At 57.8% G+C, this 53,017-nt stretch carries 35 protein-coding genes (1 of these 35 only partly in view); 15 read left to right on the top strand and 20 right to left on the bottom strand.

The window, feature by feature from the left end; all coding sequences use genetic code 11:
• The first annotated feature begins 290 nt into the window (after positions 1-290).
• From R2676_RS16425 to R2676_RS16375, 11 genes are all read left to right on the top strand, one after another.
• Entirely contained in the window at positions 291-761 is a 471-nt protein-coding gene (locus R2676_RS16425; protein ID WP_065860130.1) for a hypothetical protein, read from the top strand.
• 427 nt (positions 762-1,188) lie between these two features.
• Positions 1,189-3,339 carry a UvrD-helicase domain-containing protein gene (locus R2676_RS16420; protein ID WP_206272400.1) on the top strand — a complete coding sequence of 717 codons (2,151 nt, stop codon included), beginning with the start codon at positions 1,189-1,191 and terminating at the stop codon, positions 3,337-3,339.
• 311 nt (positions 3,340-3,650) lie between these two features.
• A complete protein-coding gene (locus tag R2676_RS16415) occupies positions 3,651-6,458 on the top strand; it encodes a helicase-related protein (protein WP_206272401.1) in 2,808 nt (935 codons plus the stop codon).
• Positions 6,451-8,298 (top strand): DrmB family protein, encoded by a 1,848-nt coding sequence (gene drmB, locus R2676_RS16410; RefSeq protein ID WP_206272402.1) that lies wholly within the window; start codon positions 6,451-6,453, stop codon positions 8,296-8,298. The genes R2676_RS16415 and drmB overlap by 8 nt, the downstream gene beginning before the upstream one ends.
• On the top strand, positions 8,298-9,977 hold the full coding sequence (locus R2676_RS16405; protein ID WP_206272403.1) for a nuclease-related domain-containing DEAD/DEAH box helicase: 1,680 nt from the start codon (positions 8,298-8,300) through the stop codon (positions 9,975-9,977). Before drmB ends, R2676_RS16405 begins: the two co-directional genes overlap by 1 nt.
• 30 nt (positions 9,978-10,007) lie before the next feature.
• Entirely contained in the window at positions 10,008-10,445 is a 438-nt protein-coding gene (locus R2676_RS16400) for a very short patch repair endonuclease (RefSeq protein ID WP_206272404.1), read from the top strand.
• A gap of 126 nt (positions 10,446-10,571) precedes the next feature.
• Complete coding sequence (locus R2676_RS16395) at positions 10,572-11,639, top strand: DNA cytosine methyltransferase (RefSeq protein WP_316857355.1); 1,068 nt, start codon at positions 10,572-10,574, stop codon at positions 11,637-11,639.
• 666 nt (positions 11,640-12,305) lie between these two features.
• Complete coding sequence (locus R2676_RS16390; RefSeq protein WP_206272406.1) at positions 12,306-12,749, top strand: hypothetical protein; 444 nt, start codon at positions 12,306-12,308, stop codon at positions 12,747-12,749.
• Positions 12,750-12,914: 165 nt separating this feature from the next.
• The gene (locus R2676_RS16385; RefSeq protein ID WP_206272407.1) at positions 12,915-14,480 is read left to right on the top strand and encodes a recombinase family protein; all 1,566 of its coding nucleotides are present in this window, start codon (positions 12,915-12,917) and stop codon (positions 14,478-14,480) included.
• Positions 14,477-15,376: a plasmid partitioning protein RepB C-terminal domain-containing protein gene (locus tag R2676_RS16380; RefSeq protein ID WP_206272408.1), complete on the top strand. Its 900-nt coding sequence runs from the start codon at positions 14,477-14,479 to the stop codon at positions 15,374-15,376. The genes R2676_RS16385 and R2676_RS16380 overlap by 4 nt, the downstream gene beginning before the upstream one ends.
• Positions 15,373-16,275 (top strand): plasmid partitioning protein RepB C-terminal domain-containing protein, encoded by a 903-nt coding sequence (locus tag R2676_RS16375; protein ID WP_206272409.1) that lies wholly within the window; start codon positions 15,373-15,375, stop codon positions 16,273-16,275. The genes R2676_RS16380 and R2676_RS16375 overlap by 4 nt, the downstream gene beginning before the upstream one ends.
• Here the strand turns inward: R2676_RS16375 and R2676_RS16370 are convergent.
• From R2676_RS16370 to R2676_RS16335, 8 genes are all read right to left on the bottom strand, one after another.
• Entirely contained in the window at positions 16,272-17,669 is a 1,398-nt protein-coding gene (locus tag R2676_RS16370) for a DNA recombination protein RmuC (protein ID WP_206272482.1), read from the bottom strand. The two genes, R2676_RS16375 and R2676_RS16370, sit on opposite strands and share 4 nt — an antisense overlap.
• Before the next feature lie 239 nt (positions 17,670-17,908).
• Positions 17,909-18,298, bottom strand: coding sequence for a hypothetical protein (locus tag R2676_RS16365; RefSeq protein WP_206272410.1), 390 nt, complete (start codon positions 18,296-18,298; stop codon positions 17,909-17,911).
• A 53-nt stretch (positions 18,299-18,351) separates the two neighbouring features.
• Positions 18,352-19,494, bottom strand: a complete 1,143-nt coding sequence (locus R2676_RS16360) for a DUF2220 family protein (RefSeq protein WP_206272411.1) — start codon at positions 19,492-19,494, stop codon at positions 18,352-18,354.
• Positions 19,494-23,126 carry an SbcC/MukB-like Walker B domain-containing protein gene (locus R2676_RS16355; RefSeq protein ID WP_206272412.1) on the bottom strand — a complete coding sequence of 1,211 codons (3,633 nt, stop codon included), beginning with the start codon at positions 23,124-23,126 and terminating at the stop codon, positions 19,494-19,496. The genes R2676_RS16360 and R2676_RS16355 overlap by 1 nt, the downstream gene beginning before the upstream one ends.
• Positions 23,123-23,794 carry a DUF4194 domain-containing protein gene (locus R2676_RS16350; RefSeq protein ID WP_206272413.1) on the bottom strand — a complete coding sequence of 224 codons (672 nt, stop codon included), beginning with the start codon at positions 23,792-23,794 and terminating at the stop codon, positions 23,123-23,125. Before R2676_RS16350 ends, R2676_RS16355 begins: the two co-directional genes overlap by 4 nt.
• Entirely contained in the window at positions 23,791-25,101 is a 1,311-nt protein-coding gene (locus R2676_RS16345; protein WP_316857353.1) for a Wadjet anti-phage system protein JetA family protein, read from the bottom strand. Before R2676_RS16345 ends, R2676_RS16350 begins: the two co-directional genes overlap by 4 nt.
• 333 nt (positions 25,102-25,434) lie before the next feature.
• Complete coding sequence (locus R2676_RS16340) at positions 25,435-27,159, bottom strand: GmrSD restriction endonuclease domain-containing protein (RefSeq protein ID WP_206272414.1); 1,725 nt, start codon at positions 27,157-27,159, stop codon at positions 25,435-25,437.
• 118 nt (positions 27,160-27,277) lie between these two features.
• Positions 27,278-29,152 (bottom strand): hypothetical protein, encoded by a 1,875-nt coding sequence (locus R2676_RS16335; RefSeq protein ID WP_206272415.1) that lies wholly within the window; start codon positions 29,150-29,152, stop codon positions 27,278-27,280.
• Positions 29,153-30,008: 856 nt separating this feature from the next.
• Here R2676_RS16335 and R2676_RS16330 point away from each other — a divergent pair.
• Positions 30,009-30,833: a formylglycine-generating enzyme family protein gene (locus tag R2676_RS16330; protein ID WP_206272416.1), complete on the top strand. Its 825-nt coding sequence runs from the start codon at positions 30,009-30,011 to the stop codon at positions 30,831-30,833.
• A gap of 8 nt (positions 30,834-30,841) precedes the next feature.
• Here the strand turns inward: R2676_RS16330 and R2676_RS16325 are convergent, their stop codons facing one another.
• The 3 genes from R2676_RS16325 to R2676_RS16315 form a co-directional block, all read right to left on the bottom strand.
• Entirely contained in the window at positions 30,842-33,133 is a 2,292-nt protein-coding gene (locus R2676_RS16325) for a hypothetical protein (protein ID WP_206272417.1), read from the bottom strand.
• Positions 33,134-33,142: 9 nt separating this feature from the next.
• Positions 33,143-35,977, bottom strand: a complete 2,835-nt coding sequence (locus R2676_RS16320; protein WP_206272418.1) for a type VI secretion system Vgr family protein — start codon at positions 35,975-35,977, stop codon at positions 33,143-33,145.
• A gap of 314 nt (positions 35,978-36,291) precedes the next feature.
• A complete protein-coding gene (locus tag R2676_RS16315; RefSeq protein ID WP_206272484.1) occupies positions 36,292-36,666 on the bottom strand; it encodes a PHA-granule associated protein 4 in 375 nt (124 codons plus the stop codon).
• A gap of 559 nt (positions 36,667-37,225) precedes the next feature.
• On the opposite strand from R2676_RS16315, the gene R2676_RS16310 reads away from it, so the two are divergent.
• Positions 37,226-37,441, top strand: a complete 216-nt coding sequence (locus R2676_RS16310; RefSeq protein WP_206272419.1) for a hypothetical protein — start codon at positions 37,226-37,228, stop codon at positions 37,439-37,441.
• Between the two features lie 609 nt (positions 37,442-38,050).
• Here R2676_RS16310 and R2676_RS16305 read toward each other — a convergent pair.
• From R2676_RS16305 to R2676_RS16280, 6 genes are all read right to left on the bottom strand, one after another.
• Entirely contained in the window at positions 38,051-38,554 is a 504-nt protein-coding gene (locus R2676_RS16305) for a hypothetical protein (RefSeq protein WP_206272420.1), read from the bottom strand.
• 7 nt (positions 38,555-38,561) lie between these two features.
• Complete coding sequence (locus R2676_RS16300; RefSeq protein ID WP_206272421.1) at positions 38,562-39,422, bottom strand: Fic family protein; 861 nt, start codon at positions 39,420-39,422, stop codon at positions 38,562-38,564.
• Positions 39,423-39,744: 322 nt separating this feature from the next.
• On the bottom strand, positions 39,745-41,589 hold the full coding sequence (locus R2676_RS16295) for a TniQ family protein (protein ID WP_206272422.1): 1,845 nt from the start codon (positions 41,587-41,589) through the stop codon (positions 39,745-39,747).
• Positions 41,586-42,572, bottom strand: a complete 987-nt coding sequence (locus R2676_RS16290; protein WP_316857351.1) for a TniB family NTP-binding protein — start codon at positions 42,570-42,572, stop codon at positions 41,586-41,588. Before R2676_RS16290 ends, R2676_RS16295 begins: the two co-directional genes overlap by 4 nt.
• Positions 42,569-44,602, bottom strand: a complete 2,034-nt coding sequence (locus R2676_RS16285; protein WP_206272423.1) for a transposase — start codon at positions 44,600-44,602, stop codon at positions 42,569-42,571. Before R2676_RS16285 ends, R2676_RS16290 begins: the two co-directional genes overlap by 4 nt.
• Positions 44,599-45,369: a hypothetical protein gene (locus tag R2676_RS16280; protein ID WP_206272424.1), complete on the bottom strand. Its 771-nt coding sequence runs from the start codon at positions 45,367-45,369 to the stop codon at positions 44,599-44,601. Before R2676_RS16280 ends, R2676_RS16285 begins: the two co-directional genes overlap by 4 nt.
• Positions 45,370-45,617: 248 nt before the next feature.
• Between R2676_RS16280 and R2676_RS16275 the strand changes: the two genes are divergently transcribed.
• Positions 45,618-45,908: a DUF6471 domain-containing protein gene (locus tag R2676_RS16275; protein ID WP_206272425.1), complete on the top strand. Its 291-nt coding sequence runs from the start codon at positions 45,618-45,620 to the stop codon at positions 45,906-45,908.
• Positions 45,909-45,981: 73 nt separating this feature from the next.
• Here the strand turns inward: R2676_RS16275 and R2676_RS16270 are convergent, their stop codons facing one another.
• Positions 45,982-46,230, bottom strand: a complete 249-nt coding sequence (locus R2676_RS16270; protein ID WP_206272426.1) for a hypothetical protein — start codon at positions 46,228-46,230, stop codon at positions 45,982-45,984.
• Positions 46,231-46,297: 67 nt separating this feature from the next.
• On the opposite strand from R2676_RS16270, the gene R2676_RS16265 reads away from it, so the two are divergent.
• On the top strand, positions 46,298-46,459 hold the full coding sequence (locus R2676_RS16265; protein WP_206272427.1) for a hypothetical protein: 162 nt from the start codon (positions 46,298-46,300) through the stop codon (positions 46,457-46,459).
• Between the two features lie 1,702 nt (positions 46,460-48,161).
• Here R2676_RS16265 and R2676_RS16260 read toward each other — a convergent pair.
• The gene (locus R2676_RS16260; RefSeq protein WP_316857350.1) at positions 48,162-51,932 is read right to left on the bottom strand and encodes an SNF2-related protein; all 3,771 of its coding nucleotides are present in this window, start codon (positions 51,930-51,932) and stop codon (positions 48,162-48,164) included.
• 3 nt (positions 51,933-51,935) lie between these two features.
• On the bottom strand, positions 51,936-53,017 hold the 3' portion of the coding sequence (locus R2676_RS16255) for an EH signature domain-containing protein (protein WP_206272428.1). Its footprint extends 595 nt past the window's final position; only the last 1,082 of its 1,677 coding nucleotides appear in the window; the start codon falls outside the window, past its right edge; the stop codon is at positions 51,936-51,938.

Below are 53,017 nucleotides of genomic sequence, written 5' to 3'. Positions count from 1 at the left end.
CAGCTCGGCGGGAATCGCCGGCAGATCGCCCGGCTTGGTCTTTGGTTTGCGAGGCATAAACCCTCCTTGAGGGCATGTTATGCCTTGAACACGAAATTACTGACAGGCCCGGGCTAAGTCCCGCACTCAAAGCACGAACGCCGGCGCGGTGTAAACGGTGCACGCCGTGTAATGCGCGACCTTTTTCCGTCAAAAATTGTGCGTGGCATTGAGATACGCAGCAACGGTGCCCAACATCTCCGTGTCGTGCCGACCGGCATGACGCTGATAGCTGCTTTAGAAGGATTTCAATGTCTCAAAACCTGATTTCGTTTCAACTCAGCGCCACCGACGTAACCGCCATTGATGGCGCCCTGAAGACCCTGGAAGAAAAGCTCGTCGGGCTGATTGGCCTGTCAACTGAACAACGCAGCAAGCTCATGAAGATGGGCCACAAGTCTGAGGCGTTCTGCCGCGAAGCTGTGGAACTGCTCAGCAACAACCCCGGCGTGCTGCCCGCAAACTTCAATCTGCAAGAGATGCGCCGTGACCTGACGGGCTTTGACACCCTGCGCCCACGCGTTGCCCGGGTGGACAAGCTGCTGGAACGGATGCGCGATTCGCAACTGGCGATGGGTAGTGATTTGATGTCGGCCGCCCTGGAGGGTTACACGTACCTGAAGGTTGCGGGCAAGGGAGAAGGGCTGGAGGGGGCGCGTCGGGCCTTGTCGACTCGGTTTAGTCGGAGGCCGAGGAAGAAGGCGGAGGAGACTGCGCAGTGAGGTGATTGGTTGCTAATGGATTGAAAGGAGCCGCCCTTTGGGGCGGCTCCTTTTATTGGGTATGACCATTTTGTTCTGCGAAGTTGACCACTGAGTACATCGTGCTTCGCGAAGGCCAGCATGGGTCGCGGAGCACATAGCCGCTCTAATTATTGGAACCAAACAAAGTCCCATCATTTGACGCCTGACCCCGACACCATTACGAAGGTTATAAATTAGCAGTCACTTTCGAGTTCGTAATAATACCATTGATGAAAATCAACCTCATCAAACAAAAATGAAGGCTCGAGAAATAGATGCCCCGCCCCCCACCACGGAGGGGATTGCGCGACACCCAAAACCAATAAAGGTAGAGGCACAACCGCCGCTTCCAGAGAATGGCGCAAAGCTGCCAAAAAAAATGGACTAATCAGCCTGCAGTGCTAGTATGTCAGCACAAAAAAACACGTTATTGAAACCGGACTTGCCGTACTTCCCGGAGGGGGATGTGGACGACATCGTTGTATCTTTAGTGAGAGGGGGCGTGGTTATTGACACGATTCGGCGCCCACTACGGTGGATCGATGGGAGACCAGCGGTTACCTACCGGCGCACACTTTGGCCGGTGCACGACGGCAAAATTTATCTTGATTGCTCCCCAACGACCCTCACGGGCGACGAGATTGACAGCGGGAGCCCCATAGGGAATCCGCCCAACGCCGCAGCGCCCGAAGTATCCACCATTATTACCAGCTGGGACTCCGACCAGCAGGCTGTCATTTCGGCCCCCTCAAGCGCACGAGCCATCGTAGACGCAGGCCCTGGGACAGGTAAAACGGCCGTCGCATGCGCGAGAATCGCCCACCTTATTGAGGAGGGACTTCTCGAGCCAGTAAATTGTTTGGTAGTAAGCTTTACCCAGACCGCCATTCATGAGTTCAGAAACAGAATTAGTTCTTTTCTTTCCGATAAAGCAGCAGCCCTCAGCATTCGCGTAATGACCGTTGATGCGTACGCGTGGTCTATTAGGTCTGGCTTTGATGAGTCTGCAGCACTAACCGGAAGCTACGAAAGCGGAATTACATCCACCCTTCCAGTCCTCAGAGAAAGCCCTGAAGCCGCAGACTATATTGAACGCATAGAACATGTAGTCGTTGACGAGGCTCAGGATATTATGGGCGTTCGCGCAGAATTCTTATGTGAATTTTTTAATAGAATTTCACCTGAGTGCGGCGTTACAGTATTTTCTGATGACGCTCAGGCAATCTATGGCTTTGCTGAAAACGGTTCGGTTCAAGGCTCGATAGAGAACAGCAGCGGAGAGCCGCTCACCAAACGTCTACGCAAAAGAGGGGACTTTACAGCTGCCGCGCTCAAAAAAATTCATCGCTCCGCATCTCCCATATTGCAGGAGATTTTCACGACGGTTCGTGGAATCGTATTGGATCCCTCCTCGGAGCCTACGGCCAGAGAAAGAGAGGTCCGTAGCACGATCGAGAAACTCGCTGGAGATCCAGCACTTCAAGCGCGCAAAATCGATGGATCGACTCTTATCGATACGTCGCTGGTGCTATTCCGTCGTCGAGCTGAGGCCTTACAAGCTTCAGCCATTCTGAACCATGTACCGCATCGACTACGTTTGGGCGGTCTTCCTTCAATTCTTGCTCCATGGATTAGCGCATGTTTCTTCGATGTCACTGCGCAACGAATTTGTCGGACGGATTTCGATCACCTGTGGAACGGCCGAGTGGTGGGGATTCTGCCCGACTCAGGGGATTCTGAAGCCGCCTGGAATCGGTTATCCGCCGTAGCCGGAATTCAGGGTGACTCTATCGACATGAAGCGCCTACGGCGCGCTCTCGCACGCCGTCAGCTGCCGACAGGCTTGTGCACTCCAGACTTTGGCTCTGACGGCCCCATACTGGGCACGATTCACAGCAGCAAAGGGCGGGAAGCTGAGAGTGTTCTCCTTTTTCTCCCCACACGAAACGAGTCCAACGCGGAGATCGAAGAAGAGGCACGGATCATGTTCGTGGGTGCCACACGAGCACGAGCGAAGTTGCGCACCGGAACTGGGTTTCACATGAAAGCGGCGAATCTTCCTGGAAGTGGTCGCGCATACAGCTATCTCGGCAAGAGCGGAGAAACCGCTCTGATGACAGAGATTGGCCGCGAAGGGGATTTACGAGCAACTGGCTTGGTGGGTCGAAAATTTTTTACCGAGTCAGACGCCGCTTGGGCGCAGCGGCAATGCTTGGACCTCGGGAACAAGCGGACTGTTGCGACCGCCTCCCAGGTAGCACAGATCGACTTTTCCTATGTCATCACAACGGACGGCGAAAGAAAAATCGCCGTGCTCTCGGAAGCTTTCAATGATGACCTATGGGCGCTTGCGAAAGTCTTATCGACGAATCGCCGTTATAGGCTTTTGCCACCAAGGCAAATCAAGCATATCCGACTGAACGGTGTGCGTAGTCTAGTAGTTTCACCGGAAGACCCGGACTGCGAGCGTCTGCATGAACCTTGGGCATCAAGTGGCTTCATGCTGGCTCCGACTGTTATCGCATACACAAAGATATGGTTCCAGAAGAAAGCATGAGCCCTCCGCCCCCGGCTTCGCGGGATACCGTTTTGTCTCGCTTGACTGCCGACCTGCTAGGACCTCGCGAGTCGAGCGAATTGCTGAACGCCCGCCCCTCGGACATTTATGCCACCGGCATACTTTGGCCTAAGAATAGTCCGCCCGATCCCGACGATAACGACCGGCTGGGAGCGGATGGAGACACAGAAGGCGACGACGGCACTCCAGCAGATGAGACCGAGGCTGTATCGCCATCTTCACTGCGACGCCCGTCGGCCGCTGGACTCTCATTTGCTGTGGATAGTGATGAACAGGAGCCTGCTGTTAGGGTGCTGATCAAATTCGGCATGTACTCCCCGAAGGAGGCAACCGATATGAAAGGTGCTAGGCAGTGGTTTCGTCGCGATGTCCATATTGCCCTCGACCGGGTGGAAATCAAGGCCGGATTGCACACTCATTCACTTGAAGAGTATGGGGCACCTGCCGGAGTAGCGTTGTATGTGCGGGCCTTGCACCTGAAGAAAGGTCGGCTGGTAACACTAACCCTTGTCAACGGTATCAGCGCCGAGCAGGGACGTGACGAGATGGAAGCAGCGACTCTGTTCCAAACAAGTATCTGCGTTTGGCCGGCAGGTAGATCTCATCTCATACCGCGACCCGCACGACGCAGTAGCCTGGATGCCGACGAGGAGTCAGCGTCTGTTCTCTATCGACTGGCGAAGGAGTTCGCCGCTGGCCATACCTGCTCTGCGGACTGGTCCGAAGACGCGCATGGCCGGGCAAGCTGGGTAGCTACAACGTGGCTTCCCACAAGTGTGGTGTCGAGCGTGGATCCGCAAGGCCATGCCGTTTTCAAGGAGCTGGGCGAAAGAAGCAGCGTCTTTGATGCGGCTTGGCTCGCGGAAGCGCCTCCACAGGCGCTGCAAACGGAGCTCTCGGCTTTAGCGAGCACATACCGGCAGTGGATCAGCCTCCAAGAGGCGAAATTGATAGCGCTTCCCACTGAGCTTAAGCGTATTGCCCGGACAAATCTCGATGGTTGTGCCGATGTGGCATCAAGGATGGATGCAGGGGCCCGGCTGATTGGCACGGATCCTTTCATGACACGAGCCTTCCAACTTGCAAACAAGGCGATGCTTCTCCAGTACAGCTGGAACGATGCGAAGGCTCATCGCGGAGCGTTACGTTGGCGCCCCTTTCAGCTGGGATTCCTGCTTCTGGCCGCAGAATCAACAGTGGACTCTGCCCACCCAGCCCGAAATGTCATGGATCTGCTTTGGTTCCCCACCGGTGGCGGCAAGACAGAGGCGTACCTGGGATTGATTGCTATCACAGCGTTCTATCGGCGACTTTCGGCGCCTCAAGCCGATGACGGTGCAGGTGTCGCCGCCGTGATGCGCTACACGCTACGCTTGCTGACCACCCAACAATTTGAGCGAGCTGCAGCCCTATTGCTCGCTTGCGAAGCGATCCGTAGGCAAACAGACGATCTTGGACAGACTCCGTTCTCAATTGGTCTATGGGTAGGAGGGGATGCGTCTCCAAACAAGCGCCGTGAAGCGTATGCGGCGCTCCACGGTCACGGAGGCCCCTCACCCAAGCAACTGACCAAATGCCCTGCCTGCGCCAGTGGATTGAGATGGAGCCAAGCGAGCAGCGATGCGCCTGTTCTAGTGCATTGCGTCAAGAGTGGCTGCGTTTTTGGAGACAGCGAAACACCACTTCCAGTGTGGACAGTCGATGAAGATGTCTACCAAATGAAGCCCACGCTTCTTATCGGCACAATAGACAAGTTTGCACAGATCGTTCGAAAGCCCTCCGTTAATTCGCTGTTTGGACTTGATGGCGGGAAAGCCCCAGATCTAATCATTCAGGATGAATTGCATCTTATTTCTGGCCCTCTTGGCACGCTAGCCGGCCTGTACGAGGTGGCATTTGACTTGATGCTTTCAGCGCAGGGCAGAAAACCGAAAATCATCGGGTCAACGGCAACAATTCGACGTGCCGCCGAACAGGTGCGTGCACTTTTCAATCGCGAGACGTGCCAGTTTCCGCCTCCTGCCATCGATCATGACGATTCAGGTTTCGCCGTGAAAGACGGCAGTGCGCCCGGGCGTAGGTATGTCGGCATCGCATCGGCTGGACGGTCAGCAAAATACACTCTGCAGGCTGTATCCGCCTCACTACTGCAATCGGGTTCGGCGGGCTTCGCAACTCGACGTGCGGCGGATCCATACTGGACACTAGTTACATACTTCAACTCGCTTCGGGAACTGGGGGGATCTCTTGTCCTTATGCGAGACGACGTTAGTGATACTGTTGGCACACTCGCTGCCCTGCGAGGCGAAACTCCTCGCTTTCCCGCAAACATTGAGGAATTGACATCGAGGCGATCGCAAGAGGATGTCCGCGACATGTTGGACTGGCTTGCCACCCCCGCCACCGACCCGGCAGCTCTAGACGTTGTGCTGGCGACAAATATGCTGTCCGTGGGTGTCGATATCCCCCGGCTTGGATTGATGCTCGTCTACGGTCAACCCAAGGGCATTTCGGAGTACATACAAGCAACTAGCCGTGTGGGTCGGGGCAATGTTGCCGGTCTTGTCGTGTCCGTACTCAACAGCGCAAAAGCACGTGACCGGTCTCACTTTGAGACGTTTCGTACTTGGCACGGAAGCCTATATAGAGACGTGGAGGCAACCAGCGTGACGCCATTTGCTTCGCGAGCGCGCGATCGTGCTTTGCACGCAGTTCTCGTTGCTGCCGTTCGCCATCTCGTTCCAGGCATGCTCAACACCCCTGTATTTGACGCGCCTGCTGAGACTCAGGCTCGGGCGATGATAGCTGCAATAGTTTCGCGGGCACGCATAATTGATTCAAACGAAACAGCAGTCGAAAGAGAACTGACGGAACGCTTGGAAATTTGGCTAGATAGAAGCCCTATCAACTACTGGCACGATTACAAGCCTCGGGAATCGTTACTGCAAAGCGCTGAACGCGCTGCCACGGAGAAGGCTTTGGGTCGCAGCGCGGGGGAAGCGTGGCCCACAATGAATAACATGCGCAGCGTTGAAGCCGGCACTCCCTTTCGCTTAGCCGAACGACTGCGGCCGAACAATGGGAGGAACAATGAATAACTATCTTGGCGATCTGAGGCGCAGTGCAGTAGCGGCCATGTTTGGTCCTGGCTCCATTGTTGATTTCCGAGCCGATCATGCGACCATCTCAGCGGTCGCGGCCGGTTTGGAGGAGTGGGATCGCTCATTCCCACCTGCTGGCTTGATGAATGAGCAGGTTATCCAGGAACCTCGGCTACAGCGCAAACTTGGCGTGCACGGTTTTCGACTGCCGCCCGTTATCGATCCAACTCGCGGCAGAAAAGAGGGGAAAGGTGATACCCGCTCATTGGTGGCTTCACGGTTTCCCGGGTGGTTGCAATGCCCGCAATGCAACCGAATTGCCCCTCAAAAGAAATGGATGGGGGATCCAGGAAAAGCGGACCGCTATTGCCCGATCTGCTCTGCAGGGAAAAGCCCCCGGCAGCGGGCCTATGTTGTTCCCGTTCGATTTGTACTCGCTTGCACTCGAGGCCATCTTGACGATTTCCCTTGGGATTGGTGGGTAGGGCATGAAGATAACTGTCGATCACGAGGAGATTTTCTGCTCCTCGTGTCGGAGGGTCCAGGACATGCGGGCCTGTTCTTGAGCTGCACACATTGCGGCGCTAGACGGTCGATGGACGGCATCTTTTCGAGTCAGACATGGGAACGCTTCTCGGCATGCGCTGGCAAACGTCCATGGTTGGCCGCTCCAGACGAGAACTGCGACCGCCAGCCACAGGCAGTTCAGCGCGGCGCGTCAAATCTATATTTCCCCGTTGTTGAATCCGCGCTAAGCATTCCGCCGTGGTCCGATAGGTTGCAAGAATGCATAGGCGTGTACTGGGATGCGATCGTGCAGGTCGATCCGGCTCAGAGGGTCAGCTTCGTAACGATTCTTGCCGCAGGACCACTCGCTTCTGCGCTCCAAGAGCTACGTATGACGCCGGTTCAGCTAGTGGACAAGATCGAGCGCCGCTTACATCAGTACATTCAGCCCATGTCGGATCTCCGGCAAGAAGAGTACCGACAATTTTCATCCGGACAGGATTCATCTCCGGACGAAGATCGCGAGTTTGAGATTCGAAATATTCCACTACCAACACCACTTAAGCCCTGGTTCAGCAGCATCGTTAAGGCAGTTCGGCTGCGCGAGGTTCGCGCATTAAAAGGATTCACTCGAATAACCCCACCGGGCGACGAAAATAGCCCAGAGATTGCCTCTCTTTCGATAAAGCCAATGAATTGGCTACCGGCTATCGAGGTCCGTGGCGAGGGAATTTTTTTAGAACTGAACCAGGAAACACTTGTTTCTTGGGAAAGCAAAGAGTGGGTTCGTCTCCGCGGAGAACGAATTAATACAACTTGGCAACGAGAATGGCGTGAGCGATATGGACCGGACGCCCCAGCGCCAAAGGCGATAACGCCGCGCTTTCTTCTGATACACACATTCGCACATGCGCTCATGCGTCAGTTGACTTTGGAATGTGGATACTCCAGCGCGTCATTAAGGGAGCGTATATACGCTGCAGAAGGAGATACGCCAATGGCAGGATTGCTGATATTTACGGCCACGTCAGATGCAGATGGGACGCTGGGCGGGTTGCAGCGACAAGCCGACTCTTCACGCATCACGAGAACGATCGAATCCGCTCTCGCCTCGATGAAATGGTGCTCATCGGACCCGTTGTGCATAGAAGACGCATTCGCTCAGCCAGGCAGCCTCCTATTGGCCGCGTGCCATGCATGCGTGCTAGCACCGGAAACGTCTTGCGAGGAGTTCAACCGATTCCTAGACCGAGCGCTGTTAACTGGCGCACCTAGCTGCCCAGATGGAGGGTACTTCTACGGGCTTTCGCATGAAGAGGAGCCTCAGTAATGGCAATAATGTGGCCCCGCAGGCTCCCACAAGAAGTACTTGAAAACCCGCTTCGCTTCGCAGAAATCAAAGTCTACAACTTGTTAAATCAAGTGTTAGACGAATCATTTACTGTGTTCTACAGTCGCCCGTGGCTGGGCCTTACTCCCTCCGGCGCGGAACGCGATGGAGAATGCGATTTTTTTGTTGCCCACGCGGAGCATGGGCTCCTCGCTATCGAAGTAAAAGGCGGTTCCATTGCCTACGATCCGGCTCATGAGAGATGGAGCAGTACTGATCGATATGGAATTGTTCACAGCATCAAGAACCCCGTTGCACAAGCACGTACCGCTAAGCATGCCATTCTCGAGAAGCTACACAAATCACATGGCTGGCATTCTCGACGAGTTAGCGCACATCACGGGGTGATCTTTCCCGATTGCTACGTGCCAGCCGAAGGTCTTGGTGTGGATGCTCCGCGCCGCATCGTCTGTTCCTTGGATGATTGGCCTAACTTACGCCAATGGATTCTCGCGAGGATGACCGGGGGTACATCGGCTGGAGAGCAAGCGCTAGGGCGCGATGGCGTGCGTGCGCTAGAAAACTTGCTGGCTCGTCCGTTCATGCTGAAAACACCATTGGGACACCTTCTTGCAGAAGACGAACGCGCCTTGGAATCGCTTACCCCGCAGCAGTTCCAGATTCTAGAGTCAATCCAAGATATTCCACGCGCCGGAGTGGCTGGAGGGGCTGGCACAGGAAAAACAGTTCTTGCAATAGAGGAGGCACGACGCTTTGCTGAAGCAGGGAGGAAGACCCTTCTTATTTGTCACAGTAAGCCCCTATCAGCTGATTTCAAACGCCGAGTAAAGGGCATACAGAACCTGGAGGCGGCCGGTTTCCATGAGCTATGCCTACGATTGGCAACGAAAGCCGGGCTGTCGTTCGAGGTTAAAGATGATGCGCAGTTCTTTGACGAGGTCGCGCCTGAACTGTTGATGACGGCCATTGAGCGAAGACCCGACCTAGAATACGACGCTGTAATTGTCGATGAGGGCCAGGATTTTCGCGCTCTCTGGTGGATCGCCTTAGAGGCTACTGTCCGTCGAGGCGAGCAATCTCGGCTCCATGTCTACTACGATTGCAATCAGCGCGTGTACGAGCGAGGGGGGCGTCCTCCCGATGATTTCCATCTTGTACCGATTCGGTTAACGCGCAATCTTCGGAATACCCGCGCAATTCATGATGCTTCGATGCGTCACTACGTTGGCTTCCCGATACACCCCAACCATCTCGACGGTGTAGCGATAGAAGCGCACTGCATCTCAGAGGCACCCGACGTATTGAGGTGGATAGATGCGAAGGTTCATCATCTTACTGGGCCGGAACGGTTGTCGGCGGGGGACATAGCAATCGTCACGACCTCTTCTGAGCTCGTTGCTCTGATACGAGCCCGGGGGAAGGTTGGGGGAGAACTCATAACGGATGCTGCCGCGCCCGATGATGAAGCTGTGGCCGTAGATACTATTCGCAGGTTTAAGGGACTCGAACGCCTCGCCGTGATTGTCATTGCCGACCAGGAGATACTTGACGCTCCGGAGCTTGCTTATGTGGCTCTCTCTAGAGCGCGAACACTTCTGTCTGCTTATGGTCCGACCGAGGTTTTAACAGCGCTTTTTGGTACGCGGAAACCTGTTTAGGTGCGGAGCGTAGCAACAAGCCAGATCTATATGGACACCATTTCGAAGGCCAAACGCTCCGAAATAATGTCGCGCATTCGGAGCACGAATACCCAACCAGAGCTTGTTGTACGCTCGATGCTCCACAAGCTTGGCTATAGGTTTAGACTGCACCGTCGGGAACTGCCGGGTAGGCCAGACATAGTCTTACCTCGGCACAGAAAGGTTATCTTGGTACACGGTTGCTTTTGGCATGGCCACACTTGCAAGCTTGCTTCGCGGCCGAAGAGTAATCAACGATATTGGGCAGACAAGATTGCTAGGAATCAGTCTCGGGATGCCCATGCAATGGATCAGTTGCAGGTGCTGGGTTGGGAAGTCTTAGTGTTGTGGGAATGCGAGATCCGAGCACTGAGGGGAGTGCAAGAACGCATTGTCGCGTTCATGAATCAAGACGCCCACGCCCTTTCGAGACCTCTTGATGTGTGATCCAGTTAAGACTGCCTGTGCCCCTGTGCTGTCGCCCTCGAACTGCTGGCATCCCAGGGACATTTGGTACAACACCCAAACCAGGTGTCGGCTAGAATCCATCCATTTGTCATCAAAGAACCCCACATGGACGATCGGACGCTGAGAGGGTCTAGCGAGATAGCTATGGGAGATCGTTTTGAGGCGGCTCCGAATCAGCTTTTTAGTCGACGGCCCCAGGTAATTAGTTTTTTTTGTGGCGCAGGCGGCCTAGATCTGGGGTTTTCCCAAGCTGGTTTCGATATCGCATTTGCGGCCGACTTTGATGCCGCAGCGGTTGCTACGCATAACGCAAACAGTTCTGCCCAGACGGCCACACAAATCGATCTTAGCAAGATCACAATTCCTGAAATCAAGAGAAAGCTTGAAGCTGGGGATGTTGTTCCAGTTGGAATCATTGGCGGGCCACCGTGCCAAGGTTTTTCTCGCGCCAACACCCAGCGCTGCCATAGTGATCCACGCAACAACTTGGCAAAGCGCTATGCCTCAATGATTGTGAAGCTTGCGGACTTGTATCCCATAGAGTTTTTTGTTTTTGAGAATGTCCCCGAACTCCTCGCCAAAAAGAATTCTGGAATATTGGCGGGGTTGAAGCGCACGCTCAGCAAACGATTCCATCTTTATATTTCTTGCCTCAACGCTTCGGATTTTGGCGTCCCCCAGAACCGAGAACGAGTATTTCTTGTTGGGCTTAGAAAAACCCCCGGATGTAGGTCGACTTTCGAATTTCCAACGCCAACCGTCAAGGAAAAACGCACCGTGAGGGAGGCAATTGCCGCTCTCCCAGAACCCGCGTTTTTTGAGCGTGGACTTCGCCCAGAAGACGTACCACATCATCCCAATCACTGGACAATGCGACCTCGCTCGGCACGCTTTGGCTCAGACCTCGTGAGCGGTGGACGCTCTCTCATCAGACTAGACTGGGACAAACCGAGCCGCACAGTTGCGTACGGACATCGTGAAATCCACGTCCATCCCACCGGCTTACGTAGATTAAGCATCTACGAAGCCATGATGCTCCAGGGTTTTCCAAAAACTTATCGCCTGTGTGGAAATTTAAGCGAGCAGGTCACACAAGTCTCGAATGCAGTTCCCCCGCCAGTCGCCCATGCAATAGCAGAGCGCTTGGCGCAAGTTCTTCAGCTTAGGAATTGAATTCTTGCAGCTCTAAGGCGTCTACCGGCCACGACCTCCAGAACAATTGCTGCCGCGCATGTGAAATTAATAGAAACTCTGCCGAACGAGTGAATTACTAGGGTGCAGGATTGGTACGATTTGCGGCGCTGCGGTGTCCTTGTCGCCTCATGCCCCCTCAACAAAAAAAGCCAACCGATAATGGTTGGCTTTTTTATTTTTCCTATAAGAACATGTAGATGGATTCATAACCCGAGAAACTGCCCCTTGCCGGACAAGGGGTTCAAGCCAACCGGGGAAGCAAAAGACGAGAAAGTGGACGCATAACCCGAGAACTTCCTTCCCCGACCAGCTTCGATGCGCGCGGGAGCGCGCGATGGAACGGAGCCATCCCATCAGCAGCAGCCGCCAAGGTTTGTATTGGCCGCCGCAAGAATTGCGCTTGAAACGGGGCAATTTTAGCAAATTGCACTCGTCAGCGAACCCTCCTTCGATGCACGCCGGCGCTCCGGAAATGTCTAAGTTTCCGCAACTGGCCCACTATCGCGTCTAGCAAACTGCGATGGTCGTTTGGCGAGGCAGCTACCGAGTTGTCTCCCCCATCTCTACCCCGTCTCAGGCCAGTGATTTCCGTGGCCGGTCGAGACCCACCCGTCCGCCCATCACAACCCGGCCTGGAGGGTGTTCATGAAATCGACCCGCCTATGCCTCGCCTGTGGCAACGCGTTCCTCCCGTTGCCGCATGCTCCCCACCAGCGTTACTGCTCGTCGAAGGCTTGTCAGCGCGCACGCCGGCGCGACTGGCAGAACCATCGGCTCCGCATCGACCAGGACTACCGCGACAACCAAGCCCGGGCGCAAGCGAAATGGCGCGCCAGCCACTCAGGCTATTGGCGCGAGTATCGAGCTGCACATCCGGCGTACCGAGAGCGAAACCGCAGCATGCAGCGGATGCGCAATGCACGGCGGAGTTGCAGACCGATTGCAAAGATGGACGTCATCGGGCGCCGTTGGCCACTGGGTTCAGGCTTCTACGTGCTGTCTCATGCGGATGAAAGCAGCGTTGCAAAGATGGACGCGTGGACCGTCCACATCGCCGTGCTGTCTGCGCCGACCGGCCCACCGGCATGATTGCAAAGAGATGACGTGATTCTCATTGGCGCCGTGCCTGCTACGCTGGCCTCACCAAAGTTCGTTTTCGAACGCCACCGCCTGATGTGAAATCGTGGCGCGTGAGCATGAGGCCCCACACCCTCGGTGCCTGCCGCGGCCTATGCCTGAGTTGCGGAGTGAAAAATGTCATCCAATACCGCTGCTGCTGCAGTTGGAGCCGGCTCCTCTGGAGGACGGGCGGCGGAGTATGTCCGCATGTCGACTGAGCACCAGCAGTATTCGACCGAGAACCAGCGGGACAAAATTCGCGACTACGCAGCCCGCCGCGGATTCGAAATCGTCCGCACGTATGCCGATGAGGGCAAGAGCGGGCTCCGCATCGATGGGCGCCAGGCGCTGCAGAATCTCATCGCCGATGTGGCCAATGGCAAGGCTGATTTCTCGGTCATCCTGGTCTATGACGTGAGTCGATGGGGGCGTTTCCAGGATGCCGACGAGAGCGCGTACTACGAGTACATCTGCCGCCGCGCTGGCATCCAGGTGGCGTACTGCGCCGAGCAATTCGAGAACGATGGCTCCCCGGTTTCGACCATCGTGAAAGGGGTCAAGCGGGCGATGGCCGGCGAATACAGCCGAGAACTGTCCGCGAAGGTGTTTGCCGGCCAATGCCGCTTGATTGAGATGGGCTTCCGGCAAGGAGGACCCGCCGGCTACGGGCTGCGCCGGGTTTTGGTCGACGAGCACGGTCTCATGAAGGCAGAGCTGTGCCGTGGCGAACGCAAAAGCCTTCAAACCGACCGAGTCGTCCTGATGCCGGGTCCGGACAGCGAGGTGCGAATCGTCAACCTCATCTACGACTGGTTTATCAATGAATCGCTCGACGAACATGAAATCGCAGCGCGCCTGAATGGCATGCGTGTGCGGACGGACCTGAACCGGGAATGGACGCGGGCTACCGTGCGGGAGGTATTAACGAACGAGAAATACATCGGCAACAACGTCTACAACCGGGTGTCGTTCAAACTGAAAAAGCTGCGGGTGACGAACACGCCCGACATGTGGATTCGAAAAGAAGGCGCATTTCAGGGCATTGTGCCGAGCGAAACGTTCTACACGGCGCAAGGGATTATGCGAGCCAGGGCGCGTCGCTACTCGAATGAGGAGCTCATCGAACGATTGCGCAACCTGTACCGCAGTCGCGGATTTCTGTCCGGCGTCGTGATTGATGAAACGGATGGCATGCCTTCTACATCCGTGTATGTGTACCGATTTGGCAGTTTGATTCGCGCCTACCAAACCGTCGGCTTTACGCCCGGCCGAGACTATCGATACATTGAAACCAACCGCTTCCTGCGACAGCTGCATCCGGAAATCATCGCGCAAACGGAGCGGAAAATCGCGGATTTGGGCGGCACAGTCATACGCGACCCGGCGACCGACCTGCTGACGGTCAATGATGAGTTCACGGCCTGCATCGTACTCTCGCGCTGCCAGGCACATGACAATGGCCGCAATTACTGGAAGGTGCGCTTCGATACAAGCCTCCTGCCGGACATCACGGTGGCGGTGCGACTCGACCAGACCAATGCTTCGGCGCTGGACTACTACCTGTTGCCGCGTCTGGATTTTGGACAACCGCGCATCCACCTCGCCGACCAGAATCCAATCGAGTTTGAGAGCTATCGCTTCGATACGCTGGACTACCTCTACGCCATGGCTGCGCGTGCCCGGCTCAGGAGAGTGGCATGAACTCGCAGCAGCTCGGCGAAATCCGGATGGTCCCCGTCGCTCAGATTGAAGTCATCAATCCGCGCGAGCGCAATGGTCGAGTGTTCAAAGAAATCGTCGACAACATCAAGACCATCGGTCTCAAAAAGCCTATCGTGGTCACGCCGAGAGCGACGGCCGGCGGCATCGAGAAATACCTGCTTGTCTGCGGTGAGGGACGGTTGAAGGCATTCCGCTCGCTCGGCGAAGAAACTATCCCTGCACTCGTTGTAAGCGTGAGCGACGAGGACGCGTTCGTCATGAGCCTGACGGAAAACATCGCGCGCAGACAGTGCCGCCCGCTCGAACGGCTGGCCGGCATTCGGCAATTGCAGGACCAGGGATACGCGCCGAAGGTCATTGCCGAGAAGACAGGCCTGACACCCACCTACGTCCAAGGCATCCTCACCCTGCTGCGCCAGGGGGAAGAGAGACTCGTGGTGGCGGTGGAGAAAGGCCTCGTCCCCTTGAACGCGGCCCTCACGATTGTCGGGGCCGGTAACGACGACGCCGAAATCCAAGCGGCACTCCAGGAGGCTTATGAGTCGGGAAAATTGCGGGGCAAGCAATTGATGAACGCTCGCCGCGTCATCGAGCGCCGAAAAACACTCGGGCGAAGCGCCGCCCGCAATATGACGCACAAGTCCGCAGCGGTCACGACGTCCAGCCTGGTGCGGACGTATGAGCGCGAGGTGGAGCGTCAGAAGGCCATGGTGAGAAAAGCCGAATTCACGCAACAGCGGTTGCTATTTGTGGTCGGCGCCTTGCGACAACTGTTTGCCGATGAGAACTTCGTCAACCTGCTGCGTGCCGAGGGCTTGGCTAGCCTGCCGAAGTACCTTGCCGAGCGCGTCTGGCCCATCGGAAATGGCACATGACTGGCATAACTCTAGGGTTCATCCCCGAGCCGCTGTCCGTGCCCGTCGCCAGCATCCTGCCGTCACGCAGAATACCGGCGCCTGTGCTGGAATCGCGCAAGTTTGAACAGATAAGAACCTCCATTGCGGAGGTCGGCCTCATCGAACCACTCTCTGTCACGCCTGCAGACCAGTCAACCGGGCAGCATGTCCTGCTGGATGGGCATCTGCGCTTACTGGCTATTCAGGACTTGGGATACGAGCAGGTGGCCTGCCTTGTGGCCACCGATGACGAGAGCTACACGTATAACAACCGTGTCAATCGGCTGTCGACCATTCAGGAGCACTACATGATACGGCGCGTCATTGACCGAGGCGTCTCGCCCGAGCGATTGGCGAAAGCGCTTTCCGTCGACGTCTCTCAGATTATAAAAAGGATGTCGTTACTGGACGGCATTTGCCCAGAAGCCGCCGAACTGCTCGGAGACCGGCAGTTTTCGCCGGAGCTGGTTCGCGCCCTTCGCAAAATGAAGCCCACGCGCCAGGTCGAATGCGTGGAGCTGATGGTGGCCGCGAACAACGTGTCAGTCTCGTATGCCGAGGCGTTGTTGGTGGCCACGCCAGCGGCGCGTCTTGTGGACGGAAAAAAGCCGCACAAGCTGACCGGCGTCAGCCCGGAGCAGATGGCGAAGATGGAACAAGAGATGAGCAATCTGCAGGGGCAGTACAAGCTCGTGGAACAGACTTATGGTCAAGATGTATTGAATCTGGTGCTTGCGAAAGGGTATCTCGCCAAGCTCCTCGAGAACGAATCGGCGCGGCAGTATGTTGCCCAGCGCCATCCGGATTTGATGGTGGAGTTCGAATCCATCATTGCGACCATTTCTCTCGACCAACAGCAATCCGGCGTGGTCCTTTAGCCGAGTGCGGACGCGCCCCCAGTCAGAGCATCGTCTTCGTCCTCGTCCAGCCCCAGCAACTCCTCCGTCGACAACGCCGCAGGCTGAGCTGCAACAGGCAGTTCCTCAACGTCACGCAATTTCCGCTGAACGGCTCTAGTTCTGCGGCCCACCTCTTCAAATTTTTTGGCAGCGGCGTCAATCGATTTCTTGGTGGCCTCAACGATGCCGCCGAACTTTTGAAACTCGGTCTTCACGCTACCCAGAATCCCCCACACTTCTGACGACCGCTTCTCGATTGCCAACGTGCGGAAGCCAAGTCGCAAGCTGTTCAGCATCGCCGCAAGCGTCGTCGGCCCGGCCACTACGACGCGATGCTCATTCTGAAGAGCCTCGACTAGGCCGGGGATACGAGCAACCTCCGCAAACAGTCCCTCGGTAGGCAAGAAGAGAATGGCGAAGTCTGTCGTGTGAGGAGGACTGACATACTTCGTCGAGATTTTCTTGGCTTCGGCTCGGATTGACGACTCGAACGCGGTCGACGCTTGCTGGATGACCGCCTTGTCCAGGGAGTCGTGTGCGTCCTGCAACCGTTGGTAGTGCTCGATTGGATACTTCGAATCAACGGGCAGCCACACCGGCGCGTCATCGCCCTTCCCCGGCATCCGAACGGCGAACTCGACGAGTTCATTGCTGCCGGGCACCGTCTTGACGTTGCGGGCGAACTGCTCAGCCGTTAGCAGGCTCTCCATGATGGCACCCAACTGCACCTCGCCCCACGTGCCTCGGGTACGGACATTAGTCATGACTCGCTTCAGGTCTCCCACGCTTCCGGCAAGATTCTTCATTTCACCCAAGCCGGCATGAACCTGTTCAAGCCTCTCGCTGACCAACTTGAAGGAGTCGCCCAGCCGCTGCTCAAGCGTCGCGTGGAGTTTCTCGTCGACGGTCCGCCGCATTTCTTCAAGCTTGGTCGTGTTGTCTTGCTGGATGGCAGCCAGGCGTTCGTTCAATGCCGTGCGAAGCTGCTCTGAACTGGTCTGCGTTCCATGTGCCATAACACCGAGTTGCTGCGCAACAGCCTCTTGCAACGTCGTGAATTGGTTCCGAATCTGGTTGCCATTGCCCTCTAGCTGCTCCTTCAAGGCAGTGGCCATCACCCCAAGCTGATTGGTGATGTCTGCCTTGAGAGAGTCAAGGGTACCTCGTGTGGACACCGTGAGGGCCTCGAAGCGCTCCTGGATGCGTGTCTCGAACGCCGTCGCACTTTCGGACAGAGTCTGACGGGACTTCCCAGTTTCCTGCGCCACAGTACCCAAATGCTCGGTCATTTCAGTCCGAAACTTCGCCAGCGCTTGGGACGTCTCAGTTCTAGCATTCGCTGCGTCGGTCTGTGCCTGGGTGAGCAAGTCCATCAGCGCCTTGCTGGAAGCATCAAGCCGGCCCGTGAGCGCGATTTGCAGCGCCTCGAACCGCGCTGCCAGCGATGTGTCAAACGACCCGAACCGCTGCTCGAGCTTTGTCTCAAAGGCACTGAATGCGTTGGTCAGCTCGGTGCGGCCGCTTCTCGCTTCCTCTAGCGTCTGCCCCAACTTCTCGTCGACGACCTTCCGGCTCGTCTCAAGGCTTTCCGCCGTCGTTCTCTGCAGGTCGGTCACGCGCTCGCCAACGCTGCTTGAAAGCGCTCCAATCTGCTGCCCCAAACGCGCCTCGAAAGCCTGGAGGCTTGGTTGAGCTCCGCACGACCGTTCCGAGCCTCAGCCACCGTGCGCTCGAGCTGCTCATCCATTGCCTTCTTGGAGGTGGCCATCGCACCGGCGGTTGCCTCTGTGAACCCGCGCAGTTGCTGCTCGATGCGCTGCATGCCGCCCTCGTTGCGAGAGACTGCTTGCACCAAGCTCTGGGAGGACTGTTCGAGCAGTCCCAGCCTCGCATCGAGGTCCGCGGGCATCTCAAACTTTGGTTTGCGTAGCAACAGCGCCAACAGCAGCGCCAGCGAGACAATGCTCAGCGCAACGAGCACGTAGAAGACAGTTTCGGCCATGTTATTCGTAGGTTTCCATTGTTCTTTCGAGGTCGCCGCCGCGTAGAGGGGCGCTACGGGTTGATTTGCTCCTGGTCAACAAACCTTGCGTAGAACTGCAGCGCGGGTATCAGGTGGGCGTCCGCGTAGGCACAACCGGAGGTGCCCAGCGCCTTCTGCCCTTGCTTGTCGGCGGCTTCCGGTGAATGCCCCTTGCCTTCTATGAGAGCGGCCAACATCTGGGAGTAGCCTGGTTCCCAAGCCGTGAGGCCCAGAAAACTTGCACGCATAGCAGACAGGATGCGCATGCCAGACCAATCCAGGTCCCCCCAGAAGAAGGCCGGAATAGCATCTTTTCCAAAGAGCCAGGCCTCGAAGCCATCTCGAAGGTTTTGACTGATGCCGCCGCGCGCCGCGTAGAAGAGAGAACAACCATCCGGCGTGCGCAGCCGCTGAGCACTTCCCTTGAACCCTGACGCGTAGACCAGCGCCAGTCCGTCGAACGCCGAGCTCGTCGAGCGAATAGCGCGCTCGAAGCTCATGAGGTTCTCAATGAACAGCACGCCCCGGCAGCCCGTCGGCGGCAGGAACACCTGCAGCTGAATCGGAGAATCCGGAAACGGGCATTCGTCGACACCTAAGACTGCAGCGACAAGGTTCTGCCGCTTGTCCAGGACCTTCGACATGCCCCAGAACAGTTGAGAGGAGACTTCGCGGAGCAGCATGGGCTTGCCGGCAAGAGCGGGAAGCTCGTTCAGCCGCCCGACAACCTCCGTCATGGTGTGGTCAGGCATATCGATGCAGAACTCCGAGACAGCCGCCTTGACCTCTGCGCTCCCCTGGAGACCATCGCGGACGGCCTCGCGCCAGCGCTCGGCTGCGGACTTGACGCGCTGTACGCGCCCAACCGTCCTTCTCACTTCGACCTCGTTGGCAACCGTGACGCGCGGCGAGTCGGCATAGCCTGAGCGGGACCCGATGGCCGCGGTTGGCTTGACCGTGAGCCACCCCCAACGCACCAGCTGGACCGCGTGGCCCCAAAGCTCTTCCTTTTCCGATTCGCGGTGAGCTTTATAAAGAGCCGGCCAAGTCCTTTCCCCAAGAGCGACCGACTGCGTACGAGCGCTTCCTCTTTGCTCGGCAGAATCCATTCGGTCCACAAGGAGGTTCAGCAACTGCTGAACAGACGAAGACTGAAGCCAAAGCGGTTGCTCCATCACTTTTCTGCTCCCGTGGCCTCTTCAGGCTCTGCCGCATCAAAGAGCAGCTTGGCCTGTTCGCGAACCTCCTGACGCTGCGCTTCCCAGACCTCGCGCATGCGGTCCTTCTTGAAGATGCGTTCGTCGCACTCCGAGACGAAGTCGATTTCGCCGTTGCCTGGCACGTTCATCCGACTGAAGCTGAACTCGCGGTCGAACTCTGGGCGCAGCGCGCCAGCGTGCTTGGTCGGCATCGCGCTGACCAGCTGCAAGCCCATGCTGTCTCGCAGATACCGCAGGACGGCGCGTGCACGCGGCTCGTCCATGCGAGAGAAAGACTCGTCGCTAACAAGCAACTTCAAGCTGGCACCCTTATCGAACAGGCGCAGCCGGTTGGTCACAACGGCGGCGCGCACAATGTACGCCGGCGTCTCCAACTGGCCACCGGAGCCCGTGCCCCACGTCGACAGGGCGATGCGGCCACCGCTGTCCGAGTCATTCCAGATTTCGTAGCGTCGGTAGTTGCGGTAGTCTGCAATGCGCAACAGCTCGCGCCCCGCCCTGTCCTGGTCTTGGTCCAGTAGTAGCCCGACCAAACGGTCACGGACCTCGATGTGCTTAGGCGACAGCTCCGTCTCACCGAACAGGTCGACGGCATCCGGCGAATCAGCCAGTTCCGCAACGGCGGAAAAGAAGGCGTAATACTCCTGGAATTCGGGCTCCCACTTCGACCAGTCAATGCTGAAGCGGTCGGTGCCGAACTTCAGCTTCTCGAGCTCGACGTTCAACTGGCGCAGCATTCGCACGCCTTCGTCGACCTTGCTCTTGATTTCAACACAGAACTGCTTGGTGAAGACGTCGTGAAAGGAGCGTTCTGCCTCCTCGACCTTGGCGCGATTGTTATACAGGCCAATGCTCTCAAGCTCGTTGTGAAGCGTGCTGACCGAGCGCCCAAGGAGAACCAGGGGACCATAGTAGGGGTCGAAGGACGGCGCATCCGTAAGGTGCGGCAACGCAGCCTGAAAGCGTTCGTCAGTACGAACAGCAGCGTTGTACTCCGCCAACATCTCGCGCACGTCGCCCAAAAGCTTTTCGGGTTGCGTACGCAGATGAGCAAGCCGAGCCTGGACGGCAGGGATTTCGTACGTGTGAGACGCAATGATGTCGTCCACCTCCTGGGCCATCACCGTGTACGTCTTCTCTGAGTTCGCTTCGCAAAGGTGCTTCAGGCGGCGAATCTGGTTTTCGCGCTCTTGGAAACGAGCGTCCCGCCCCCCTTTGATACGTTCGATGACGCCTTCCGCAGTGGTTATGCGCTGCTCGGCGAGCGTGACCGTCCTCTTTGCCGCCTCAATTTCCAGGTCATGCGCTTGGATGAGGCCTTCCAGGCGGGCCAGTTCCGTCCGCAGCTGTTCGACCTCGGTCAAGTCAAGCTGCGACAGCGACCGCCGCGTGGCGTCAATGTCACTTGCGTGCTGGGCCAAGGGCTGGGCGTCGAACGTCGGCTCCTTTAGCGTAGTGAGCAACTTCCGAAAACTCTCCAGAGTGCCTTGAGAGCTCTCCAGCTCCCCGATTTCCTTGTCAGCGGCCACCAACATTTCAGTGGTGTGCTGCAGCGCCCGCTCACGAGCCCTGCGGCCGAGCACAAAGTCCCGACGTTCGCAGATGAACATCGTCATCGCACCGCTGCCCTTGCCATCCTGGGTGAGGCCGCGCGGGGTGCGCCGCAGCTCTTCGGAGTCCGCCACCTTCACCACAGACCCGAACTGCTCGATGAGATAGGCCCGCGCGATAGGGTGGTCGGTGCGCAACTCGTGAATGATGGAAGTGCTCGGCACACGAGACTGGTCGGCACGCTCCAAGCATCGCTTGCCTTGAACGACCTTCGAGCGCGAACCCCAAGACTTCAGAAAGTCAATCGTAGGGGCTTCCCACTCAGGCTTGACGATGAGGTTAAAGCGCGCGCCGTCCATGTAGCCCTCGATGGCACCTTGCCACTCTTCGGACACCGGCTCAACGAGGTCGCATAACACCTGGACACCAGCGTCGGCGAACCTCTCTCGAATGCGCTCTAGCGCGAGAACGGTGTCCCGGTTGTAGTTGCCCGCGCCGGCCGCAAGTCGTTGCTTACGGGCAGCCAGCTCACCGCGTTCCCTCTTCGCGGTCTCGACGCGCTGGCCCAGCGATGCAGATTCTGCGGCAACAGCCATCAGCACACTACCCTCGGCACCAACTAACGAGTCGTGCAACTGGCTCAGGCCGGCGTCGATGCCGTCAAATGCAGAGGCCAGCTGAAGCAGCTTCTCTACTGATAGGACGTCATCACAGTTCGCATCGTCCACGAAATTGAGCAGCCCGGCTAACCGCTCCACATTGGTAGATGCAAGGGCCTCGGCTACGACATCTACAGACGCGCGTAACCTTGGGAACTGCTCCGGCACCGGCCGCCCAGCAATGGCGTCGCCGGTGTTCTTGATGTTCGCCGCGGCAAGGAGACCCGCATTCAGCTCAGCGAGCTTGGCGCGCGCGGCCGACGTCGCCCGCTCAAGACGCTCGTCAAGCGTCTTCTTCTCGGTGTGGGCCGGAATGCCGCTTAACTTCGCTGCAATATGAATGCGGCCGCTATCAACGTTGCGCTTTAACTTTGCTTCGGTTTCGGCCTTGAGCTTGTGCTGGTCGACCAACGCTCTGTCGTCCTTGATTTTCTCCAGCTCCGAAGCGATGCGCTCTTCGTCGGCAGCCAGCTGCACTTTGGCCAGGAGCAAGTCATATTTAACCTGTTCCTCGAAGCTGGCGGTCGTCTTGCCAATAACCTCCTTCAGCTCACGAAGTCGAGTGACGGTCGCTTCAATGCGCTTGCCTTCAACCTTCAAGTTTGTCACTTGACGCATCAGGTCACTGATGCGGGTGATGCTCTCCTGCAGTAGTTTTCCATCGAACTCGAGGATGTCGTCCCGGACTAGGTCATGAACCGAGCCGATGGGCTTGTAAGCAATCGACTGCGACCATGCCCGGGCCGCGTTCTGAGCCTCGTCCCAGGGAATGGACACGCGCCCGCGGAACCTGCCGTAAAGCCCGCTTAGGTAATCGCGCTTGTGGTCGTCGTAGGTAACGACCTTTGGGTACCGGGCCTTCAACTGCCTAACGATGTTTTCGACCGGCACACAGACACCTTGGTCCATGTCTTCAAAGAACTGTTCGACCGACAGCGCGGCGTCCTCGATGATGACCAGGACGAGACGTTCCAACTTCGCGTCTCGCCTCTCTCCTGAACCGTCCACGCGGGCCGAGGCGGCTACGAGCGCAGTGAACATCTTGGCCGAGCCGTCCTCGGGCCCTGGACGAAAGACCGCCGCGAGGTATCCCTGGGCACCTGCCGGCCGAGAGAAGAGGCTGTACTCGGCGCCGACCACGAAGGATTCAAGGGTGCGTTTGGATTTTCCACGGCGATGGTTTTGCTGGACTTCCTCTTGGCCAGGGTTGTAGGCCACGATACCTTGGTAGGCTGCCGTCATGATGGTCTGAAGACCATCGAGCATCGTCGATTTTCCTGCACCCGTTGGACCCGTGAGCAGCGTCATGTTTCCCAGCTCGTAGTTGCCGGGCTGCAGCTGCCCCCAATTTACAAGCACCAGGCGGTCGAGCTTCATTGGTCGGTCGCCTCCACGGACGTTTCTTGGTCAACTACGCCTTCCGCTTCCAGAGCCGCACTCAGCGCGTCGTTGGACACGATGCCCAGGATAGTTGGCCGGATAGCGAGCAGCGCATCTTCATCTGAAATCGAAAACTCCGCTGTGTAGCTGAGCAGGCGATGCCGCTTCAACTCGGCCAGCAAGGCCATCTTGTCGCCCATGCCGTTCGGCAGAGGACGCTTTAATTGCGTCTGCATGGTGGCCGCGATTTCCTCGAAGCTCACCAGCGCCTCACCCTGGGGCTGGATGTCGCCCGTGTTGAGCTTGTTCTGATACAGGAAGCGCAGCGCAAGGGCCATCGCAACAAAGTCGGGAGATACCCGAGCCCGCAGCGATGGCGTCGGCTCCAGGATGTCCTCAGGCAGCCCATCGACTACGGCGCCCGCCACGTAGAGGCGATAGAACTGGTTATTGCTGTCGTGGTGCAAACGGAACCCGGCGATGTCGAAGTAGTCCTCCAGCAGGCCCTCGACGCGCCTGGCGTCGTCATACAGCTGCTGCTCAACCCGGTCCTCCTCGCGCACGATGGCACCGTAGGCCATCAGGCGGTTGATGATTTCCCGGAACCGGTCTGGCTTGATGTTGGCAAGTGCAATCTGTTCGTTGATGTGGGACAGGAGACTCATTTTTTGAGGTCAATCTCGTAATCGTTGCCGCTGTAGAGCTCGTTCTCCAAGCGGGTGGGCAGCTTCTTGACGGACAGGTCTGCGCCGACCTCGCTTCGAACCGCCTCCACTGCCTGCATGGCACGAAGGGCGTCGCGGGCGGTGGCCGTTGGGAGCGCTGAAACACGAATGGGATGTTGAAAGATACGCAGGTCCCGCCGGAGCAACTGGGCAACCTCTTCGTTCGGGATGGAGAAGGCCTCCGCCTCGGCGCGAGCCATGGCTGCAGCCAGGCGCTCTTCGCGAGAGGGTCGCGGCCGAACGGAAATCGTGACCGCCTTTCGGCGCTGGGCGGCCGTCCGAAGCTTGAAGCTCGCGGGGTCCAGCAACCGCACCTCTGCCGGCGCCAAGAACTGCCCGATGTGCATGAGTAGCTGGTCCTGTTGTTCCTTGGGGACCTCTGCGACCTGCTGAATCGCTGCTAGGTAGGCATGTCGGGTCTGGCCTGCGCGCAACATCATCGACTGCAGCGCCAAGCCATTGACCCGCTTCAGGTAGGTCTCCATCGCTTTCAGGAAGCCAGGCTGCTTCGACTGGCACGCAGCGTCGACGATGTCTTCAATGCGGTTCAGGAGCCAGTCATAGACGGATGAGCCGACGTGCTCCTTCACGGCCCAATGAGCAATGTCTCTCAGCTGTTCGTCCATCCGATTGAACTTGGCTTCGGTGACGAGGCGAAGCCGCTCCAGCTTCTGCACGATGGCCTGCCGGTTAAGCGTTGCGTTATCGGCAGTGAGCTGCTTGGAATAGTCACGCTGGAAGCGGTCCAGGAACTCGACAAACTCGCTCCATTGCGTTTGCACCGAGGCGGTCTGCATCAGGTGCCGGACCAGCTCTTGGAAGTAGTCGATGCCATCAGTCAAATCCTCGATGACTTTCTCGGCGTACTCGTAAGCGTCGACCAGGTCGTGCGCGTCCCCGCGGTCGGACAGCGCCGCGTCCAGCGCATTTCGACAGCCGCGCATGTTCCGTTGCCGGCTGCGGCTAGGGCGGTCCAACGACCAGAGAGCCTCGGCGAACAGCTTCCCCGGTCGAGAAAATCGGAAGGCCGTGACGAGGCCGGTGCGGTCGGCGAACTGCTCCAGCCAAGCATCAGTTAGCAGTGCCCGGATGACCATGCCGACGAGCGCCTGCGGGTCATCGGCTTCCGCACCGCTCAGCTCATCGTCACCACCCTCTTGTGCCTTGACGCTTTGGTACTGTCGAACAACCGGCAGCAGGAGCTCACGCAGCGCATCCCGCGTGAGGTTGTGAGCATAGTCGGCCATGGGGCCGTGTAGTCGGTCGTAGAGTGCCCGCAGGCATGCAGCCACGAGCTCCCGGCGGGAGCTGTTGAGGGGACGGAAGAACCGCTGGCGCTCCGCCTCAAAGAACACAGGATGACCCGCTGGTGGGGTCATGGGTTCCGGCAACAAGTCAGACACTATCAAAGCAGATTGCTCCCATCAGCGTCGCTTGTTACGGCATCGAAACCGTCTTCCGGTACTGGCGTCACATCGGCAAAGACGTCAGCTTCTGGCATTTCTACCCCCGTTGCTCTGATAACCACTGATGCAGCAGCTGCACTGAACCGCTACCGCGCGTTGCCAATTGAAGACGCGTTAGAGTGCCGCCTTCTCCTCGATGAATCGATTCATTCGCCCCGCCAACTCGTTACGCCGGAACTGCAAAAAGTCCCGATAGCGTTCGGTAGCCCAGAGAGCCGAGTCGGTAGGCACGCATTGACTACTGAGCGCCTCTTGCCCTTGCTTTTTGACGATGTCCGCCAAGTAGCTAGATGCATCCTTGTTGCTGATGCGGCGATTCGTCTGGCCGGTAATAAAGGCCATGTTTGCAATTTCGTTGATTTCTCCAGTCTCGAAGTCACCTTTGAGAAGGGACTTGGGGATGATGTGATGCCACTGAATGAAGTGCAGCTTGCCCTGATGCGTCAGCGAAAGGCCTAGGCCGCTATACCAGTCCTTAGCACCCGAGGCTTTGAGTGCAAGGTACGCGAGGGAAAACAGTGGGCTGTTGACACCACGGCCAGCGAGGTCTGTAGGCTCAATATGGAGGCGGCCGAACTGACGTTTCACTGGTTCCATCAAGGCCGCAATGTCTCCAGTGCGGAACAAAATCGCCAAGTCCTCATTCAACAAGGTCTCGGTCGACCCACGCGAGTAGCGGCCTCGCGCATTCGCGACCAGCAACCAGTGCAGCAAGCGGCTTTGTTCATCGGCGGTGAGCTTGTTGTCCTTGATGTGACTCACTACCGCCAACGCGTGAATAAACATGGGCGAAGACAGTAAGGATTCATCTTCGATGCCTGCGTTGGCACGCAGAAAGTTGATGGCAAAGCGCAGCCCCGCCTTTGCCTGCTCCCAGCCTACTCGTAGCTTTTCGACTGGGATACTCGCGACACGATGGAACAGGCACTGTTGGGTCGAGAAGACTACGATGGCACGCACGAACTGACCCAGTTCGATGTTGAACCAGCTTTCCTCGCATTCGTCCTGGAATTGCTCGAGCTCTTTCAGGAGGTTCGGCCAGCGCGACGTCATCTGGGCAAGCGCCAAGTCGGAGGAGCGAAGTTTGGCCCCCAGTGAATTGACTCGCACGAAGATTTCGGTGACCTCCTCATAGCTCATGCCACGCTCGAGTACGTGCACCACATAGTGATACTGCTTAATGGCGCGTAGCTTTTTGAGGCGGTCAGAGTATTTCTGAAAACGAGGGTCCGAGATTGACTCAATTCCGGCCCGCCCGAGAATCTCCGCATCGTTTGCGTTGCGAAAAACTTCACTGACAGATACCCACTGGGGCAGCGAGAGCAGCGTTTTGCTGGCAACAACAAACGTCCGACGATTGAGTTTTTCTTGCAGCGCCTGGTCGCTCTCCTCGGCGTCTTCCGCGTCGTCCGAGAGCTCATCGTCGGGTGTTACGGGCGACGCCTCATCGCTTTCGACCTCAACGATGTCGGTCGGGGGGCCCTCCGGGTGCTCCAGGTTAAACAGAATATCAATGGGCCTCTTCCGCCCTCGCACCGATACGGGTTCGCCATTGAGCACAGCGGTAAGGGAAGTCAGTCGTTGCTGACCGTCCAGCAATAGCTTGCGCCCAGCAAATGCGCTGAAGTCCTGCTCAATCGCAAAATCCCTGGTTGGCACGGGCTCGTCGGTTTCCCACATCAAGATGGAACCGCTGGGGTAGCCACGATAGAGCGAATCAAGCAAGTCGCGGACACGCGTTGCTCGCCAAACGTAGTGCCGCTGAATTTCCGGGAGCCTCAGCTCACCGCGTTTGTACATATCTACTAATGTGCCAATCGGAATGTTCTGCTGTTGCATTGTTGGGCTTGTCTGAACGGTGAGAGATGGCCTTTCGGCGAGGAAAGTCCCGCGCTACCCCGGTACTTCCGAAGTAGCGCGATGGCGAAGCTTGAGGCAGCAGGTGGCCATAACAACGTCAATGAGTGCGCAGATGAGCGAGGAGCTGCTCGGTCGACAGCGGCCCATAAATGTGCTGCCTTTCCCGGTATCGGGTGATGGCCGCCTGTGTCCGCGGACCAGGATTGCCATCTGCTTGTCCCCTCAGATAGCCGCGCGCAATAAGCAACCGCTGTATGTCGCGATACATTTCTGCTTCCGTTGGGCGTACGACGGGCATTGTGGCAACCACGGGAGGGAGCCAGTAGGTGCCAAGAACGTGAAGTGGCGAACTGGGTCGGACATGCTGGACAAGCCAATTCGCCGCCGGTGCCGCCGCATCACGAACGCGAGGCGCCCATTGGTATATGCCAAGAACCCCATATCCCGCCCCAAGCATGCCTACTACTGCTCCGCTCAGGCACGCTGCCTTTAACGGTGCCCAGTTTCGACCGCGCTGGCGGTATGACTTGGGGACACGTCTGCGCGCGACAGCGCTCACACTCGCACTGAGTGCCCATGCGGCCGGCGAAACGATGAGCGCTCCAAGCACTGCAGCGATGACCCCCAGCATGATGCCGCCGATGACGCTGCCGGCGGTCAGGGTAGTTCGCATATAAAAGGAGTCGGCGCCGAATGCAAAGCCCAGGACAATGGGTATTGCGACAACTAGACCCCAGGCAACCTTGGAGTTCGCCGGCGAGACCTTGTCCAGGACCTTTCGGATGGACTTTCCAATGGCTGCCGACGTATCGGCAGAGATGAAGCCTCCAGCGACCTTCTGGAGAGCAGCGCCGCTGTCGCCCAACCGGTCTTTTGGCAGTTGCGCAATCTCCCTGAGCCCTGCATCCAGCACGGGGACAGCACAATACTCACCGAACAGCCGCCGTGCCTGTCTCCCTGAAAGACGCTTCGTGTTTTGGGCGCTGACGGCACGAGCCAACTCTGTCGCCAGCAGTTGGTCGAAAATGGGCGGCGTCACAATTGAAGTGGCTCGAGAGCCAACGCTTGCGACCATGTATGGCGTTGCCTTTACGCCGACATCCAGCTCAACGACTTCGGCCTCGCCAACGTAATGCACAACCCAGTTGTCCTCTTCGTTGTAGCCGGTTTCGGCGAGCTCGAGTGGAACAAGTCGACGGGCATGCTGAGGACCATATCGGCGTAGTGCGTGTGTTAGCGCAGCACCAGAGAGCCCTGAAAGCGCAGGCACATGCCAAGCCGGCTTAGCGATAGCTTTCACATGCGTGGTATCGGTAAATCGGCCGTGCCCATCGCAAGCACGACACCGTTGTTTCCCGGACCCGCCGCAACTTGTGCATACGACCTTGCCGAAACCACCGCATCCACCGCACGTTTCCGTCACGGATTGGGTGTACGACTCGTTGTGGCGTCCGTTCCAGCGTGTGCGCGTCACCATGCGCGTGTGTGTGCCACCGCCACCGCAACTCCCGCAGCGACGCTTTCCATTGCCTCCGCAGCCCGAACAGCTGACACGACCGTCACCGCCACACGGCTGACAAGACCGGTGCACGGTGAAGGCGCCGAAATCATGGACCAGTTGGTTCTGACTTGAGTGTTCAAGCGAATCCGCGTCATCCGTATCGATGCGCTGCATGAAACGGCCACGCAAGTCGCGATTGTTATGAGCCTCCCGGCAGAGTCCCGACACATGGGCGTTCAGTGCTGACGCGTTGTAGCCGAAATGTCGCTCCGCAATGGCAGCGTTGCCGGCTACAGTGTTTTCTGTGAGCTCATGGTCGAAGCACCAGGTCACCAAACAAGTTGCCATGTAGCGCTCGTGGCGCTCTTCGGAAACAGTGAGTTCCTTCTGCTCAAGATGATTGCCAACAAGCAGTTCGCCCAGTGAGTCGAACAGCTTTTTTCCAACTGCGGTGCGCAAAACGGAGGACATTGAGACGAGGTGCTGATGTCGTTATGATTTCGGCCAGGTTATTCGATGCTGGCCGTGTATTCGATTATCTGTACGGCCTGGGCCACTCTCCCTTGTCACGAGGAAGGTGACACGACTGAGGCCCGACATTCGTGATTTTTCGCAAACAAATGATTTATCGCCCATCCCGGCGATTCTTGTAGAGAAACGTTATAAAGTTCTCTTCAGCCCTTGCGGCACCCCACCCTGGAGGGGGTACGCCTCAGCGGAGTTCATACGCCAAGCGACCTCCGACCACAGCCCATTCGTTCGTATTAGCCCGACGGAAGGGAATTCCATTGAAATAAATAATAATTAATTCTGATTTAAGCCAAACAATCCTCGAGGTGAGGCTCGTTACAGCACATTGTGTCGCGGTTACTGCCGAGACCCCGGTCTTTCGCGAAAAATTTACGAGCCCGGATTTGCCATGAACCGCAATTGCCACTGAACAGTTTTCAATGCCGCACTCTGCATGCAGGTCGCAGTGGACGAATGGGTGAGGAGCGAAGGGTGGGAACGACTCGGATGAACGTACGCAGCGATGTCTCAGTTTGTTCTCAGGACCCTGCAAAGTGCGAACGCTCATAGCCCTCGCAGATATTCCATGACAGAGGCAGCCCCGGGGTCATTTGTCCGAATCTTCATATGTGTAACGAGATGGGGAGGTGGCCAGGTTTCTCTCCATAATATGGGCTCTTCTCCGCTTGTATCGTCCGCGCTCACAATGCCCTGGCTGCCAATTCCCCCCCAGACTCTCCGCACACTGACGACTGCAGTAGCGTTATTCGCTGGCTCGCATGCATGGGCTCTCGATACGAGTCCCGCAGTCCAAGCATTGGTTACCAAGTCCAAAGCGGACCTCGTTTTCGTGAAGGGCGGCACGTTCAAGATGGGTGACTTCGGGCCAGAGTCGACCCCGGACAAAATGCCTCTCGTGCCCAGCTATGGCTATGGAAGCCCGGTCCATGAGGTCCAGCTCGATGGTTTCTCTATTAGCAGGTACAAGGTGACGTATGCGGACTTCGATGTCTATTCAGACGCGGAGGGGAAACCTCATATCGCCACGCTGCCTTACGAAGCCCGATTGCGACGAGTTCCAAACGTGCCGGCCGGGGTCAATTGGCAAGAGGCGAAGGACTACTGCACTTGGCTCGGCAAGGTGTCTGGTTTGCCATTTGACCTTCCGACAGAGGCACAGTGGGAATACGCTGCGCGCAGCCGCGGCCGGCTCGTGCCCTACGCTACGGACAACGGGAAGTACGAAGAGGGCCGTAACGTGGTCAGCTACGCGCAACGGAAAGCTCTGATGTCTGACGGTAAATCGTCTGCACCAAAGGTCTACCCTATCGGTAAATTCCCAAGCAACCCTTTGGGGCTATATGACATGACGGGCAACGGTACCGATTGGGTCAATGACTGGTTCTCGGAGACCTACTACGAGCACTCGCCACGGAAGAACCCATTGGGCCCTGAGTCCGGTACCGAGAAGGTAATGCGCGGGATTGAGGGGGACTACGTAACCGGTGTTGCGATGTATCGGCAGAAAGCCGCACCAAAAATGAAACCGCTCATCAACGACGATGGGACGGTTTTTTCGGAGCGGCACGCCACCACCGGTTTCCGCTGTGTAGTGAACTCCCCAGCGAAGATTGCCCCCTAACGAACCGTCTACGCGTAAGTGGGCGGCATCCCCATTGAGCCGATGTCCGCCAGCATAGAGTGGTCGATGCCCCAGGTACGCTGCTCAGCGTACTGCGGGGAATCATTGTTGAACATCGGATACCCTCGGGTCGGCTCTGACTTCAGGGAGGCTTGCAGGTTGTTGTAGAAGTCTTCCATCTGCTGCCCGTCCTTGGCGGTCCCCACGAGGGCCATGTTCAGGAAATCCCGCACTTGCTTGCGGTTTTCCGCTGTCACCGTATCGGTGCACTTTGAACCGTTCGGGGACATGTGCTGGATGATGTTGTCGAAGTCGCGGCGGGTCTGAGCTGCCCGCAGAATCGCCATCACGGCGTCCTTGCGCTGACCATAGTAGCGGCCGCCATGGTTGCGGCCGTCCAGGCCATCAATTCTCCAGTCATGCCGCGTCATCTGGTACAGCATGATTCCTTTAGCTTCTGGCGCGGTGTAGCGAAGAAAGTCATATGGGTTCGCGAGAATTCGGTTCATCAGTCGAACGCGACGGTCTTCCTTCTCGAGTTGACTCATCAATTGGTCATACGCTTCGTCAATGGAAGCCTCAGCCCAACCAACGACATCTTCAATTTTCTTAATCGTGCCTTCGACAATCATCAAGTGCAGCTTAATGATGTACTCGAAGGCCTCCCTCGCGATGAACTTCAGTTGCCTGTAGTCGGCGTGATAGAGCTGATACGCCAGCCACATCCAGAACTGGGCAATTTGCCCCATGTCCACCTCTAGTTCGAGCTTGCCCTTCGCACCCAAGCCCAAGCACGCACTCGCCATCATGCGGAAGCGGAACTTGCCCGCCGCGTAGGTCAATTCCACCATGCAGCCGGCGCCGATGCCAAGCAGACCGGACACGGAGTCACTAACCTTGGCGAATTCCTGATAGCCCAGGCCCAACTGCTCGGGATTCAACCACTGTAGGCCGCCCCACAGCTTCACCTCGGCCTTGGCGCCCGCAAAGACTTCCAACTCAGCTTTGGCCGACGGGTCGAGGTGCTTGTCTTCTGGCTTTGTCGTGGCGCCCGGGCCGGTTGGCTTTTGGTTGACGTTCAGCTTTCGTGGACTGCGGGTCGCCTTGGCGGCTGCACCGAACAAGCCAAGCTCTTTGCGTTTCTCATCCGTCCAATCGACCGCGAGGCCGGCTTCGCCGACAATGCTCGCGCCCACCATTCCCGAGAGTGCCAGCTCTGCGGCAAACCGAATCGCAGTGGACGTGTCCTTGGGATTGTCCGTCAGCTTCCACACCCATCCCACCCGGTCTGGGTGGTACATGGTCGTGACGGCCTTGGCTTCGGCTATGGCAACCTCGGCCCGAGCGCTAGCCTTTAGGGCGCAATTGCCCTTGAGCGGGTCCCATTCCGTCGAGAGCCCATAGCCCGCGAAATAGCGCATCACTTGCGCTTGCGCGGTAAGGTCGATGTTGTTGTTCCACTTCGCGTTCGGGTTGCTGGTCGCGCGGTCGTACTTCAGATGCTTATTCCAGCCATCGGCCCAGTCCCACAAAGCCCCCTGGACGCAGTGCGTCTCAAGCTTGAGAAAATCGGCCTTGAATTTGGTTTTGAGCGTCGACACGCCCTTCTTCAACTCATCCTTGTCGAGCTTGTACTGGTCATTCTCTTTCTTGATAAAGGACTTCTGTCCCGAGTCCTTTTCCTTGGCCGTGCCCTGGCGTTTCTCCCAGCCTGTCGGGACGTAGCGGTCCCAGTTGCTCTTGATGCGGTCTGAGCGCACGTAGCGCGCGGTGTACTTGCGGAACTTGCGCACCGGTCCGCCAGACGCGTTGTAGATGGGGATGATTTCGACAATCGACATGTGCCCACTGTCCATCTTGCCCAGCGGCTTGAGCGCTCCGTGAAGCTTCTCTTGCGCGGCCTTTGCCTCCGCATACGCCTGCTCCAGTGCTTGTTCTGCCTTCCTGTATTCCGCCGGGCTCGATAGCGGAGTGATTTGCAGCTTATGCAACTGCTCAGCCAGTTCATCAGCCTTGGCGTTCGCCTTGTGGTACGTGTCGATGACGTGGTCTAGAAAGTTCGCCTCGTTTTCGAACTGAGTCACATCCTTGGACGGGATACACATGAACTCACCCGTCTGGGGGCAGAATATCAACAGCGGGTCGGGCACATAGTCGACGACGACCTTGCTGCCCTTGATGGGATTGGTCGTCGCCGTCCCGCGCACCGGTGGGCGTTCCAAACCAACGCGGCTCTCAGCGGCCAGTGCTGGATTGGGAGTGTCTTGGACGGGTGATGCGGGTGAGCGCTCGAATGCCATGGCGATTGATTAGAAGAAAATCTTGATGCCCTCTTGACTGGCCGTGTAGACGCGGGAGATACGCCCCTGCCCATCAGTCATGCCCTGTGCGAGGACGTTGCCTTTGGCGTCCTCAACGACATAGGGGTGATGGGGCAGAATCTCCTGGGTCTCCTTGTTGCGCAGCACGAATTGCTCGTCATAGGGCGGCTTCCCTTTGGGCAGGGTGTTGCTGACCTGCGCTCCGCCTGGACCCACGAGGTTGTGGTTGGCACCCTTGAAAGTCACCATGCCGGGTGCGTGCAGCTCAATCGTCCCGTTCGTCACCTTGATTTGAGCGCCGGCGGCGTTAAGCAGGACGTGCTTCTTGGCCTCAACGGTGGCGCTCGCCTGGGTCGACGCGAAGGTGACCTGCTTCTCGGCTGCGAATGCTGCTCCACCGGTGCTCGCCGTCAAACCAACCTTGCCCGTTGCGGCGTGTAAAGCGATGCCTGGCGTCGCATCAGACGTCTGGCCAACCGCCTTCCCATGAGCGAACAGACTGATGCCTTCCGTTGAGGCCATGGCCAGGTTGCCGCCTGCGGCGACGTTGGCATCCTGTTTGGCGACGGCCGTGAGCTGTGTTGTGGCAACCAGAACAGCGTCTGCTGGTGTGGTGGCCAGGATGCCCTTCGGGGCCGACACCTGCAGGTGCGGCTGGCTGTATGCGACAGCGCTGGCTCCTTGGCCACCGGTCTCGGCGTGACGCAAGACCTCAGTGGTGTGCCGAAGCTGTGCGAGCGCCGGAAGGTCCTTTGCGGAAGTTTCGTCAGGCAGCCCCGCTTTTTGCTTCCGCGCAGCGTCGGCCAAGGACTCCGCGAGGTCACTGCTGGCCTCGATTTGATTGGCTGCATCCTCGCTATCCAGGAATGAGGCGCCGACATCCGCAGAGTGCGCGCTCAACAGCAGTCCAGAGCCGGCGCGCAAGCTGCCGCTGTCGTCCGTTTCGAGGGCCGCGCCGTGGCCCAGGTCACCTTCGCGAGCGTTGTCCTTCTGGTCCTTGTGGTGGCCGAGCGTGAGTGCGCTCGCCGCTTGCGTCGTGGCAAGCTGAGTGCGACTCTGGCCAGCGGTATCGTCGAACAGCAACTGGTTATGGCCACCAGTGCCGTCTTGGCTGTTGCGCAGCGCCTGGGTCCTGATGCCCGATAGCACCGCATTGTGCGCATACGGACCTTGGCTCTGGGCGCTCCCCGCAAACCAAGCTGGCGCGTTACCTGTAGCGCCTCCGGCACCGGCCTGGTTTTGGTTGTACTGGGCATCGGTCTGGCCGCTGCCGTTATAGGCGGCGCCAACGACGACCGGGCGGTCGATGTCCCCGTACGGGAATTCGACGAGGACTTCCTGGCCCACGCGTGGTAAGGCGACACCACCCCAGTTGGGACCGGCTACCGGCACGGCTACGCGAACCCAGCAACCAAGGCTGGCGTCTGCACGGGCGTTGTCCTCGCCGGCGGGGTGTGCCTGTCGGCTTGCCGACCGTGCTCCACGCTGCCAGTGGAATTGAATCTTGATGCGATGGTCGCGGTCGGTGTGAATGGGGCCACCTGAGCCAACTACAAGCGCGGTCTGAGAGCCAACGACCGTCGGGCGTGGATGCAGTTGTCGACCGTGCTCGTCCTGCAGCTGAGGCCGGTACGGCACCTTGGATGAGATGACCGTGAACCGGTTGCGGTAGAACGCCTGGTCCTGTGTATCGGCGCATGCCGTCCCGCCAAAGGTTTGAGCGAGAACCTGTGCGAAACGTTCGTTGAAGTTGTTGCGTGCCTGATGGATGACAGCCAAAGCGACGAATCGCTCGGCGTCGTCATGCCCATAGTGGTCGAGGAGCGAGAAGGTCGTTGCCGGCGCTAGAGTCCGTACCGTACCTCCGCCGTCGGTCTGCGCATTGCGGACTTCGATGGACTCCAGCACGAGGCGTGCGGTGCGCTCGGCCTGCTTGCTGTCTTCGAACCAGTATTGACCCGGGTAGTCGGTGTCCTGCAGGGTGATGTGCTGGCCGCCATCCTGAGGCGAACCGAGCTCAGCTTTGCGGACAGTGTTGGCGCGGTAATCGGCGCTTGAGAGCGACACAGCGTTGGTTTGCCAGCGAGCGACCTCTGCCCAGTGGTCGATGACGTCTTCGTTCGCTGTGGCATCAGACCTGCCAAAGCGGATGGAGGCCTGAGCGTTTTGCTGGAAGACCTCATTGGCATCCGCTATGACCATGCGGTGCACGCCCAGTGATTCACCATCAGCCTTCTCGTGCTCAAAGTAGTAGAACAACCCCTCTTCAGCCAACAGCCGGGTGACGAAATCGAAGTCGCTTTCTTCGTACTGCGTAATGACGCTGCGGCGCGTGTACACCGACGCATCCCGCAATGACCAGCGCCAAGCCGGCACCAACCGACCTTGGCCACTGTAGTCGCCAAACACGCTTTCGATGACCTCGATGACCGACATGTCCTGGAACAGGAAGCTGTCCTGGCGATAGCGCAAGAACGCCAGCCAGGGTTCGATGACCATTCGGTAACGCGCCAAGCCACCATTGGCTCCGACCTGTTCGAAGCGAGTGACGTGACCATGGAAGGGGCGCAACGCGCTGCGGCTCTGCTGCGTCAGCAGGTCGACCCGAACGGCCTGGCCAAGCACCTTGGAAGCGTCGAGCTTGGCGTCGTCTGAGAGCACGCTCAACTCCAGCCGAAAGCCTCCATCATCAAGGCATTCGCGCGCATGGAACCGCTCTGGCAGTAGCGCGTTCGCGCCAAACGGTGTGTGTAGGCGCAGCAACCGATTGGCTTGCGTGAAGGTCTCGCGCAGTAGGCTCGCGAGCTCGGTCATCGAGACCATGTTCTCCCCAGCGGTGTTGAATATGCTGGGCTATGCACGGTCGTTGATGGCCTGAAAACTGGCCCAGCACAAGATTTTTGCGCTGCAAATACTAGAGGATTGGCGTGTCGCCAACATCCCTATTAAGGATGTTTCGTGTTGAACGTTTTGAATACCTGTGTTGCGGGAAATTGTGCAGGAGCAGCACCCTAAAGGTGAATGCCGGAACTGAATTTACGGAGCATTAAGGATTGTTAATCTTTACGCGAACGACAAGGCCCGTAACCCGTTTTAAAGCCGTGAATAAGCCGCACCTCAATACGCCAAGCTCTACGCTACTCCAACCACTCTGCGTCGACATCCCGTAGTAAGTGACCACCAAGGATGTAGTCACCAAGCCTCTCCGCTTTTGCCTCGAGCAGTTCCAGCTCACCGGCTGAGAATCGGTCCAAATCAAACTGACAGTAGAGATTCCGCTGGCGGAATGTAGCTTTCACGCGCGCAAGACCAGCAACCAGCGCTGCCGGTGATTTGACGGCAATGCTCTCGTGGCCACGGAACTCCACACGAACGCCAACGGCTCTGCCGAGCCGGCCCAATTCAACCGCATCCTGCCAGCCAGATTCGTAGTCGAGTTCGACGACCGCAACTGCACCGGAGCCAACAAGCCGGAGCGCCTCCTCGCGACTACCGGCGCGCGCAGTGGTTATCGCCGGCACATCGGTCCTCGGGAGTTGGCAGCGCGTGCCTACCACCCGTTCCGTTTGCATCATTTTCTTTGGGCTCCTGCTTAGTTTTCTATAGAGCGAATCTCCTGCGGTCACCCGCCTCACGGAGACGTCCGAAGCACTTACCGAACCGTCTTCGAGATGCATTCGCCACTCCCAGACGCAATGGATTGACTGAACACCATCGGCCCGAGTACTGGATAAATATACAGTATCCGTGGTTACGGTGGCAGGCAACTTTCCATCCCAAACTCGACACCAAAATGTGGGGTATCGATAGGCCTTTCGTAGCGAGACTGAACGCTCTGGATTCGGCGTTGTCCGGGGAGCCGTGTCTCTGGGAGCGCCCGGTAGATTGGTCCGCAAAAGAAGAACTCGCCTTGAAGCGCCTATCCGCACCAAACCAAGCAGCGACAGCGTCTCACCTCCCGCCTGCGGCGGACATGCCGTTCACGCCTTTGGCACCTAGAATGACCTCACGTGGACCGGACGGTAGGCAGATAGCGAAGCTGACCCAGGTGCGCAAAAAGGGAGCACGACGATGGCATCCGATAACAAAATCGACCTGGGCATCGCACTCCGCAAGTTCCACGAACTTGCGTTAGCGGACGGGGACCTCGGCTACGAGTATTGGTACGGGGTCGGCCAGTTGCTCAAGAGGGCCGCGAGCATGCAGACAGAAATCGACGCACTTTCGCGAGAGCTTGAAATCTGCCGAGCCAAGCAGCGTGAGCCATTCCGTAGTCCAGAAGAATAGGCCTCGGACCATCGCTACATTTGGTATGACATGGGGCCACACACGGCCACAGGCATCAATCTGCGCATCATGCTCCCCCGCGCTGCATATACTTTGATGCAAGACGCTAACATGCTGTCCGCCGCGCGGAATGCCGCCGGACAGTGGGGCCGCCCCAACCAACTGATGGGCTTCGGTGATGTGGTCATTGCCGCCTGCGCGGGCGAGGTACGAGCACCAGCGCGCAGGGGACACCGGATTCTGGGGGGCAGTTCTGAGACATCCGGCACGCTGGCGAAGGCAGAGGCGTGGAACGAAAGTCTACCGGGCGAGGCCGGCTCCATACCGTAGTAGTCAGGGCGGCGGCTGAGTGAAGGTGCGTCCCAGGCAATCCAGCCAGGGAGGGCTAAGCTCAGCCTCACCACCCGTAGCCAAACCATCAAGGTATGCATACGTTTTTTGGCTGAACCCTTGTAGGCGCAAACATAGTGAGCCATCTCTCGGTTCAGCCTTACATTCGGAAAGCGCAAGGAAGGTCACCCTACGTCAATCCATAAGCGTCTCGACCACATGCTCACCCCAGTTAGCCTCTCGCTTGTTCCCGCAACAAGACTGCACTGAGTGAGTGTTTCAGCGATTGGGCTTTGTCCGGACGCGGCGCCCGTAACCATCACCCGTCATCACATGCACGATTGACGGATTCGCCTGCGAAAGGTGCGGCAGTTCTGCATGGAAGCCATATAGCCTATGCAGCGCGACGGCGACTGCGCAGGACCTCGAGTACCCGCCCTCGCAGTGAACGACTACAGACCTGATTTCGGCGGGCAGCGACTCGATAAACGAACGAATGGAATATCCCTGCTCTTCAGTAAAGGCGTATGCAAGCTTGCCGCGAGCACGCTCCGACAAATTCGGGTTGAGGAAGTCCACGTCGGCAAAGCTCATGCGTAACACATGAGCGAAGCCGCCGAGATTTGCAGGTGGGCGCTCTGGTGCGGTGATGGAAATAACGGCAATCGATGGTAGCTGCGGTAGCCTTTCCGCGTCCGTCCTCGATAGCGCAAACACTTGCCTCACACCATCTAGCGGCGGCCTGTACAGCTTGCCAAGGACATCCTTCAGTCGCTGTGCCATACGCACCTCAAATGTCTTTCAGCATCCCGTATTTGCTCACCGAACGACGATAGGTCCACAAGAACAGGTCCACCGCAAGAGCAACATCCTGATACTCATACACGCCCAACATCGCTTGCAGGTAGTCGTCACGGCCGACGCCAAGGAAAACAAGAGGAGCACAGCCGTGAAGCAACAGCGGGATATTTGCGACCAGGCGGCTGGTGCAGTTGTTGCCATCGTCGAAGGGCTGGAGGTACGCAAGATTTACCCACAGGAAGAAGGCCGCCTCGACCGGATTTCTTATTAGGGCGGCTTTGCCAACAATGGACTTCAGCACTCGCCCCACCTGCTCTGCGCCCCGCATTGGCGAGTAGAGCGTCCCCGCAATGCCAAGCTGGCTGTTGCGGATGGCCCCCAACCTTGCGCCGTCCGGTACCAGGTCGCGCATAAGCAGCGCGTGCAGATTCTGGACGACCGAGGTCGAAAGGCCCTCCTGCGGAACGCAGTCCAGGAGAAACTCGATGGCTGCCCTGTGATTGAGCAGCATCACAGTGTCGATGTCACATCGAAGGGCGCCGCCATTGAGCAGTTCCTCTGCGGCGTGCCGGCTGTAGCGATTACCGTCCAGTCGTGACGAGTTCCAAGACAGGTCGATGAGCAGGCGCGAAAATGCTCTCTCCCCGTAGCTCCCCGCAGCCTGCGTTTTGCCTTGCCCGCACAGAGCGCAAAGCTCTTCGGCCAGTTCTTTCGGCAAGAGCCAAGCATGGTTGGGAACGTCGCGTTCGACAAAATCCTGCTGGTACGTGGCGGGACCACGCGCAGCCAAAGGGACGTCAAGCCTGTGCGCAAGCTTGATTCCCGCTGGTGACATATTCCGCTGAAGCATGATTTTCGGTATCGATAGCGTTCCGCCTCTAAAGCCGCGGACCTCTTCAACTACCCCTATAGCCTTTCGACGACTGACCTCGACAACGCAAACACTTGACGAGACCCGTCCGTCGGCCGCCTGTGAAGTTTGCCGAGAATGTCTTGCAGTCGCCACGCCATGTCGTGCCTCTCAAAAGCCGGTTACGCAAAGTGTTGCCCACGGCAGAACAGAGCCCCGGTGGCCGTAGCCCTTTCGTTAGCCAGTAGCGGCGGTTTCATCGAAGTTGAGACGTTCAATAGCAATGAAAACGCGTGATACCGGAAGCGCTGGAAAAGCATAATCACATCGGCGATGCAGATACGAACAGGTCCTGCCCAGCCCTTGCCCCAAGAACTGCCAAGCGGCCCAACTCTGCAATGCGAATCAGCCCACCGCGAGCGGTTCCACCCGGGAGCTGCTGCGCACCGACCAGCTCGATGCCAGACAATAGTCTCGACAACGCGGATGACTTGGTGCCCATGCCGCGCGCCAAGTCCGCAAGGGGCACGTAGGTTTGCCGGAAAGCCAACAGCTGATGAGGCAGCACCACGCGACATGGCTGGCCACGCAGCTCGATTGACTCCGCATCGAGCAAGCCCTCATCAATCCAGTGGGAAATGCTCTCCCACTTCCAGCCCGTAAACTTCGAAAGCTGCTGAATGGACATACCGGCCTCGAGAAGCGGCGTGCCGAAATACTGCGACACGTCCGTCCTCAGGAAGGACATTTCACCCAGTGTCCGACCGCGCGCGACGGCTCTCACCTTGCCTCCTGCGATGGCCTGCATCAGCGACTCGATTGCCCGTCGGTCACCCATGCGCCGGCTCGTCAACTCCGCCCATGTGAGCGTCGAATCATCGGCCACCACAACGGATTGGGCCGACCGCTCCACACGCTCATGTAAATCCGAGATGGATTGGCGCTCGACCGGACCGCCCTTCATCAGGTCTTCGCGCCAGCGAACGTCTGACCGGATTACCCCAGCTGCTTTCATGCGTTCGAGCACGATGGGCGAAACGCCCGCTAGTTCGCAGGCAACGACGTCGGGAATCCACCCGGCGCGTAGTCGGTGGATGCGCTCAACCTCAGCGCACGGAATTTCGAACAACTGACCACGCGTTCCAGTGCGCCGTGCACGGTGTTCGCACTCGCCCGCGGCAATGGAGTCATGCATACGTGAAACGCTGACGCCGATAGCCTTTGCAGCATCCGACGCGCGCATGTATCCGGTCGCGTCCTCAGCCATAGCCTTGGCCGAATCCAGGCCCAGAACACAATCGGACTTACAGGCAGCGACGTCAATGATGATTTGGAGAAGAGGCTCTAGCGTCGTGCCCTGGCAGAGCTTGCGCAGACTGATGTACCAGTCGCCAAGCAACGTGTTCAGCGTGCGGGCATCCTTGCGACCAGCGGCGATGCGCTGCTCGACGTGGGTCCGGAATCCCATTGGCCAATCAACGAGCAAACCTTCGAGCGGCGAGAGAAATTCGACAGCTTCGGTGACAAATTTCGGCAATGCCGCATTGCGCGGCAACCCGGAACGCGTCGGGTCCGGGTATTGGCAGAGCGTACGGATGACCTTCATCAGCACGTTGAGGTCCATGCCGTGCACAGGCGGCTTGATGCTGCCAGACTGCTGCCCGTCGCTCGCAATCAGCGTCGACAGCCACTGCTGTGCGCCGGTCGCCGGCACACGTGGCAGACTGCTCAGGTCGTGACCGCACGAGCACAATCCAATGTAAAGCCGCTCCGGTGAGAGATGCTTCCCGCAAGCGTTGCACTGGTCGACCAGCAGGATTCGATGTTGCGGACATGCTGTGACATAGGCGTGTTCCCAGGAGCTTCGCAGGTAAGGCGATTCAGCCATGCAAGCGGGACACACGGCCTCAGATTGCGCACGGTGCAGCCGCCCCCAACCCCGGCAGAGGTCGTCCTGATGTCGGGCAAATTCGGTCCATGCCGGTTCCAGGCCGAGATTGCAGGCGACGTCGTCCGTGCGCGTGAGCAAGGCACGGCGATTCCGCTCGACGCCTGCCGTACTTGCCAGGTCGCGCCAGCTGAAAAGCGCATTGTCGGCGGCGAGACGTCGGTAGTAACCCATCCCGGACTCGTCGTCCCTGGGTGCGCTGGTGAGAATGAGGCTCATTGTTTAACTCCGATTTTTTTGCGAACTGGTACCGACGCCGCGTTACTGGTCAGGACGTGGACATATGCCTGTTTCAGCGCCGCCGGCTCCACGCCCGCGTCGTCGATGCCGGAGTCCTCGAATGCCAGTCTGTGCGGCGACCCCGCGTGGCTGACATCTTCAAGCGCCTTCTGGCAATCAGCGTATGTAATGGCGCGCGGCGCTTCGTGTGCCATCAAACTCGCAAGCTCGCGCATGAAGTCCGCGAGCACCCCAATCAGGCCCCCGGTGAGCAGATAGCTTTGCTGCGTCAACACGCGGGCGGGCATGTCAATGGGATAGCCAGCCGCAGCGAACAGGCGCGCATAATTCGCGACACACGAGTGGTATGCCGTCATCTGTCCAACATCGGTTGCGTCATACGGCAAGAAAATGCGCGCGGGGCCAGCCCGGTTGCGCAATTGTTCATTTGCGGCAAAAAGCCGCTCGAGTCGCGGAATGCCGAAGAGAATCAGCGTCATGTTGAGGGTGTCCATCAGCGTCTTGAGCCAGTCGCTGGCCGCGCGCGGAGGCACCCGCGAGCCTTCATCAACGAGGTGTGATATTTCGTCGAAAATCACAACGCGTGTGCGGGCCCGGCGCAGTTGCTCCACCATCAGGTCGAACATCGCGCCCGCCGTCATGCTGCCGGAAACCTGCATGCCCAAAGCACGCAGCACACTTTTAGGAAGCAGTTTGGCCGTTGCGGATGGGGGCACCTCAACAAGTAATACAGGTACATGGCGCCGCCCCTCAATGCGGGCCTCAGGGTAGTCACGCGACAGTTTGGCGATGAGGGATGATTTGCCCACACGGCTCGGACCAGGAACGCGAACGATTTTTGGTGAAAAGCCAGCGAGCGCGTCATCGATGCGACGCTTGAGCGCAGTGAGGTGCTCCACGAACATAAGGTGCGGGAGTTCGCATTCCTCAATGTCCTTGCGCAGTTGTTGGGCTGGCGTCACAGCAGTTTTTCTCCAGTGTTTCTGTTAACAATGTTCATCGACGGCGCGTCGTCGTATGAGATGACGCCAGACTGAAAATCTTCCGCCGGCAACGACGGGTTGGTCGAAGGTGCAGGTCCAAATGGTGCTGCCGCTGAAAGCGGCCGGTCGATAGCTCGCTGGACAGCTGAATTGTCTTTGGCGCGGCGCACGGTTTCCCTGTTTTCCTCGCGCTTGCCGCGAGCCTTGCGCTTACCGGCTTTCGCGTTTCCGGTGACCGCCTCGTCCATCTCCCGCTCGAATTGGACCTTTTCGTCCGGGACCGTCCAGTCAGTCATGCCCGATTCGAACCTCTCTTTGGCTTCAGCAAAGGTCCACGCCGGCGTGTCCGGACGAACGTGCTCGTGTGTCAGTGGGACAAGCGGAAGGTCATTCCCCTCGTACACGTACACCTGACGAAAATCGTCGGGGTTGTAAACCACGTGAAGCGCCGCATGGTCGCCGTACTTGGCCAGCAGATACGACATCGCTTCGCCGTTGTACCTAAACCCATGCTCAAGCGAGATACCCGTCTTGGCGTTCAACTTGCGTATCTGGTGTTCGAAAAGTGCCGCCATCCATTCATGGCGCGGTGGCGGCAGAGTGATGGGCTGTCCCATTTCTTCGGTCTGGTAGGCCAGGCGCTCAAGCGGCGTCTTTCCCTTGACCGAATCGACCAAAAGTTCGTCCCAACGCAGCCGGTTGAGCGGGGTGTTGGCCCAGTCCCTATAGAGCCACCCAACAATCCACTTTTCGAGTGCTTCGACGCTCATCAACTCGTCGCCCAGCGCCTCGGGGTCGCGCTCGCCATCTTTTCCTTCGAAGCGCGTGCATCCCGGGAGACGCTGCAGTGCTTCCTTAAGTGACCTGTTCAGGCGCTCGATGAATGGCTTACCTTGAGCTTCCTTTGCTTTGCAGTGCTTGACATCCATTCCTAATCGCTCGAGTCGGACGATTCTTCCGCCTTTGGTCTCCGGACCATTGTCAAAAATGACCTGTGCGGGCGTGCCGTAGATGTTCATCGCGTGAGCGATGCCAAGCTCTGCGAAGCGGGCTGCCTTGGCGGGCGTCAGGTACATCTCGAGGCACAACAGCGAATCCATCTCGCGCGGCGAACCGATGACAAGATGCCATCCCACCGGATACCCGGTGCAGACATCAATTGCGAGAACCAGATAGATGGTCCGGGCGATGCCATGGGGGGTTACTACAACGAACGGCAGGTGCAGAGCATCCTGCTCAATTCGGGCGAACGGAAACGCCGCCCGGATACGCTTCTTCGCGAACGATTTACCTGCGACCCTATTGAGCGGGTCCATCCGGTCGTATTCGGCATCGACAGTCAGCTCATCAATCCTGGCGCACACGAACTTGCGGCTGATGGCGTGGCTGGCAACATGCAAGCCGCGCCGGCGAGCCTCTCGGTTGACGTAGCTCGTCAGGTCGAGGACCGTCCACCTGGATTCCGTGACCAGGAATTGGTCCTGGATGACGTCCTTGACGAATTCGACAAGGTCTTTTGAATATCTGGCCGTCGCATTGCCTTTATTTTTGTCACCCTTAAGAACCGGCAGGCCCAGCCTTTGATTCGTGTAAGCCCGATACAGGGTTGCGCGCGACGGGAACGGGCAAACAAGCGGCTTGTCTGCGTTTTCCATCAGGTAAGCGTCACGGACTAGCGGTATCGCTGCGTTAAACGACAGACCGTATTGGTCCCGGACGGCATCAATGCGCCGCAGTATGTCGTTCAGAAGGCGGACCTTACTGTGCAATTCGGGATTGTCATACTGGGCGGCAATGCTGACGCGCGGCGTTCCCTTCCGATGAAGGACCAGAGTGCCTTCCGAAATCCGGGCGCTGATGTCATCGTATTTGTCATACCTGGCCTCGCGCTTCTCGGCGTCGAACAGCTGGATGGAGCCAGCATGCAGGCGACCGTCCAGCACCTCGAAGTAGCTGTCGGGTTTGCCGGGCGGCGCCAGCTTGTCTCCAGCGCGCAGGTCGGACATCATGGCCGCAGCTCCTCAATCAAACAGAGGTGGGCCAAGTCACCATATGCGACTGTCAGTTCCAGCGTGCCGCAAATATGGTTATGCGCGAGGTCGGCCTGAAGAACGCCCCTAGCGAGCAGGGGAGGAATCAGGCCGGTCGGAATCTGGAGTTCGGCGCACAGCGTGCGCTGTAGCACCGGACCCAATTCGCAATAGCGTTCGACCCGGTCGATGATGTCAGGCGTCAGGTATTCGCGAGCACGCGCTATCGCCGGCTTCAACAGCTGCACATTTACGACGACCGGGTGCCGTTCATTCGCAGGAACGACCACCGTGGATAGCGGATAGCAGTTCGCCTCCATGATTTCCCGGGCCCGCTCGACCTTCGCCCAGTACCCACCGTCGCCCTCGAAGCCCTGGAGCTTGACCTCGTATGCGCGCTGCAGGCCGTCGGCCTGAACGGTGGCAAAGTCTGGCGTGTACTCCGCCTCCCCGGCGCGACCGCCGCGCATCCTGCGCGCTTCTGCCAGTTCCTCGCGCGTGAACAGCAGCCGCTCTGCGACCAGGTCGACGGTAAACGGTTGCTGCTTGAAAGAGCGCACGCGCGGGTCAACGCACAGCATATGCGCGACCAGGCGTTCCGCGTCGGATTCGACAGTGATGTGGCCTTCGGCCTTTTCGGCATATGTGCCGATGCGAGCCTTGCCATACGTACGGGCCGTAAGCCGGACGCCGGCGTTCGCAGCGCTCCGGCGACTACGGACGCCATAGGACGGTGCGCTCCTCATTTCGCGCCTCCGTCCGGAGTCTGCAACCGGCTGCTAACCAGGCTGGTCGTCTTGGTTGCAGTTGCGGCCCGTCGGGCCGGCAAACTGGGTTGTAGGGTTATTGTTAGCATTCTGTTCTCGCAAAAAAATGGCTTGCAGAGAACGTGTAGTGCTCCCCCATATGGAGTCAGTCGTATACGACCGAAATTTCCCGTGAGAGAATCGCGGCACCAGAAAAATAGAGGCTCGAACAAGGTCGCGGGGGAACGATGGAAGAACTGCCACAGAAGCGTGGTCGGCTGCCGGCTGAGCCGTACGAGCGGTGGGAAGAAGAGGCGAAGGGGCTGGTAGAGGAAGAGATGGTACGGCGCGGCATTCGCTACAAACAGCTTTCGCGGATGCTGGAGGCGCAGGGCATCTACGAGTCGCCGGACCAGATAAACCGCAAAATCAATCGCAGGAGGTTCTCGGCAGCCTTCCTGATTGCCTGCCTGCGTGCGATGGGCGTGGAGACCATCGCACTCGTCCCCTTCAAACCGGGACAGAATATTGGAGGTTAGGCGACTGACTACCCACGTCGCAAAATTCGCCCGCAGCCAGACCAGTTTCATCGCCTGCTCCCGCCATACCCTCTCATAAATCGTCCAAGTTCGGTGGCGAGTTGCCGCGCGCCGAGCCGGTCGTTTCTGTCCGGATTGAATAATTCAGCCGTTCGATAAGAGCCTTTTGTTGCCCGGCCCTGGCTCTACAGTGCTTCACGTGGGCGCCGAGCAGGTCCAGGTTCCGGATGCGTCCGCCCTTGGTTTCGGGGCCGTTATCAACAACAAGTTGCCCAGGTGTGCCACACACATTCATGTCGTGGTCAATGTCGAGTTCGTTCATGGAGTTCCCTTCTTCACGTTGCGCCGCATGACTGAAACGCAGCTTGCCCGCGCGAAGCAGCGTCCGTTTGGTCTATCAGGTCAACGCAAAACGGCTGCGGCTGAAAAGCCCTGACACGGGGGTCAATCGTCAGCAACTGTGCGACGAAGCGTTCGGCATCGGACTCGACATTGATGTGGCCATCAGCTTTTTCGCTGTACGTGCCGAACCTAGCTTTGCCGTATGTTGATGCCGTTTGACGGATTCCGGTGTTGGCGGCGCTCAGCCGGCCTCGACGACCATAGGACGCAGACGTTCGGCTCACGATGCACCTCGCTCTGCCGCACTTAGCCTGCTAGTGCTGTGGCCACGTGTCGTGACGTGAGTGAAAAGACCTGCGAGGCCAGGCCGGTAGGGGAAATCTGGGAAGCTGTTTCTCTTCAACATCATGCAGTCAATCGAGTCTTCGACTGCATAACTTACGGACGCGTTTTGCCAAAAAATAGGTGTGGTCTGCCCGCCGTTACAGCCAGTCTCGCGAATATCCGTTGGTACGAGATAGCTTTCCCGAATGAAATTTTTTTTTGCTCTACGCGCTTGTAACGTTAACGTTACATGGCTGTACGGTTGGGACGCGCAAGGCGGAAATTCGGAGCTACGGTGGGTGGCACGATGTGCGCCAGAACAAACGGTGTGGTGGGTGAGAAGCGGGACGGCAACTCGCGCTTGGTAATGCGTCGGAGAAGGGCACCCAAGAGAACGCCGGCCGGCCGAACCCTGGAGTTGCGGCAGAGTGCCAAGGTCGGTCCACAACGCGGGACAGGCGATGGGCGCAGTCAGCGAGGCAGGCAAAAACCGAATGCCGTCGCCGGTCTCCAGCCGAACGCGGTGAGCTTTCGCTCGCCAAAAAATGGTCTGCTTCATCAGCCGCTCCTGCGTCATACCCTCTCATAAATAGGGTTCGCCGCGGAAACGCGTCAGATTTGCGAAGGCAGATTCACTTTCGATACAGCATCCCAACATTGCGCTGAGACGGACTTACCGTAGTAAACGCAAGGGGAATTTTCAAGCCAAAAACTATGTCTGGGATTTCCGTGCCGACCTGAGCGGATTCCATCGTGCACGCACAGCGCGCCGTGTTGGCATAGGGGGCACCAGCGTTCATTTGCAATCTGCGAGATGAGTGATATACGAGTACGACGCACCCTCCAAGCTTCAACATCGCGCCGCCTCCATTTCGCGGCATGGTTACCTGCTGGAGCTATTCAGTCTTTTCCCGACGTGGAGATGCTCACCGTACTTCGTCGCCAGGTCCTGGAACTGGCCTGACAGCTGGTCTGCTTCCCCAACCTGAGCAGCGAACTCGTCCAACGTCATCGCAATCGATTCGTCCTCTCGACTCGGTGACATGTCCCAGTTCAGACGCACAAAGACGAGCAAAGGGGGCGCATCACAGAATCGCCCGGATTCTCCAGGCAGATGCTTTCCTGGCACGCCCCAACGGCCGTGGGCGTAGTGGTTACGAAATACCCTTGCTCTATGAGCTCGCTCAAACCACAGACTGAACTCCCGCTGCCTCCAGCTGCCGTGTTCACCCACGCGGCGCGCATCAAACACTCCAGAGCTTTCAGGCGCTCATCGAGCTTTGCTGTTTTAGGCTTCAGGAGCGATTGAATTTTGGTGTCCCTGTCACTCCCCCAGTAGCGCAATTGCAAGCCCCCATGAAAATCCAGTCTTGCAATGGCATGAACCAGTCGACCAAGCAGAAGATGGAAAGCATCTTCAAAGCGCAGGTATTCGGGAATTCGAATCTCGTTTCGGCTTCTTGACCTTGGCGTAGACAGGACGTTCTGCTTCCCAACTTCGCGGCAAAGTTGGGGCGTGGGGCGGGCACGGCAAGACCCCGTCTCTTCTGCATTCTCCTTCAGACAGCGCAAGCGTTTCGCTAATGTCTACTGTGCAGTCGCCTCATGCTGTTGCCATTCAGCAAAAAGCATTCGCTCCACTTCCAACATCGTCACTTCGTGCCTCTCCAGCAGGCTGGCCAAATGCGTTTGGTCCAATAGTTCCACAGAGTTCAAAGCAGCGTTCTCGTGCGCCTGTCGGTTGAAGAACTGATTCGTGATGCAGACCTTCTCAAACTCCACCATCGGGTGTCTACGGCGGTAGAAAGCTTCGCCGGTCACGACATCCTTAACAGCCTCCCACCCAAGGGTGGCACCGTCTGTCCCGCTGGTCTTAGCCTGTATGAGCTGCCCCTTACGACCGTCAATGGCAACTATGTCGACGCCATTGTCATTCGTGCCGGGCGTGCGGTAACAACCGTATCCGCGCTTTCCCCACAGAGCCCCCGTCAGGCATTCAAAATGCTGCCACCCCATGCGCAATGCCATGTCGAGCGTGATGCGTTCGTCGATGCCTGCGCCTTCCGACTCAGGAACGACCTCGGCCAAGTTGAAGTCGCCAGGGGCAACGTCCCCAGCACCATTCAACATGTCCTCCGCCAAACCGCGCTTGTATTCAAGCAGCATGTCGAGTTTTACATCGAAAGTCGTGAAATCGTCCGCACGAACCACCGGATAGTAGACGTACACAGGCTTCTTTTGATTTATGCGGTACGCGCGGTCAGTGGCTTGGTCCTCCTTAGCAGGATTCCATGTCCGCGTGTAGTGAACGACGTGGTTCGCTGCCTGAATATTGACGCCGAAGCCGACGGCAACTGGCGAAAGCACTAGGACGCCAAACCCGGGAGTTTCCTGGAACGCCTTGATGCGTTTCTGACGGCTGGCCACGTGATTCGCTGATGCCTTTGTGTCTCCGTTGATGATGTCAGGGCGAAATCCGAATTCGGCCTCGATGTAGTGCTGCAGAAGTCGCTGAATTTCGCGAAATTCGCAGAACACGATGACCTTCTCGCCTTTGGCCTTAATTGCATGAAGCTGGTTGAGCAGCCAGTCTAGCTTCGGAGCTTTCTCGCGGTATTGCCTGACCGGCTCAGGCTTGAAGACGCCCAATCCATGAGGTCGGGGGTCGGTGCAAACCAGCCTCAGGTAATGCAGTAGTCCTAGGTGATTTTTGAACGGTGTCGTAACCGTCGGGTCTCCACGTTTCTTGAAGCTCTCCACAGCTTTCGCATATAGGTTTCGCTGTGTGCTTGATAGCTGCAAGCGTCGGCACTCATCCACCACAATTTTCGGCGGCAAACCTGTATCCACTTGACTCTTCAACCGCCGAAGAATCTGCGGCGCGATGCGTGCCCTTAGCTCCTCAACGCGAGCTCGCTCCTCTTCAGTCTTGGCCTCAATAGGCTTTCTGTAGCGCTGACCGAAATCGTTTAGAGCGCCCAACAATCCCGGCTGGACGTAGTCGAACAGACACCACATGTCCGCAAGCGTGTTCTCGACTGGTGTACCTGTGCAGGCAATCTTGAAGTCCACGTTCTGCTTTTTTGCGGCTCGCGTGACCATAGCAGCAGGATTTTTGATTCGCTGGGCTTCGTCACAAACCATCAAGGACCACTTCTGGGCGGCGAACGAAAACTCGAGGTCCCGCAAAGTCTCGTACGTCGTCAGAACTATCTTGGCGCTGCCTATCCAATTCGGTCGCAGAAACTTAACTAGGCCATCCTCAGACTGGAGCCTCTGGTCAATCTGAGCGCGCGGCACTCTCAGTTCGGAAAGGCTGTCACCGTAGGCGGTCAATAAGGGTAATGAGCCCGGCTGAAAAAATTTGTTGGCCTCTTCAACCCAATTTTCCAGCAGCGAAACGGGCGCAACGACCAACATGGGGGACATGTCTGGTTCCAGCTCAAGCAGCCAGGCCATAAGTGCTAGTAGCTGGAATGTTTTCCCCAGTCCCATATCATCCGCCAGCACCGCTCCCCTGACCTGGTATTCGGTTTGCAGGCGAAATAAATGCTGCATCCACGCAAGCCCTTCCCGCTGGTGTTGTAGCAACGCGTACCCCGGGCGGATACTCTTAGGCACGTTGGGCTCAACTGGCACTGACTGCAGTGCTTCACGTCGCAGTTCCTCATACTCGAGCGCCTGGATGTTAGCTCTCAGCACGAGCTGCTTTTGGGGCCCCTTAGTGCTCGGAGGCGGTTGGTTAACCTTTACCGGGTCGAACGGCTTACCCGACTCTATATCGGAGAAAACTTCCTCAAAAGTTTTGACAATCTGCTTAGCCTCTCGAACCGATATGGGCTTCGGAAGCCAGGGAACGCTCACCTCATCCGCGCCCTTCAGCTCTGAAGACTGCAGCCCCGCCTTGAGCTTTTCTATCGCTGTCTTGCTGGTCGGGATTTCCACCGGCCCGCTGCCATCTTGCGGGTCGTAGACGACTACTGGCAAGACGTTCTCGGGGAACCACCCATCGTCCTCCTTCCTTTTGGCGATATAGGGTGAGCAATACGGCTTCTCGATTCCGATTGAATCGACTCTGGCAGAGTAGCCGCTCAGGTCGTGGACCGCCGAATATGAGACCAATGTCGGTGGCGCTAGTCGTTGCTCCAGTGCCGCCGTCAGTTCCTTGAGATGCTGCTCAGCATCCCCTTGGACGACGAAGTCATATCCGCCCCATGCAACCAACTGGTTGCCAAGTTTGAGCGCGCGGGAAAGCACCTGTGTAAACGACGACAGTTCAGCGTCATCCAACCATTCGATTTCTGACGAAGTCGGTCCGCTTGCAACTGCGGTTTCGATGAGCAGGCCAACGCGCACTGGATAGCCAGTCTCATCACGTTCGAGCAGAGGAACAAATCGCTCGTAATCGAGGCCCGCACTCTCGCGAGCTTGTTCGAACTGCGATTCCTCAATGACATCCACTGCATCTGCACCTAGTGTGGCGTACGGATTCAGGAGAAATGCTTGTGCGCGAGAGCCGGCGACACGCCTATGAGGAAGACGCTTCATTTCCTGCAGCACAGTCCGCACTTTCGGTGTCACCAGAATTTGGACAATGCCTTCTGGCGTCACAATGTCGTATCTGTCGCGGACGTCCTTAGCTCGGTCGAACACTTCGAGCCAATTGGCTGGTGCCCCCTCGAAGACCGGCTCAATCTCGACGACGTGGTCGTCGCTGACACTCTCCGAGCGGCGCAAGCCAATCTGAAGTTTTTCCGGAGTCAATACAACTGACCGATATAGGAAGTCGTCGAGATGAGCCCCTGCGGCGATGGCGAGTCTTCGAATGCGCCCCCACGCCTGCCGATGAGCCAAATCCCCTCGCTCTTCCTCCGCTCGCTGCGAAAACGCGACGACTTCCTTGAACAGAAGCCACTGCTCTGGACGCATGAGAGCCTGATGCCCGTCGCGCGCCATCACAGGGCCGTTGAGAATTTCATCAAACTCAAGTCCATCATTACCGTACCAACCAGCCAGCGCGATAGAGAAATCGCGGTCCGTTAATGAGTGGCTGCTTCGGAGGGCAGGGCGAGCATTGGTGAATCCGGGAAGCTGAAGAAGACTGGAAAGCTCGACATAGGCAGGCATGTCAAGTACCGCGTACATGGAATCCCAGCCAAGCAGGAAGCCGTCCTCTGTCTCCACTGCCAGTCCGTCATCGACCAACTGCGTGAGGTAACCCTCTAGCAATGCGCTCTCAATAGCTGGGACATCTGGCATAGCCTTGCCGGACGTCAGCACGACGCCCGCCGGCGACCACTGGCGCCGCCATGCATTTTTTTGCGCCTTCGCGTTCTTGAATAGCTTGAACACTGTCACCCCTTATTTCCACCACCCCTTGCCGGCTTTTTTCCGAAAGCCCCAGTGCGTCAGAACCTGATTGACTATCTCACCGTTTTCACCACCCCGAACCCACAGGTTGCCGCCCATAGATGTTTTATCGTCGATTTCAAGGCCATGCTCTCTGGCCAGCCCAGCAAGAGCTGAGCGAGAGTACGGCTGAGACTTGGCTCTCGCAGCGTGCTGGTTCGTTTCCTCGGATGATTGGCGGATTGAAGGCAGCTTCGTCGCGGCCCGTGTCGCACGAGGAACTGAATCAGTAGGTTTGATTCCAAATTCCTTGGCCAGCGTCGCCTCGAACATGTCCTCCCACTTATCCCAGTTATGGATGCCGTCTTGGTGACTAAGCCAGAGAATGCTTTTGCTCTTCTGTTTAAGGGAGTTTCGGCCATTTACTTCGAGCCGTAGCGTCTGCGTGGTGTCAAAGGGCACGGACCGTTTCGCGTCATAGCCGTACAGGGCATTGCCGAGGCCACTGAACTCTACGGCGACTAGGCTACCCATCGACATGATGAAGGCATTATTGGCACCAGATGCATCAAGTTCACGGACGAGCCCTGTCATCTTCTTACGCAGCGCAACGAAGTCCTGTTCCCTGGAGTTACGAGCAGACGAACCAAGCGCAAACTCTATGTGGTCAATTGATTTGACGTATCGCTTCCAGAAATTCATACGACGTGGGTCGCCAAGTCCATCTTCGGCCAGCTTGGTGAAGAATGTCTCAATGAACTCCAGTTTTAGCCAGTCGGCCACCATTGCCCGAGCCTCTGGTGCAACCCCTCCCCATCGTGTCCGGTTCGATGGCAACCATGGGTTACCCCACCAGGCAACCGAGTGGTCGCGGAGCATTTGGTGTAGCGCGGCATTGGGCACCTCTGCGTACCGGTCGAGCAGGAGAATCATTCCACGGTCACGCAATACCTCGTTAACGGCCAACAGCTCAAGCATCCTGGGTAGAAGCGCTTGAAACTGTGTATGGTTCAGGCGAGTTGCACCTTTCACCTGTGCGAGAACAAGCTCCCGGAGGAACCAGGACGCCTTCCCGATTCCCAACTGCTCGCAGA

Source organism: Ralstonia flatus, assembly GCF_958439105.1.
In the GTDB taxonomy this organism is placed as follows: Bacteria; Pseudomonadota; Gammaproteobacteria; order Burkholderiales; family Burkholderiaceae; genus Ralstonia; species Ralstonia flatus.
This window is presented reverse-complemented; position numbering and strand designations above follow the sequence as displayed.

Excerpts from the sequence above, each read along its gene's own strand:
- R2676_RS16335 (WP_206272415.1), bottom strand. The coding sequence starts at position 29,152 with ATGTCCTCCGTTTTGCGCACCGCAGTTGGAAAAAAGCTGTTCGACTCA.
- R2676_RS16375 (WP_206272409.1), top strand. The coding sequence starts at position 15,373 with ATGACTGGCATAACTCTAGGGTTCATCCCCGAGCCGCTGTCCGTGCCC.
- R2676_RS16365 (WP_206272410.1), bottom strand. The coding sequence starts at position 18,298 with ATGGCCGAAACTGTCTTCTACGTGCTCGTTGCGCTGAGCATTGTCTCG.
- R2676_RS16395 (WP_316857355.1), top strand. The coding sequence starts at position 10,572 with ATGGACGATCGGACGCTGAGAGGGTCTAGCGAGATAGCTATGGGAGAT.
- R2676_RS16340 (WP_206272414.1), bottom strand. The coding sequence starts at position 27,159 with ATGCAACAGCAGAACATTCCGATTGGCACATTAGTAGATATGTACAAA.
- R2676_RS16355 (WP_206272412.1), bottom strand. The coding sequence starts at position 23,126 with ATGAAGCTCGACCGCCTGGTGCTTGTAAATTGGGGGCAGCTGCAGCCC.
- R2676_RS16270 (WP_206272426.1), bottom strand. The coding sequence starts at position 46,230 with ATGAACGAACTCGACATTGACCACGACATGAATGTGTGTGGCACACCT.
- R2676_RS16300 (WP_206272421.1), bottom strand. The coding sequence starts at position 39,422 with ATGCTTCAGCGGAATATGTCACCAGCGGGAATCAAGCTTGCGCACAGG.
- R2676_RS16310 (WP_206272419.1), top strand. The coding sequence starts at position 37,226 with ATGGCATCCGATAACAAAATCGACCTGGGCATCGCACTCCGCAAGTTC.
- R2676_RS16420 (WP_206272400.1), top strand. The coding sequence starts at position 1,189 with ATGTCAGCACAAAAAAACACGTTATTGAAACCGGACTTGCCGTACTTC.
- R2676_RS16405 (WP_206272403.1), top strand. The coding sequence starts at position 8,298 with ATGGCAATAATGTGGCCCCGCAGGCTCCCACAAGAAGTACTTGAAAAC.
- R2676_RS16400 (WP_206272404.1), top strand. The coding sequence starts at position 10,008 with ATGGACACCATTTCGAAGGCCAAACGCTCCGAAATAATGTCGCGCATT.
- R2676_RS16295 (WP_206272422.1), bottom strand. The coding sequence starts at position 41,589 with ATGAGCCTCATTCTCACCAGCGCACCCAGGGACGACGAGTCCGGGATG.
- R2676_RS16380 (WP_206272408.1), top strand. The coding sequence starts at position 14,477 with ATGAACTCGCAGCAGCTCGGCGAAATCCGGATGGTCCCCGTCGCTCAG.
- R2676_RS16360 (WP_206272411.1), bottom strand. The coding sequence starts at position 19,494 with ATGGAGCAACCGCTTTGGCTTCAGTCTTCGTCTGTTCAGCAGTTGCTG.
- R2676_RS16390 (WP_206272406.1), top strand. The coding sequence starts at position 12,306 with ATGAAATCGACCCGCCTATGCCTCGCCTGTGGCAACGCGTTCCTCCCG.
- R2676_RS16385 (WP_206272407.1), top strand. The coding sequence starts at position 12,915 with ATGTCATCCAATACCGCTGCTGCTGCAGTTGGAGCCGGCTCCTCTGGA.
- R2676_RS16285 (WP_206272423.1), bottom strand. The coding sequence starts at position 44,602 with ATGATGTCCGACCTGCGCGCTGGAGACAAGCTGGCGCCGCCCGGCAAA.
- R2676_RS16275 (WP_206272425.1), top strand. The coding sequence starts at position 45,618 with ATGGAAGAACTGCCACAGAAGCGTGGTCGGCTGCCGGCTGAGCCGTAC.
- R2676_RS16305 (WP_206272420.1), bottom strand. The coding sequence starts at position 38,554 with ATGGCACAGCGACTGAAGGATGTCCTTGGCAAGCTGTACAGGCCGCCG.
- R2676_RS16350 (WP_206272413.1), bottom strand. The coding sequence starts at position 23,794 with ATGAGTCTCCTGTCCCACATCAACGAACAGATTGCACTTGCCAACATC.
- R2676_RS16370 (WP_206272482.1), bottom strand. The coding sequence starts at position 17,669 with ATGGACTTGCTCACCCAGGCACAGACCGACGCAGCGAATGCTAGAACT.
- R2676_RS16320 (WP_206272418.1), bottom strand. The coding sequence starts at position 35,977 with ATGGTCTCGATGACCGAGCTCGCGAGCCTACTGCGCGAGACCTTCACG.
- R2676_RS16345 (WP_316857353.1), bottom strand. The coding sequence starts at position 25,101 with ATGGCCGACTATGCTCACAACCTCACGCGGGATGCGCTGCGTGAGCTC.
- drmB (WP_206272402.1), top strand. The coding sequence starts at position 6,451 with ATGAATAACTATCTTGGCGATCTGAGGCGCAGTGCAGTAGCGGCCATG.
- R2676_RS16425 (WP_065860130.1), top strand. The coding sequence starts at position 291 with ATGTCTCAAAACCTGATTTCGTTTCAACTCAGCGCCACCGACGTAACC.
- R2676_RS16325 (WP_206272417.1), bottom strand. The coding sequence starts at position 33,133 with ATGGCATTCGAGCGCTCACCCGCATCACCCGTCCAAGACACTCCCAAT.
- R2676_RS16280 (WP_206272424.1), bottom strand. The coding sequence starts at position 45,369 with ATGAGGAGCGCACCGTCCTATGGCGTCCGTAGTCGCCGGAGCGCTGCG.